Origin of the sequence: Lysobacter sp. Root690, assembly GCF_001427785.1 — a bacterium.
In the GTDB taxonomy this organism is placed as follows: domain Bacteria; phylum Pseudomonadota; class Gammaproteobacteria; order Xanthomonadales; family Xanthomonadaceae; genus Lysobacter.
In genome coordinates this window covers 5,133-47,359 of record NZ_LMHM01000014.1, presented here as the reverse complement: position 1 = coordinate 47,359, position 42,227 = coordinate 5,133, and the positions used below count along the sequence as shown (strand labels likewise).

The following is a 42,227-nucleotide window of genomic DNA, read 5'->3' as shown; positions in this document are numbered from 1 at the left end:
GAGTTACTTTCTTTTGTCAAAAGCGACAAAAGAAAGGTAACCAAAGAAAAACGCTTTTCTTTGGATCAAGTGCCCGCAANNNNTCCTGTCTCGGTGGCGCACGGCGCACATCCATGTGCGCCGCCCTTCGGGTGTGCTGTTGTCAATGCGAGTGCGTGGCTTCGCAGCGCTGGATGAATTGCGCGGCTTCAGGCCCAAGCAAAAGCGACATGGCCTATCTGTAGGAGCGGCGCAAGCCGCGACCGCGCCATTACGGCTACGCCGCAGGTTGCGATGCATGCGCAATGTCGCGGTCGCGGCTTGCGACCGAAGGAAATCCAGCAGGACGCCGCTCCTACAGCGGCTGCGATGCCGCTACGCGAATGGTGCGCTCTGCAAAAGAGCGATGGCGATGACGTCGCCGACTTGCCTCGGCAACAGCAACTTCGACGACCAATTCGATTCGATCGCAATCCAAAAGCGGACACCGGCCTGAACGCGAAACCGCGCCGGCGCGCCAAAACTCGCCGACGCATCACCCTTCAACTCACTGCTGCCGCAACGCCTCGATCGGATCGAGCTGCGACGCCTTGCGCGCCGGGTAATAACCGAAGAACAACCCCGTCGCGATCGAAAACCCCGCCGCCAAACCGATCACCTGACCGTTCAAGGCGATCGGCAACGCGCCGAACTTGCCGACCAGGATCGTGCCGACCACGCCGATCGCGATGCCCAGCGCGCCGCCGATCAGCGAGATCAGCATCGCTTCGGCCAGGAACTGCGACTGGATGTCGCGCGGGCCCGCGCCGACCGCCATGCGCAGGCCGATCTCGCGGATGCGCTCGGTCACCGACACCAGCATGATGTTCATGATGCCGATGCCGCCGACGATCAAGGAAATCGTCGCCACCGCGCCGAGCAACAACGACATCAGCCGCGTCGTCTGGGTGCGCGTGGCCACCACTTCGGCGATGTTGCGCACGGTGAAATCGTCGTCGCCGCCGGGCTGGATCTTGTGGCGCTGACGCAGCAGCGCTTCGATCTGCTCCTGCGCGTACGACACGTCCTCGGCGCGGCCGACGCCGACCGCGATCTGCATCACCGCGCCGTTGGGCAGGCCCATCGCGCCGAGCAGGCGACGACGGCCGGTTTCCAGCGGCACCAGCACCACGTCGTCCTGGTCCTGGCCGAAACCGCCCTGGCCCTTGGGCTTAAGCGTGCCGATCACGGTGAACGGCACCCGGCCCAGGCGGATGGTCTGGCCGATCGCGTCTTCGTCGCCGAACAACTCGCGGCGCACGCTCTCGCCGAGGATCACCGACTTGGTGCCGCTGCCGTAGTCGCGCTGTTCGAAACTCGAACCGCCGGCGATCACCCAGCCGTTGATGTCGAAGAAATCCGCCTGCACGCCGTGCCACTGGGTCGACCAGTTGTTCTCGGCGAACACCGCCTGGGTACCGCCGCGCAAGGACGCGGCCACGTACTGCACCTCGGGCACTTCGTTGCGGATCGCTTCGCCGTCGTCCTCGGTCAAGGTAAAGAAACTCGACGAACTCAGACGCACGCCGCCGGTGCCGCGCCCGCCGCCACCGGAACTGATATCGAGTCGATTGGAGCCCAGACCCGAGACCAGCTTGTCGATTTCCGACTGGGTGCCCTGCCCGACCGAAACCATCACGATCACCGCCGCGATGCCGATGATCACGCCGAGCGAGGTCAACGCGCTGCGCAGCCAATTGCCGCGCAAGGCGAAGATCGCGGTGCTGAGCACTTCGAAGAAGTTCATGCGCCGGCCTCCTGCACATGCAGTTCGCCGTCGCGCATCACGAAGATGCGGTCGGCGTGCGCGGCCACGTCCGGGTCGTGGGTGATCAGCACCACGGTGTGATCGTCGGCCTGCAATCGCTTGAACAAGGCCAGGATTTCCTCGCCGGTGCGGGTGTCGAGCGCGCCGGTGGGTTCGTCGGCGAGCAGGATCGGCGGGCGGTTGATCAGCGCGCGCGCGATCGCCACGCGCTGCTGCTGGCCGCCGGACAATTCGCTGGGACGATGGCCGGCGCGCGCGCCCAGGCCGACCGATTCCAGCGCCTCGTGCGCGCGTTGCAGCCGCTCCTCGCGCTTGATGTTGGCGTAGCCCATCGGCATCGCCACGTTCTCCAGCGCGCTCATCCGCGGCAACAGATTAAAGCCCTGGAACACGAAACCGATCTTGTCGCGGCGCAGGATCGCGCGCTCTTCCTTGTCGAGCGTGGCCACGTCGATGCCGTCGCACAGGTACACGCCGCTGGTCGGCGTGTCGAGGCAGCCGATCAGGTTCATCAGGGTCGACTTGCCCGAGCCCGACGGCCCCATGATCGCGACAAACTCGCCGCGCGCGATCGACAGCTCGACCCCGTGCAGCGCGACCACCTCGGCCTCGCTGCCCGGCGAATAGACCTTGCCCAGATCGCGGGTCTCGATGACCGCGGTGGCCTCAGCGGCGCGACTCATTTCGTGCCGCGCCCCGTGCCGACCACGACCTCGTCGCCTTCGGCGATGTTGCCCGAGACTTCGGTCCAGCTGCCGTCGCTCGCGCCGACCCGCACCGTCACCGCCTGCGGTTCGCCCTTGACCAGTTTGTACAGCGGCACGCGGCGCGCGCTGACCAAGGCTGCGACCTCACTGTCCCATTGGCTGCGCTGCGCGTCGCTCAGCGATTCGCGAAACGCGCCGAACTGCTGGTTGAACCGTTCGAGCATGCGCTGACGCGCGGCGCCGGAGATCGCGCCGCCGCCGCGGTTCGCGTTGCGGTTGTTGTTGCCGCCACCGCCGCCGCCCGGGCCGCGTCCGCCGCCCATGATAATCGGCGCGCCGCCACCGGGCGGACCGCCGGCGGCACCGCCCGCCGGCGCCGCGGTGCGCGCGGCCATGCGCTGCTTCATCTGTTCCAGCGCGGCGTCGAACGCGGCCTGCTGGTTCGCATCGAGCTTGAGCTTGGCCGCGACCGCCGGCAGATCGTTGCCGAGTCCGCCGCGCGCGCCGCCGGGACCACCCGCCGCGCTGGCCGCGGCCGGGTCGTCGTCGGCCGGCTTGTAGCGCAGCGCGGCGTTGCCGACCCGCAGCACGTCGTCGCGATGGCTGACTTCGATCTCGGCGTTGGCGGTCATGCCCGGCAGCAGCACGCCGTCGGGGTTGTCGACCGCGACCACCACCGGGTAGGTGATGACGTTGCTGGTGTTGGTCGCCGACAGCCGCACCTGCTGGACGTTGCCGCGGAATTTTCGGTCCGGGAACGAATCGACGGTGAAGTCGACGCTCTGGCCCGGCTTGACCTGACCGATGTCGGCTTCGTCGATCGCCAGCACGATCTCCATCTTCGACAGGTCCTCGGCGATCTGGAACAGCACCGGCGACTGCAGGCTGGCGGCGACAGTCTGACCGGGTTCGATGGTGCGGGTCAGGACCACGCCGTCTACCGGCGCGCGGATCACCGTGCGTTGCAGGTTCAAACGCGAGGTCTGGGTCGAGGCGATCTGCTGGTTGATCTGCGCCTGCGCGCCGGCCAGTTGCGCGCGCGCCTGATCGCGCGCGGCGCGGGCGAGGTCGGCGTCGCTGCGCGCGACGAGCTGGTTCTTGGCCAGTTCGGTCTTGCGCTGGTAATCGAGTTCGGCGTTGCGCAAGGTGGCCTGCGCGGTCGCCAGACCGGCGCGGGCGTTGTTGACCTGCGCGGTGCCCTGGGCGATCTGCGCTTCGTACGTGCTCGGATCGATGCGCGCGATCACCTGGCCCTTGGTGACCCGGTCGTTGAAGTCGGCCAGCACGTCGGTGACTTGGCCTGAAATCTGGCTGCCCACGTCGACGGTCGAGATCGCCGACAGCGCGCCGGTGGCCGAGATCGCCACGCGGATGTCGCCGCGTTCGACCTTGGCGGTGCGGTAGGCGCTCGCGGCCTGCTCGGCATTGCGCTGGCGATAGAAGTACCAACCGCCGCCGGCCACCGCCAACACCACCACGGCGATCACGATGCGCTTGGGCCAGGGCGAACGGCGCGGGCGCAGGGTCTTGTTCGGACTGGACGGGGAGGTCGGCTTGGCTGCGCTCATGGAGTTCGGTTCGAAGGCTATGGAGGCGCGAACGCGCACGGCTGAACAGGGTTGACACTCGCGCTGAAGTTGATCGATTTTGGCGCGATCGGTTCAGTTTCGTCGTGGGGCATGGATACGGCAAGCGCGGCGGTCGCGGGTCGTCGCGGCGTGGCTCGCTGTCCGCGCAAGCTCATGGATACACGGATGCGGCCTGGCGGCGAAGCGTCGCGCAACGGCTTCGCCGCGGTTGTCGCGGCGCGGTGCGACTCGCGCCAGCACGGCCACTTCGATCAACCCGACAGATCGAAATGCAGATCGGCGGTGTAACGAAGATCTTTCGCGCCCGTGCGCAGCAAGGTGGCTTCGTGCTTGTGCGCATGCGGCGGGGCGACGATGCCCTGCGCCACGCGCCGCACCCCGGTGGTCTTCGCCAGACCCGTGCACCAGGCCTGCCAGCGCTTGCCGTTGCGACGATCGCGATAGCCCACGCCTTCGAGCTGTTCGGGTACGGCCGGCACCGGCGTGAGCAGATCGAGGTATTCGACCAGCCCACGCTCGGGGCCGTCGTCGTCGGCCACCGCGTGGCAATACACCGCGGTCCACAAGTCTTCGCTCAGACGCACCGCGTACACATCGCCGGCCGCGACCGGCCCGGGCAGCGAGCGTCCAGCCACGCGCGGCGCGGTCCCGCGCTTGGGCTTGGCCGCGACCGGCGCCGACGGCCGCGTCGCGGGTTTGCGGATGCCGCCGAACAGACGCTCGACCACCGCCGTGTTGATGCCGTCGTCGGCGCTCCACCACGCCAGTGGCGCCGGCACTTCGACCCGGATGTTGGGCCGCTGATCGCGTTCGACCGCGCTGGTCCAGCCGGTGAACAGGCCCGGGTGCTCGGCGTTTTCGATCACGCTGATGAAGGACAAGGCCTCGAGCGTGGATTCGCAGCGATACACCGTGTTCGCGCTGAGCAGCTTGGCGGCCTTGAGCGCCTTGCGCGCGACGCTGTAGCGGCTGCCCGCGGGCAATCCGGCCAGCAGTTCGAGCAGGCTGTGGAAGGTCCAGGCGTCGTGTTCGCTCGGTTGCGGCCAAGTCGGATGGGCGAGCGCGAATTCCAGCGCGGCCACCGCTTCGACCGGCCCGTCACTGCCCCAGCCGGTGCCCTGGATCGATCGGAACAACGCGCGCTCGGTCAGGTCGAGCGGGCCGCGCGCGTCGTGAAAACAGACCCGGCAGATCGGGTTGCTCTGGCTCATCGGCAGGAATTCGTGCGCCGGCATCGCCAGGCCCAGGCAGGCGGCGGGCAGGACCGATTGCCAGCTCAGGTCGGCGCTGCTCAAGGAGGTGACGAACGCCTCGGCGGCCTTGGTCAGATCGACGCGCGCGGCCAACTCGCGCAATCGCGTCACCGCTTCGTCGTGGGTCGTCGCGCTCAGCGCGTTGGGCGGCAGTCCGGCCGCATCGAGCGCCTGCAGGTCCTGCGCCGAGATCGTGCTCGGCACCTTGTGCAGATAGCGTCCGTCGGCATCGAAGTAGGTCGTGCCGTCGAGATAGATGCGTTCGAGCAGGGCTCGGATTTCGGGTTTCATGGCCTGGGGGATCGCGTCGGCGTGATCGGCCGAATATATACCCGGCGCCGCGCGCGATTCGTCGCTGCCGCGTCGGGATACGGGCCGACACGCTCGAGCCGTTTGCGATGCAACCGCTCAGCATGCCAACAGGCACATCCAGCGCAGCACTGTCGCCCGTCGATGGCCGCCGCTCAGGCCTCGGGCACCCGCGGCGCCGGCAGGACCGCGCCGTTCGACAACATAGCCGCGCTCGGCTTGAAGCGGATCACCGCGGTGGTGCCCTCATCGGGCGCGCTGGTCAGGGTAACCGGCCAACCGAACCGTTCGCCCAGGCGGCGCACGATCGACAAGCCCATGCCCTTGCCGTCGCTGGCGGAGAAGTCGGCGCGGTAGAACGGGGTGAACGCCTTGGTCAGCGTTTCCACCGACATGCCGATGCCGGTGTCGCGGATCTCGATGCAGTCGCGGCTCAGGTACACGTCGATGCGGCCGGCATCGGTGAAGCGCACCGCGTTGCTGAGCAGGTTGCCGATCATCACCCCGAGCGCATGCGGCGGCGCGGTCAGGCGCGGGCCGCCTTCGTCGTACAGGTGCAGTTCGACCGGCTTGCCGTTGAGCAGCGGCAGGATGCGTTCCATCTCGTTGTCGACGATGTCGCGCACCGCGAATTCCTCCGACTGCGGCTCGACGTCGGATTCGCGGGCCAGGATCAGGAAGGCGTCGATCACCGCCTCCATGTCGCGGCCGGCGCGCTGCACCCGCAGCAGCGAGCGCTGCGCGCGCAGCGGCGTGTCCGGATCGGCCAGCATCAGGTCGGTGGCGACCCGGATCACGGTCAGCGGGGTGCGCAGTTCGTGGCTGGCGTCGCGAGTGAAATCGCGCTCGCGCTGGACGAAATCGCTGACCCGCTCGGCCAGGCCGCTGAGCGCGCTCGACAGGCGCCGTACTTCGCTGCCGGGGTCGTAGGGGAATTTGATCGGCTCGATCAGGCTGGTGTCGGGATCGCGCGGATCCCACTGCGAGACCACGTTGGCCAGCCAGCTCACCGGCGACACCAGGCGCTTGGAGGTGCGGTAGGTATGCCAGGAAATCAGGTAGGTGGTCAGCAGCGACAGCAGCAGCGAGAACAGGCCGGTGTAGAGGATGGCCTCGTCGATCAGCTCGGTCGCGTAGACCATGTAGAAGGTGCCGGGCTCCCGCCGGTCGACCAGCACCACCCGGCCGCCGCCGGGCAGGTTGTGCAGGCCCGAGTCGGCGCCGCGGATCGCCGCCGGCAGCAGCGAATCGCTGGCCCCGGCCGGAACGAAATGGCCGCGCGTGGTCGAGGTGCGCGGCAGCGGGTAGTCGATATCGCGGGTACGCCCGGCCCAGTAGTCGTCGGCCTCGCGCTGCATGCGTTGTTCCAGCACGACGTGGCGCACCGCGAGTCCCGCCAGGAGAATACCCAGCGTGATCGCGATGCTGCCGATCACGGCTTGCAGAATGAACGCAAGCTTGATCTTGCGCGGGAGCCCTTGCGGCATGACGGCGAAAACCGCGTCAGTCCGGCGGCTGGGAAATGTCCGCCACGCGATAGCCGGCGCTTTGCACGGTATGCAGCAGTTGCTTGCCGAACGGCTTGTCGATGGTCTTGCGCAGGTTGTACAGATGGCTGCGCAGGGTGTCCGAATCGGGCAGGCCGTTGCCCCAGATCTCGCGTTCGATTTCCTGGCGGCTGACCACGCGCGGCGATTCGCGCATCAGGATGGTCAGCAGGCGCAGGCCGATCGGCGACAGTTGCAGTTCGCTGCCGCCGCGGGTGACCCGCAGGCTGGCCGGATCGAGCACGAGGTCGGCGACCTTGAGCACTTCGCCGCCAACCTGGCGGCGTTCGCGACGGATCAGTGCGCGCAGGCGCGCTTCCAGTTCCTGGATCGCGAACGGCTTGGTCAGGTAATCGTCGGCGCCGGCGCTCAGGCCGGTGAGTTTTTCGTCGAGCGTGTCGCGCGCGGTCAGCATCAGCACCGGGGTGGACTTGCGCGCTTCTTCACGCAGCTTCTTGCAGACCTCGATGCCGTCCATGCGCGGCAGCATCAGGTCCAGCACGATCACGTCGTAGCTGTTCTCGGTGGCCAGACGGTAGCCGTCGAGACCGTCGGCTGCGTAATCGACCTCGAAACCGCGGCTTTCGAGGTATTCACCGACCATCTCGGAGATATTGCGGTTGTCTTCGACGATGAGGACCAGACCCCCGTCTCTCGTACCCTGCATGCAGCCTCTCCATTCCTTCAGTTTTGTGAAGGTTGCCCTCCACAAGGTGGACGGCCCGTGAAGGTGGTGGCTACGCTGGCCTTTAATCTCACCGTCCTTGTGTCCTCCATCCCATCCCGCCCGGACTTCCGATGCTCGCCGACCGCCTCTACCCGATCCTGCTGTTGCTGGGGTCCAACATCTTCATGACCTTCGCCTGGTACGGACACCTGAAGTACAAATCCTCGCCGCTGGTGCTGGCGATCGCGGTCAGCTGGGGCATCGCCCTGTTCGAGTACTGCCTGCAGGTGCCGGCCAACCGCATGGGCAGCGCGGTGTACTCGGCCCCGCAGCTCAAGGGCATGCAGGAGGTGATCACCCTGCTGGTGTTCGCCGGCTTCTCGGTCTGGTACCTGGGCGAGCCGATGAAGTGGAACCACTGGGCCGGGTTCGGCCTGATCGTGGTGGCGGCGTGGCTGATCTTCCTGGAGTGAGCCGCGGCATGACGCCTTCCAGCGCCCCGCCGAGCGTGGACATCGGCCTGTACGACCTGCTCGACGAGTACTTGACCCATGGCGATCTGGTGTCGCTTGCGCCACTAGGGCTGTTCCCCGACGACAAGCCGCGCATGCTCGCCGAAGGGTTCGAACCGGTCGGCGCGCCGGCCGAATTCAACATGCTGGAAAAGGACGTGTCGATCCGGCATCGGCGCGGCTGGTTTGCGGCCACGCTGAAGCCGTTTTATTACGGCGACCGCTACATCAGCACCGGTTTGGCCCTGCCGTGGAGACGGCTGCGCCTGTCCTCACTGCTGCGCTGGCTGCGCACGCGCCACCCGGCGCGGACGCGGGTTCTATTTCATCTGGTCGACGCCGAACAAGGCGCGCTGCTGGTCGGCGAGACCACCGCCTTCCATTTCCATCGCCAGGGTCGGCGCTATTACGTCACCACGATCGAGACCGGCAGCGCTGCCGGCGAAAAGCCGTCATGGCATTACAGCGCCGCGCAGTGGGTCAGGCGGCTGATGAGCGCGTTCGGCGACGCAGGCACGATGCGCGCCATGGCCGATGGCGATGCGCAGGTGCTGGCGGCTCTGGCCGAGATCGAGCCCTACTTCGGCGGCGACTGATCGAGTCAGCGAGGAACCAGCGAAGCCACCCAGTATTTTGTGGGAGGGGCTTCAGCCCCGACGCCTTTCGTTCCGATCGCGGTGACCTTGCACGCAGCGCTTTCGCGGCCCAACTACACAACCCGACAACGCGACCGCGTCACGGACCGCAGATCGATTCGACTTCGACATCGCGCGCCCACATGTCGTAGCCGATCTGCATCGTCATCGCGCCGCGCCACACGGTGCGAGTGCTGACATCCTCATCGCCGGGCGTCTGCCCCGGCGACAACGGCGTCCAACCGCCGTCGCCGTCTTCGACGAATTGCCGCGGCGGTTGCAGGCGCAGATGCACCGACACCCGTTCGGCCGGTGCCTCCCACTCCAGATCCGTGCCGCGCTGGCCTTGCACGGTCCTGGCTTCGACGGCGAAATCGCCGTCGCTGCGGCGCAGCGTCAGCGGCTGGCCGCGCAGCGAAAGGAACAAGGCCGGCCATGCGTCCAGACTGGCGTTGTCGTCGCCGTTCGCGCGCCAGACCGTCGCCATCACCGCATCGCGTTCGCGCTCGCCTTCGCCCCGCAGCGTTGCGGCCGGGCGCACTCGGACGATCGGACAGGTCTTGCTGTCCATGGCCTGATCGAGCCAGGCCGAACGGCGCATCGGCAGATCGGGGCCGGCGATCTGCCCCACGCTGGCGGGCACGGTCAGCGGCGCGAGGCACAGCGCCGCGAGCAGTACGAGTGCGACGGGGCGGATCGATGCCATGGCCTTGCGTCCTTGCGTTGCGTGTGGGTGGAGCGTGGCGCCGATCGTCGCGCGATCGGATCAGATGAAAGCGGCCGCGCGGCGACAGCCTTCAGAACTTTATCTTGCCGGTGAGGATGTCCTTGAACATCACCCAATCGCCGACGAAGGAATACAGCGGATGCTTGAAGGTCGCCGGCCGGTTCTTCTCGAAGAAGAAATGCCCGACCCAGGCGAAACCGTAACCGCACACCAGCGCGCCCAGCAACAACCACGGCCGGCCGCCGGCGATCGCCAACGCGAGCAGGATCAACACCCCGCAACTGCCAATGAAATGCAGGCGCCGGCTGGTGCGGTTGCTGTGCTCGCTCAAGTAGAACGGATAGAACTCGCTGAAGCTTGCGAAACGGCTGGCCATCGATTCCTCCTGCTCGCTGTCGTGCTTGCTGATGTGCTTGTTGTCGGACCGCGCACGCGCCGCCGCGGTTATTGCAATTGCCGGGCAGGCGTCGGTTGCGCAACCGGATCACCACGCCGAACACCGCCAGGATCGCACCCATCGCGGTCAGTGCCTTGAACCAGCCGCGCTCGCTGAGGCCGAAGTAGAACAGTACCGCGCCCAGCAGCAACGGAAATATCACCACGACGACACTTCCGCGCCGGACCTGGCGGAAACTGGCCTCGCTGTTGGCGATCGGCGCATCGCCGCGAGAGAGGCAGATGCCGAGGGGCTTCGCCGGGAGCGTGGCGGTAGCAGTGCATCGGGGCGGGCGGCCGGTATTGCGGGGATGGCTGGATCGTGAACCGCGGGCTGGCGTGCCGCAAGTCATGGGCGCGGCGGTCAGTCCTCAACCTTGCCGCCGAACATGCCGCGCGCCTTGAGCACGGTGCGCTTCTTGACCTCGAACAGGTCCCGCACCGGAGTGCCGGTCAGGCAATAGGCCTTGTCGCCCTCGACGGGGAAATCCTTGCGCGCGAACAACGTAGCCACGTCGCGCGCGCTCCACCTCGGTCGGATCGGATGATAGGCATCGGGACCGAATGCCATCGGTTTGGCCTCGACGATACCCTTGCGCTGCTGCGCTTGACGTTCACCGACCGGGCCGCAGCCGACCCATTCACCGGCGGCATTACGGAACACCGGCTCGAACTGATACTTCTGGTGATACAGCTTGCCGTTCTCGCGCGAAACGAACAACAACGAATGGGGAAACGCTTCGAACGGCGGCCGGCCATAGTGATCATAGGCCTCGAATTCGATCGTGTCGCCGTCGTAATGCCCGTAGACGATCTGCTTGATCCGATAACGGGCCTTGAAGCCGCTGTCCATGATCAAGACATTCGGATTGGTATTCGGCGGCAATTCCTCGACCGAGAGCTTTTCGCCAACGAAAGCGATCAGATTTTCCTCGGGCTCCGGATTGGATCGCCCAGCGTGAGCCTGCGCTCCGCCCAGCATCAGTCCCACCGCCACCCACCCGCGCATCCTGCGTTTCATCGCGTTCTCACTGATCGACTCGAGACCACGATGCTCGGTCAATCAAAGCGACGCCGCAACCTCACCCCGCCCGCGGCGAAAACATGATCACCGCCATCCCCGCCAGACAAAGCGCGGCGCCGAGCAGATCCCAGCGGCTGGGCTTGATCGAATCGACCCACCACAGCCAGAAGATCGCCACGGTGATGTAGACCCCGCCATAGGCCGCATACACCCGGCCCGACGCGGTCGGATGCAGGGTCAGCAACCACGCGAACGCGGCCAGGCTCAATGCCGCCGGCAACAGCAGCCAAGCGCTGCCGCCTTTGCGCAGCCACAGATACGGCAGATAGCAGCCGACGATTTCGGCCAGCGCGGTGATCACGAACAGCAGCAGCGTCTTGAGCATCCGCGACGCCGCCTGCGGCTCAGCTTTCGCCGCGCTCGTTGCGCTTGGACTGTTCCCAGTACGCGTCCTGGCCTTCCAGCGGCAGTTCGGCCAGCGACAATCCATCCTGCGCGGCCAGCAATTCCATCGCGCGGAAGCGGCGTTCGAATTTCAGATTGGCACGGCGCAACGCGGCGCCGACGTCGACCTTGCCGTGCCGCGCCAGATTGGCGCAGACGAACAGCACGTCGCCGATTTCCTCTTCCAGCCGCGCCTGCGCGGCCGCGTCGTCGGGCGCGGCGACGACCGCTTCGAACTCGACCCGCACCTCGTCGATCTCTTCGTGCAACTTGGCGATCACCGGATCCACCGCCGGCCAGTCGAAGCCGACGGCGGCGGCGCGCTTTTGCAGCTTCACCGCGCGCTGCCATTCGGGCAGGCCGCGCGAGATCCCGGCCAGCGCCGAGCTGTCGGTTTCGCCGGCGGCCTCGCGTTCGCGCCGCTTGAGTTCTTCCCAGACCACGGTCTGCGCCTGCGCGTCCTCGACGCTGGCTTCGCCGAACACGTGCGGATGCCGGCGCACCATCTTGTCGCTGATCGCCGCGACCACGTCGTCGAAGGCGAACGCGCCCTGCTCCTGCGCCATCTGCGCATGGAACACCACTTGCAACAGCAGATCGCCGAGTTCGTCCTTGAGCGCGCCCAGGTCGTTACGGTCGATCGCGTCGGCGACTTCGTAGGCTTCCTCGATCGTGTACGGCGCGATCGAGGCGAAATCCTGTTCCAGGTCCCAGGGGCATCCGCCGTCGCGATCGCGCAGCTTGGCCATGATCGCGAGCAGGCCGGCGATGCCTTGCGGCAGATTCAATACTTCAGCCATCGAGCCACTCCCGCCATGGCAGGCCGGCATCGCCCAGAGCGATGAAATCGCCGTTGAGGATGCTGCGGCGCTGGTTGTAACGGAACGGCCGTCCCTGCGGATCGAACACCGCGCCGCCAGCGGCTTCGAGCACGGCCTGGCCGGCCGCGGTGTCCCATTCGCTGGTCGGGCCGAAGCGCGGGTACAGATCGAGCTGCGCTTCGGCGATGCGGCAGAATTTCAGCGACGAGCCCAGGCTCAGCATGGCGATGCCGCCGAGCGCTTCGCGATGTGCGTTGACCATGAAATCTTCGATGCGCGAGTTGTGATGCGAGCGGCTTGCCGCGACCCTCAGCGGCTGCGCCGCCGGCACCTGCACCCGCAGCGCGGTTTCGCGCTCGCCGTCGCGGCGGAACGCGCCAATCTCGCGGCCGCCGTACCACAGCCCGCCGCCGACCGGCGCCAGCACCAGGCCGAACACTGACACGCCGTTTTCGATCAGCGCCAGATTGACCGAGAACTCGCCGTTGCGCTTGACGAATTCGCGGGTGCCGTCGAGCGGATCGACCAGCCACAGCCGCTGCCACGGGCGGCGGCGTTCGAAATCGATTTCGTCGGCGGACTCTTCCGATAGCACCGGCACGTCCGGGGTCAGTCGGGCCAGGCCGTCGAGGATGATGTGATGCGCGGCCATGTCGGCGGCGGTGACCGGCGAGGCGTCGGCCTTGCGCTCGACCGCGAATTCGCCGTGGTAAACCTTCACGATCGCGTCCGACGCGGCGCGCGCGATCGCGATCGCGCCCTCGATCAAGTCGCGATCGGCGATGCCGGGGAGCAGACTCATAACATCGGACTCATAACATCGGACTCATAACATCGGGCTTATGGCGTCGGCCCGGCGGGCGCGACCGCTTCAGTGGCGACCGCGGCATCGGCGGTGACTTGCGGATGCGGCGCGGGCTCGCCGTTGCGCAGCCATTCGCGGGCGATGAACAACGCGGCGATGCTGCGGCCTTCGGAAAAATCCTCGCGCAGGATCAACTCGTGCAGCGCGTCGAGCTTCCACGGCACCACTTCGAGTTCTTCGGGTTCGTCGCCGACCAGGCGCTGCGGATACAGATCGCGCGCCAGCACCAGATGGGCCTGGTGGCTCATGTAGGTCGGCGCCAGGGTCAGCGTGCGCAGCACAGTCAGCGAGCGAGCGCCGTAACCGGCTTCTTCCTTGAGTTCGCGGTCGGCGGCCTCGATCGCGTTCTCGCCGGCGTCGATGCGGCCCTTGACCAGGCCCAGTTCGTAGCGATGCACGCCGGCCGCATACTCGCGTACCAGCAGCACGGTTTCGTCATCGAGCATCGGCACCACCACCACCGCGCCCGGGCCGGCGCCGCGATTGCGGCCGTGCAGGCGCTCGTAGCGGCGGCGTTCGCCGTTGGAGAACTCCAGGTCGAGCGATTCCATCCGGTACGGACCGGCGTCGTGCTCGGTGACGTTGTGGATGATCGGCAGCCGGCGGCTCATGGCGCCGCGCCGAGCAAGAATGATCCGGGCATGAGCACAGGGCAGAAAGGCACGATAATAGGGGGATGCGAGAGATCACTCACGACCCGATGATGCTAACAGAGCCGGGTGCCGACGCGGCGGACTCATGGCGCGAACGCGACCTGAAAGTGCTGTGGCACCCCTGCACCCAGATGCGTGAGCATCCCCACACCCTGCCCTTGCTGCCGATCGCCAGCGGCCGCGGCGAATGGCTGATCGGCCAGGACGGACGCCGCTACCTGGACGCGATTTCCAGTTGGTGGACCAACCTGTTCGGTCATGCCGAGCCGCGCATCGCCCAGGCCATCGCGACCCAGGCGCTGACCCTGGAGCACGTGATCCTGGCCGGCTGCTCGCACCCGCCCGCGGTCGAACTGGCCGAGCGCCTGCTCGCGATCGCGCCGCGCCAGCCCGACCGCGCGCCGCTGAGCAAGGTGTTCTACGCCGACAACGGTTCGGCCGGGGTCGAGGTCGCGCTGAAGATGGCGTTCCACTGGTTCCGCAATCGCGGGGTCGAGGGCCGGACCAAGTTCATCGCCCTGGAAAACGGCTATCACGGCGAAACCCTGGGCGCGCTCGCGGTCGGCGATATTCCGCTGTATCGGCGGATTTACGCGCCGCTGCTGGCCGAATCTATCTTCGCGCCCTCGCCCGACGCCTACGCCTGCGAGGCCGGCGAAACCCCGGCCGAGCGCGCGCGCCACGCGGCGCAGGCTTTGCGCGATCTGCTCGAACGCCATGCCGATGAAGTCTGCGCGCTGATCCTGGAGCCGCGCGTGCAGTGCGCCGGCGGCATGCGCATGCACGATCCGCTGTACCTCAAGCTCGCCCGCGAACTGTGCGACCAACACGGCGTGTTCCTGATCGCCGACGAGATCGCGGTCGGCTTCGGCCGCACCGGCACCATGTTCGCGAGCGAACAGGCCGGGGTCATGCCCGACCTGCTGTGCCTGTCCAAGGGCCTGACCGGCGGCGCGCTCCCGCTGGCGGCGGTGCTGACCACCCAATCGATCTACGACGGCTTCCTCGACGATTCGCGCGAACGCGCCTTTCTGCATTCGCACAGCTACACCGGCAATCCGCTGGCGTGCGCGGCGGCGCTGGCGAGCCTGTCGATCTTCGACGACGACAAGGTGATCGAACGCAATCGCGCGACCTCGCAGCGCATGGCCGCGCTGGCCTCCGAGTTCGTCGATCACCCGCAGGTCGCCGACGTGCGTCAGGCCGGCATGATCGTCGCGTTCGAACTGACCCGCGGCGGCGACAAGCGCACGCCGTTCGATCCGGCCGCGCGCATCGGCCTGCGCGCCTACCGCGCCGCGCTCGAACGCGGCGTGCTGCTGCGCCCGCTCGGCGACACCTTGTACTGGATGCCACCGTACTGCATCGACGACGACGCCTTGAACTTGCTCGCCGCGACCACGCGCGCGGCGATCGATCACGCTGTGCAGGAGGCCGCCGCATGCGCCTGACCCGAGTCCATGTCGACGCCGATCTCGCCGCCGGCCGCGAGGTCGTATTGCCGGAAGGTCCCGCGACCCATCTGGCGCGCGTGCTGCGTCACGAAGTCGGCGATGCCTGCGTGCTGTTCAATGGCGACGGTTGCGATTATCACGGTCGTATTTCGGCGCTGGGCAAGCGCGAGGTGCGGGTGGAGATCGTGTCGGTCGAAGACGTCGCGCGCGAATCGTCGCTGGCCTTGATCCTGCTGCAGGGCATCGCGCGCGGCGAAAAGATGGACCTGATCCTGCAGAAGGCGACCGAACTGGGCGTCAGCGCGCTGCATCCGCTGTGGTCGCAGCGCAGCGAGGTCAAGCTCGACGAAGCGCGCGCGGAGAAGCGCCTCGCGCATTGGCGCAGCGTGGTCGGCTCCGCGTGCGAACAAAGCGGACGCGCGCGCGTGCCCGCCGTGTCGGCGCCGCGTTCGCTGCAGGCGACCTTGGCAGGGCTGGACCCGGGCGGGTTGCGCCTGATCCTGGATCCCGAAGGCGAACTGTCGTTCTCGACCCTGCACGTCGACGCCGACACGCCGGTGCTGCTCGCTATCGGCCCCGAAGGCGGCTGGTCGCCGCTGGACCGCCAGCAACTGCGCGAAGCCGGCTTTCAGGGACTGCGGCTCGGGCCGCGGATTCTGCGCACCGAAACCGCCGGGCTGGCGGCGATCGCGGCCCTGCAGGCGCGGTTTGGCGACTTGGCTTGAGCGAAGATCGCCGAGTCGGCAGCGTATCGGCACAGTTGGTGCCAGCTGAAGTCGGTCACTACGCGATTACCGCCCGAGGAACGCCGGCGCATGACGTGGCGTAGTCGCGGCTCGCGCCGCACCTCAACCGCTCGGCCATCACATCAAGATCGCGAAGACGGCTCCGGCCTGACGGCATACCGCACCAACGCCCGCGGTGACGCACTGTTCAGGGGGGAACTGCGCCACGGACGCCGCCGTCACGACCGAAGCCGCCTTCGCAAACCGTTCGAGCGTTGCTCAGTCCAGGCGCTCGATATCGACCACCAGCGACGCGCTGTAAGTCTTCCAGCTGACCATGATCACGTACGGCCGCTTACGCGAGCCGCTGTTGCTGATCGCGCCGGCCGCGGTCTTGGGCACCGAGATCTCCATGTCGCCGCCGAAGTGCTTGCGCGCGTTGCCGGCCAGGGTGTTGGCCAGTTCGCCGACGGTGTCGCGCAGGTTGGCGTCGGACTGGTCGCTCTCGTTCAAGGCCAGCAGCAGATGCCGGATCATCGCGCGCGGCGCCGACACGGTGATGGTGCCGCGGAACTGGCCGCTGATCGAGATCTGGCCGCTGTAGTCGTAGACCGGCACCGTGCCGCTGTTGTCGTCGAGGAACGCGCCGCGCACCTGCGCCGCTTCCTGGGTGAGCTGATTGAAGTAGTTGGTCACCGCGTCGATGAAGACCTTGATCTCGGTCTCGTTGAGGTCGCTCAAGGCAGCATCTCCAGTAAGGCTTCGACCAGTTGGTCGTCGGTGAACGGCTTGTAGAGGAAGCCACGCGCGCCCTTCTTGAGCGCGCTGATGGCGGTGGTTTTGTCGCTGAGCGCGGAGACGACGAGAATGTTCACCTTCTCGTCGATCGCGGCGATCTGCTCGGTGCACTCCACCCCGCCCAGCTCCGGCATGGTCAAGTCCATCGTCACCACGTCGGGGTGATAGCGCACGAACATGCTCAGCGCCTCGGCGCCGTTGCGGGCCTGGCCCACGATCTCCAGACCGGGCAGGCGCGCATCTCCCGCCAGGCGCGCGATGCGCTGGCGGATCACGTTGGAATCGTCAACGATCATCAGCTTCATCGTGGATCCTGCTCAGAAGGTCAGTTGAAAGTCGGCCGGACCGGCCGGCAGCGCGGGCGCATGCGCGCCGTTGCCGGCGTCGACCGGCTTGCTTTCGGCGACCGGCAAACGGATGCGGAACTCGGTGTAGGCGCCGACCTTGGTCGACAGCGCGATCGTTCCCGACAGCGAACGCACCTGCTTCATCACCAGATCCATGCCGATGCCGTGACCGGCGTCGCGGTCGCTGTGCTCGGCGGTGGACACGCCGGGCTCGAAGATCTTCATGATCACGTCGCGGTCGCTGAGCGTTTCGAGCTGTTCGATGCCGTAGCGGCCCGACGCGCTCAAGGCCGCGCGAATCCGCGCGACATCCAGGCCGCGGCCGTCGTCGCGCACCACCAGCTCGACCTGGCGACTGCCGACGTCCTCGCTGCGGAAACTGACCGTGCCGACCGACGGTTTCGCCCGCGCCTGCCGCTCGGCCGCCGGTTCGATGCCATGCACCACCGCGTTGCGCAGCAGTTGCAGGCCGATCGTGCGCAGCGCGTTCAAGGTTTCGCCCGGCAGGCGATCGAACGCCTGCAATTGCAGATCCAACTGCACCTGTTTGCCCTGTTCGCGGGCGATACGCTCGGCCAGCGTGTTCCAGCCTTCGACCGCGCGCTGCGACGGCGTGACCGCGGCCTGCGGCACCGACACGTCGCGGTTGCCGGCCATGCGGTCGAGGAAATCGCGGATCGTCGCCACGCATTCGAACATGTCGTCCAGATGCACGGTCATCTTGACCATGTCGCTGCCTTCCACCGAGCCGCGGTCGCGCAGGTTGATCAGGTCGACCTCGAAGGTGTGGGCCAGGGCCTCGATCATGTCCAGGCTGAGCGCGGCGGCCTCGCTCTTGAGCGAATGCACGTCGCGGAAGATCGCGTTGACCAGTTCGCTGTAGTCGGTGCCGGTGCGGCGCGCGGCGGCCTGGCGCAGATCGTCGTTGACCCGCTCGAGCACCACGCCGACCCGGTGCAGGAACAGGCGCACTTCGCTGGACTCGCGGCTGAGCACGCGCAGCAGAGCTTCCATTTCCTCGCGGGTGCGGGTCTTCGCCGCGGAGATCTCGTTGGTCAGGCGCACGCGCTCGGAGGCGTCGGACACCGTCACCAGCAGATACACCGTGTCCTCGCTTTCCTGCACGCGGTTGAACTGGAAATTCAGGTAACGCGATTGCAGCTGGCCGCGGCCGTCGCTGCCGCCGGCGACCGGGACTTCCGACAGAGGATTGAGGCTGGCGACCAGGTTTTCCTTGACTCGCTTTCCGAACAGCAGACCCAGGTAATCGCGGGTCGCCTCCAGCGTCTGCGGCGTCACCATCGTGCGCATCACCTCGATCAGGTTCATGCCCGGCTCGACTTTGCGCTGCATGATCTGCGGCAGCGAGTTCGACATCTGGCTGCCGATCACGAAGTCGCTGGTCACCAGAAACAGGCCTTCCTTCACCGTCGCCAGGATGTCGTCGGTCTGCTTGCGCGACTGGACGACGGCGCGGTCGCCCGCGACCAGTCGACGGAACGCGACCAACGCGGTGAACAGGAAGTTCAGCACGATCAAGGCCGCGCCGATGGTCTGAGCCAAGCTCAACTGGCGATTGGCCTGCTCCGTAATCGCCTGCGATGCACTGACCTGCTTGTTGAGGAGCTTGAACAACCCGGTGTTGTTGGCGCGGCCGTAGTCGACCGCGCGGGCCAGCGCGACCGGGTCGACCGTCTCGCCGCCGAGCACGGCGTCGATGTGGCCTTTATACGGCCCCCAGATCGTCGCGATTTCGCGGTTCAATCCGGCCATCTCCGCCGACACGATGCCTTTGTCCAGAGCGGTCGGATTGTCGTCCCCGGGCATCTTGCCGCCCTCGTTGAACAGCTTGATGGTATTGCTGATCAAGTCCGAGCGCTGACGCAGGGCGTCGCTGTTCTCGGTCGAAGCCGGCCGGCCCGCGGCGATGTCCTGCTGCATTTCCAACATCGATCGAAGCACGATCTGCGATGCGCTGCGCTCGCCGCCGGCCAAGTCGCGGGCGTGGGTGCCTTGTCCGATCCGCCCCGACAGCAGCAAGCTCGCGCCGATCAGGGCCACGGAGATGATCAGGAACAGACTCACCGCTACAACCAGAATGAAATACCGTTTCCAGAACGTATTGCCTTTTGTCTGTTGCATGGTGGCTCCCCCTGTGAGCGATGCCGGAATGCGTCCGGCGCTTTTGCATCAGTCCGCCGTCCGCATGGCCCCATGACACCGATGCGGCCGCTGCGATGGCTTGCAGCGGCGCGGCGCGTCGTTCATCCGGACGCGCGATTTCGAACCCGATGCGATCTCAGAAATAGACCTGCATGCGCAGTTCGGTGATATTCGGATCCAGCTCGACGCCGCGGCGCTCGCTGTCGACCACGACGTAGTTGGCCTGCAACTTGAAGTGCTGGCCGATGTACCAGTTCAAGCCCAGCGTCCAGTCCTTCTGCTTGCCGCCGCGCAGCAAGCCGTGATCGATATTGACCGTGGAATAGCGCAGCGCGACTTCGAACGCGCCGTAGTCGTGCTTGGGCTTGACGTTGCCGAACGCGGCGCTCTTGTAGCTGCGCTTTTCGCCGGTGAGCACCCAGGCGCCGGACACGTAGTAACCGTCGGCTTCGTAGTCGGGCTGGCCCTCGCGTTGCACGGCCATGCGCAGGTATTCGCTTTGCAGCAACAACGGCCCGTGCTGCCAGATCGCCTCCAGTCCGGCGCGGTTGATCGCTTCGACCGAGCCGATCGCGCCCGAATCGACCAAGCGCACGGGAGTCAGAAAGGCTTCGGGCCGCACCCGGATGCGCGCGCTGTCGTCGTCGCGTTTTTCGTTCGAGCCCGACACGCCGACATGCACGATGTCGGCATCGGTCTTGACCGGATTGAACACCACCCGCGCGGCCAGCATGCGGCCGTCGTTGTCGCCCTGCAGATCGCCGCCGCTCATGACCGCGGCGTTGATGTACCAGCCCTTGAGCTTTTCGTAGGTCCAGTCGACGCCCAGGCGACGGCCCGCGTAGACCGTGGACACCGGCAGCGCGCGTTCGAGAAAGGTGGTCGACGTGGTGCCGACCGCGCCTTCCTCATAGCCCACCGCGGTCTTGAACTGGCCGATGCGCAGATCGCCGCCGCGCTCGTTGGACAGGCGGATGAAGTTGTCGAGCCAGACCTTGTTCTCGAAGTCGTAGCCCATCGCGGCGTCGAACACGCCCGGCTTGCGTACATAGGCGTTGAGTTCCTGGCGGCGCCAGGCATGGTCGTCGGCGAAGCGCGCGCCGCCGCCGGCGACCCGGTCGTCGCCGAACTCGTTGTAGTCGTAGCTGAGATTTCCCCTCAGACCGATCTCCACGCCCGATTCGGTCGTGGTCTTGACCGGCCAGTCGCCCAGCAGGCTGTAGCTCGGTGCCTCGGCCGCGACGGCCGACGAAAACGCCAACGACATCGCGCTCGCGAGCGCGCTCTTGATCCACATACCACTGCCCCCTGTTCACAGCCAAGCCGCCCAATGCGGCGATTACGATGCCGGCGCGGCGTGCGTGCGGCGCCGCCATCCCTTATCCGGCGCGGATCGCGCTTCGCGCCGATCCGCGTGATTCGAATGCATGGGGCCGGGCGTCCGCATTCGATCCCGACGCGCTTGCGTCGTCGCGGGATCGAATGCGGCGCCGGTGCCATGTCCATGCGTGCGCCGCCACCGCGCATCCCCATCCCGGTGGTCAACGCACCTGTTGCCGCGCCATGGATTGCGCTCTTGCCACACCGACACGTCGACGCGCATCGCGTACGCGCGCGGTCGATTCGCGATGCGAAATCGACGCTGCGTCGGATCTGCGTGATGCGTCATGCCGCCCCCCTTTCACTGGCGCCACCGCCGAAGATTCGCTGTCTCCAGCACTCGCTCAGGTCGGTGTTGCGCGCCTTCGATAATCGAGGCATCCGGGCTTGTCCATAGGGGAAAAGTGGATACGATCAGGCGAACTGCATTGCGCATGCCCGGCACAACCACGGGCGCACATGCGTTGCGTGTTTCTCATACCCACGGATAAAAACGCGCCAATTCGCCTTGCGCGCAGCGACGCTGGGCGTCGCGTTGTCTCGAAAGCCAACAAGGCAGTACGCCGCCGCATTGCTCCAATGCAGTGCCCAGGCGGGTAGCGTGTGACACGGCGCGACGAACGCTGCAATGCATGGCACAGGTTTCGCGCCGAGTTATGCGTCAGGCGCAATCGGCGCAGAAAATCCGAAAAAATGTGTTGTTCATCATCATGAAAATGTGATGGATATCTAGTTTAATCGTTCAGGCGCGCAAGCCATGTGTGCCACCCGGCATGCGAAATGTTTCAGCGATATGCGCACAGATTCGGCGCAGCCCGAAAGCTCGGTCGCGTTGGTCAGATCTTGAAATAGATCCGGCGCGCGTCCAGCCAGCGCACCACGCCCCACCACAGCGCGACAAAGGCCAGCGCGAACGCCAGCGACGGCAGATACGGACCGAACCGCGGCGTCATCCAGTCGGCAAAACCGTGCCGATAGAGCGGCTCCAGCCAGCCCATGCCCATCAGCAGATACAGCAGCAGCGCCGAGCCACCGTACGCGGCGATCGCATTGACGCCGAACGCGCGGCCCCAGGCCGGCCAACCGCGGCGGTCGATCAGTTGATGGAACAACGCAAGCACCCAGCACGACACTCCGCCGCTGCACAACACATAGGCCGGGGTCCACAGGTTCTTGTTGATCGGCTGTACGTACGACAGCAGCACGCCGGCGAGTGCGCACACGGCACCGGCGATCAGCAGCGCGCGCACGTGCCCGCGCCGCAACCAATCGCCCGCGCGCAGACCGAGCAATGTGGTCGCGAGCGCGCCGAGCGTGGACACCAGGCCTTCGGGGTCGTGGCCGCGTCCACTCGCATCGATCTGGTAGACGTGCACGCCGAACAGCGCGCTGTCGAAACGGCTGGCGATGTTCTCGAACGGTGCGTAGCTGCCGCCCGCCGCGAGCAAGGCGGCATAGCCCAACAGCAGCGCCGCGAACGCGATCCATTGCGCGCGCGCCGACAGGTACAAGGCCATCAGCGCGGCCGCGGCGAAACACAGGCCGATGCGCTGCAGCACGCCGGGCAGACGCAGGTATTCGCGATCGGTCACCCACATCGCGATCAGATGCAGCAGCAATCCCAGGCCGAGGATGCGCAGCCCGCGCCACAGCGCCGGCCGCAGCAGGCTGGCCGCGGCGACGCCGCTTTCGCGCCGCGGCATCAGCGCCAGCGCGATCGACACGCCGACGATGAACAGGAACATCGGAAACACCTGGTCGGTCGGCGTGTAGCCGTTCCATTCCGAGTGCAGCAGGGGCGCGTAGACATGACCCCAATCGCCGGGGTCGTTGACCAGCAGCATCGCCGCGACGGTCAGTCCGCGCAGCGCGTCGACCGAGGCGTAGCGCTTGGGCGCTGGGGATTGAAGCGATTGCGGGGCCGGCGCGTTCGGCGCCGCAGCGCCGGGTTCGGCGGACCCCGGGCTCACGCGGCTTGCGCGAGCGCTTCGCCGATCATGGCCTCGATGGCTTCCAGGTCGGGCAGCAGCGCGGCATCGTCGTTGAGCAGCACCCGTGCCTGCACACCGTGCGGCAGCACTTCGTCCTCGCGGCCGTCGACCAGCAAGCTGTCGGCCGATACCGTGACCAGACGCGGGAAGCCCTGGGTCAGCAGGGCGAAATACGGCAATCGCGAGGCCGCGCTGAGCGCCTTGAGCACCACCACCTTGCTGCCGAGGCCGCCCTGTTCGCGGGCCAGGCCGGACAGTTCGCCGAACGCGATCAGCGGCAGAGTCCAGCCGCGCCAACGGGTATGGCCGAGCAGCCAGCGCGGCGCGCCTTCGATCGGTGCCGGCGGCGCGTACGACAGCACCTCGGCGATGGTCGCGTTGGGCAGCAGCAGGCGGGTGCCGCCGGCCTGGATCAGCACGCCGCGAATGTCGGCGCGAATGTCGGCGCGCGAGGCGGTGTCGGGGGTGTCGCTGGCGGGAGTTTGATTCGACATCGCTGCATCCTCGCCGCGGATCGCGCGGCTTTCAAGCGAAGGCTTCGACGCGCGAAGCCGGTGCGTATTGCATCGCGGTCCGCGCTGGGGCCGCGATCGGGTCTGACTGAATAAACCGGCGCGGATCCCTCCGTGCCGTTTCACTGGATCGAACTCGGCCGCTGGATGCGCGTTCGCTTCGATGGAAACGCGCCAGCTGCCGACCAACATTTGAATCAGATCGGACTCTGCTTCGACCAGCGCGAGGCCAGCTTGGCCGCCAATTCGGCCGGTTGCCCGCTGCCGGCGCCACGCGCGATCGCGGCGCTGGCCGCGGCGGCGTCGTAGCAACCGTCGGGCGATTGGCCGACGACCAGCGCGCCATGCGCGGACAACTTCATCGCCGCATCGACCTGGGCGACGTCGGCGCCGCTGAACAACAGCACCGCGCTGTCGCCCGCCGGCAAGGCCTCGAACACGTCGCCGCCTTCGACGAACTGGATGCCGTTGTCGCCCGCTTCGATGCCCACGCCGGCCGGCAGGATGTAGATCACCCCGTCGATGGTGCGCGCGCCGACTTCGGCCAGCTTGACCAGCACCGGCGTCGCGCGCTGCATCTGCGCGACTAGCTTGTCGTAGCGGCCGCCGTCGAGGCGCTGCTGGACCAGCACCGGCCGGTCGAAATTCTCCGGCAGCGCGCCGAGCAGCTGACGCACCGCGTCCGGGCCGCCGATGCCGGCGAGCACCAGCACTGCGCCGTTGCGGGTCGAGACCGGCAGGCGATCGTCGACCAGTTCCAGCCCGGAAATGCGGCGTTCGATTTCGTCGAGATCGTGGCGGTTGAAATCGGGTTTGCCCGCGCCCGCGGCGGCGTCCGAGGCCGAGCCGGCATGCGCGCCGCTCTGGCCGGTCGCGGCGCTGACCAGGCTGGCCTCGTCGGTGAACGACCAGTCCGGCACCGAAGGCGCCGGCGGCGCGGCCGGCCTTGCAGCCAACGGCGCGTTGTCGTCGTTGAGATCGAAGTCGAGGCTGGATTCGAACGTGACCACGCCATCGCCGCCGCCGTGGCTACGGCCGTCGTCGAAATCGATCGGCGCGATCGGGGTGGGATCGCGCTGGGTCGCATCGAAATCGATGCGCGCGCCTTCGCTGGCGAAGGCCGCGTCCAGATCGATCAGTTCATGCACCTGGTTCGGCGCCGGCGGACGCCAGGCTTCCATGTCGCCCAGGCCGGTTTCGTCCAGCGGCGGCAAATCCGCCTGCACCGCATCGGACGCAACCCATTCGTCCAGACCCGGCGTGTACGGCCTGGCTTCGCCCGGTACCGCGGCGACGCTGTCGACCGCTTCCAGAGTCAGGCCTTCGAAATCGAAATCCGGCTCGTTGTCGGCATCGCTGGCAACCGTCGGAACCGTCAATTCTTCGATGCCGTCGTCGTCGGCCGCATAGGCTTCGATTTCGACGATGTCGGCATCGGCGATGGAATCTGCGCCGGCCGGCGTATCCAGCGGCGTGCTGCCCAGCGCCTGACGGGCGAAGAATTCGCGCGCTTCGTCCGGCAGCGGCGGCGGTTCGGACAGAATCCGGTCGCCCGACGAACCCAGCGGCGCGACCCGCGCCAGTTCGCTGGCCTGTTCGGCCGCGGCGAACGCGGACGGATCGGATGCGGGCTCGACCGAGCCGGCATCGAAGGCGTCCGACGGCGCGGCCGGTTCGGCTTCGAATACATCCTCGGCGACGTAGGCTCCGCCGGCTTCGATCACTTCGATCGATTCGTCGGTTTCGATCGCTTCGCTGGCTTCGATCGCTTCAATTTCTTCGATGCCGTCGTCCGCGGCGGCCGCGACGGATTCGTCGGCGAGTTCCGGCGCCGGCGCCGCGGCGACCTCGGCGAAACCGAAAATCGATCCCGGCGCCTGCGACGAGGGCAGGTCCTGCTCCAGCGTGGCCGGACGCACGAAGCCCTCGGCGATCAGCATCGGATCGGCTTCCGGCTCGGGTTCGCGACCCGGCGGCAGCACGTCGTCATGGCGATTGAGCTTGGCGCTGAGGTGGCGCGCCCAGCGCGCCGCGTCCCAGCCTTCGCGCGAGGCGGCCAGTTCGGCCTCCTCGAAGATCACTTCGATCGACGGATCCAGCAGCAGGTTTTCGAACCGGTCCAGCGCGTCCTCGGAGGCCGGATCGAGCACGACCACGACCACGTCGGGATCGGCCGCGTCCAGCGCCTGCGGATCGAGCACGGTCGGGTCGCCTTCCAGCACCAGATTCGCGCCGGCTTCGGCCAGCGCAACGCGGAGACGTTCGCAGGCCACACCGGCCCGCGCCAACAATACGACGCGACGCTCTGCTTCAGACATGACTACGGGTAATTCCCAGCAATTCGAACACGTTGCGCATCAACTCGGGCTCCTGGTACGGCTTGCCGAGATAACGCTCGACGCCGATCTCGAACGCGCGCTGGCGATGCTTTTCGCCGGTACGCGAGGTGATCATCACGATCGGCACGTCGCGCAGGTGCGGATCGGCCTTCATCTGGGTGGCGAGTTCGTAGCCGTCCATGCGCGGCATTTCGATGTCCAGCAGCATCAGGTCGGGCACGCGCTCGCCCAGACGCTCCAGCGCATCGATGCCGTCCTTCGCGGTCACGACTTCGAAGTTGTGGCGCTCGAGCACGCGGCCGGTCACCTTGCGCATGGTCACCGAATCGTCGACCACCATCACCAGCGGCACCCGGCGGGTTTCCGCCGGCGCCGACGGCGGCGGCGCGTTCTGGGTGAAGTCCTGCAGCAGCGCGGCGCGACGACGCACCAGCGGCGCGATGTCGAGGATCACCACCACGCGGCCGTCGCCCATGATGGTCGCGCCGAAGATGCCGGGCACCGAAGCCACCTGCGGGCCGACCGGCTTGACCACGATTTCGCGGTTACCGATGACCTGATCGATGGTGACCGCGGCGCGCAGATCGCCGGAGCGGATCAGCAGCAACGGCATCTGCAACTGGCCTTCGGCCTTGGCCGGTGCGTGGCCGACCAGCATGCCCAGGTCGTGGACGTGGTAGTCCTCGCCGCCGTAGCGGTAGCTGACATCGCCGGCGTCGAGCACGTCGCGCGACAGGCGACCGACGCCGCGCACCGAGGCGATCGGCACGGCGAAGGTGGTTTCGCCGATGCGCACGAACACCGCCTGGGTGACCGCGAGCGTCTGCGGCAAGCGCAGGGTGAAGTGAACGCCCTTGCCCGGATTGGAATGGATATCGAGCGTGCCGCCGAGCTGGCGCACTTCGCTGGCGACCACGTCCATGCCGACGCCGCGGCCGGCGAGGCGGCTGACTTCGTCGGCGGTGGAGAAGCCCGGTTCCAGGATCAGCGTGTCGAGATCGGCTTCGGACAGCACCGCGTCGGTGCGGACCAGGCCGCGCTCTTCGCCGCGGCGACGGATCGCCGCGCGGTCGAGACCGGCGCCGTCGTCGGCCACTTCCAGCACGACTTCCGAACCTTCGCGGCGCACCGCGATGCGCACCGTGCCTTCGTCCGGCTTGCCGGCGGCGCGACGCTGTTCGGGTTTTTCCAGGCCGTGCGCGACCGCGTTGCGGAGCATGTGCTCCAACGGCGCGGTCATGCGCTCGAGCACGTTGCGATCGAGTTCGCCCTGGGTGCCTTCGAGCTTCAGCGCGACCTGCTTGCCCAGTTCGCTGGAGGCCTGACGGACCACGCGGCGCAGACGCGGCAACAGCGTATCGAACGGCACCATGCGCGTGCGCATGAGGCCTTCCTGCAACTCCGAGCTCACGCGCGACTGCTGCAGCAGCAGGGTTTCGTACTGACGGGTCAGGTCGTCGAGGGTGTTCTGCAGGCTGTTCTGGTCGGCCGCCGATTCGCCCAGCGCACGCGACAGCTGCTGCAGGGTCGAGAAGCGGTCGAGTTCCAGCGGATCGAACGACTGGTCGCCCGATTCGCCCTCGCGCTGGTAGCGCGCGATGATCTGCGCTTCGGTTTCGATTTCCAGGCGACGCAGCTGATCGCGCATGCGCAGGTTGGTCTGCGCCATTTCCGCGATCGCGCCGCGGAACGCGCCCAACTGCTGTTCCAGGCGGGCGCGGTAGATCGCCACTTCGCCGGCGTAATTGACGAGACGGTCGAGCAGGTCGGCGCGGATACGCACCTGTTCCTGCGGAGCGCGCACGCCGATGTCGTCTTCGTCGGCGAAGGGCGCATCGACGATCGGCGCCGACAATGGCTTGAGTTCGCCGCTGTCGCTCGCGTCGCCGCGCGGCGCGGGAGTCGCCGCTACGTCGGTGTGTTCGTCCTCGATCAGGCCGGGCACGGTCTGACCGCGCGAACGCGCTTCGAATACCGCGATCAACGCATCGGGCATGGCGATCGCGCGACGCGTGCCGACCCGGGTGACCATGCCGTGCAGGCGATCGAAACCGCGTTCGAGCAGGACGATGCCGTCGCGGCCGAGTTCGGTGCGCTGGTCGACCACCGCTTCGAGCAGCGATTCCATGACGTGGCCGAGTTCGCCGACCGCCATGATGCCGGCCATGCGCGCGCCGCCCTTGAGCGTGTGCAGATCGCGCTGCAGGCCGACCAGCGGTTCGCGCTCGTTCGGTGCTTCGCGCAGTTGCGCGAGCAGACCGTCGGAGTGATCGAGCAGGTCGCCGCCTTCTTCGACGAAGATGTCGACCAGTTCCGGATCGAGTTCGGTCAGGTCGAGCGCGTCGTCCGGATCGGGATCGGCGCTGTAGGCCTTGGCGAACGCCGCCGCGAGCGCGGCGGAAATGCCGGCCACGGCGCTGGTCGGGGCGCCGCTATGTGCGGCGGCCGCGGGTTGCGGTTCGGCTTCGACTTGCGGTTCGGCGTCGGATTGGGTTTCTTCGTTGCTGGCGCCGATGCCGCTGTGGTCGTCGAAGCGCAGCTCGGCCAAGTCGTCGGCGGAGACTTCGTCGCCGGCCGCGGCGTCCACCGTTTCGCCTTGCTCGGGCGTCAGGCGTTCGGCGGCGTAGTCGGCTTCCAGGCGTTCGTATTCCAGGCGCTCGGCTTCGGCTTGTTCGGCCGCAAGGCGCTCGGTTTCAAGGCGTTCGGCTTCGGCCTGTTCGGTGGCGATGCGCTCAGCTTCAAGGCGTTCAGCTTCGGCTTGTTCGGCCGCGATGCGCTCGGCTTCGAGGCGTTCGGCTTCAGCTTGTTCGGCGGCGATGCGCTCGGCTTCAAGGCGTTCGGCTTCGGCCTGCTCTGCGACGATGCGCTCGGCTTCGAGGCGTTCGGCTTCGGCCTGCTCGGCGGCAATGCGCTCGGCTTCGAGACGTTCGGCTTCGGCCTGCTCGGCGGCGATGCGCTCGGCTTCGAGACGTTCGGCTTCGGCCTGCTCAGCGGCGATGCGCTCGGCTTCGAGGCGTTCGGCTTCGGCTTGCTCCGCGGCAATGCGCTCGGCTTCGAGGCGTTCGGCTTCGGCTTGTTCGGCGGCGATGCGTTCGGCTTCGAGGCGCTCGGCTTCAAGTCGTTCGAATTCAGCCCGCTCGGCGGCGGTGCGCGCGGCATGCTCGGCGGCGAGGCGCTCGGCTTCGGCGCGCTGCGCATGCTCGGCGTATTCGGCTTCGAGACGTTCGTATTCCAGCCGCTCTTCTTCGGCGACACGCTCGGCTTCCAGACGCGCGGCTTCGGCGCGTTCGGTTTCGATCCGCTCGGCTTCGAGACGTTCGGCCTCCAGACGGGCCGCCTCGGCCTGCTCGGCGGCCAGGCGTTCGGCTTCCACGCGCTCGGCTTCGGCTTGCTCGGCTGCAAGGCGCTCGGCTTCGGCTTGTTCCGCGGCCAGACGCTCGGCTTCCAGGCGTTCGGCTTCGGCCTGCTCGGCGGCGAGACGTTCGGCTTCAAGACGCGCGGTTTCAGCCTGCTCGGCGGCAAGGCGCTCGGCTTCGAGACGTTCGGCTTCGGCCTGTTCCGCGGCGAGGCGCTCGGCCTCGAGACGCGCGGTTTCGGCTTGTTCGGTCGCCAGACGTTCCGCCTCGGCCTGCTCGGCGGCGATACGTTCTGCTTCGATGCGTTCGGCTTCGAGCCGCTCCGCTTCGATGCGTTCTGCTTCGATGCGCGCCGCTTCGGCACGCTCGGCTTCGATACGTTCGGCCTCGAGCCGCGCGGCTTGCGCCTGCTCGGCCGCAAGGCGCTCGGCCTCGGCCTTAGCCGCGGCTTCGCGCTCGGCGGCGAGGCGGGCCTGTTCGATCGAGGCGTCGCTCAAGCCCATCGGGCCGACGGTGCTCGGGTCGAACTCGGCCGGCAATACATCGAGGCTGATTTCGAATTCGTCGTCGTAGTTCGGCGACTGGCGACCGGCGGCATCGGCCGTTTCGGTCTTGCTGGCGCTGTCCGGCGAAGCGTCGTAGCCGTCGAACGCGCTCAGGTCGGCGACCGTGAGTTCCGACAGCGACTGCCCTTCCGGCAAGCCGTCGAGGTCGTGATCGAACTCGTCGACGATCATCGGCGAACGCGCGTCGGGCAGGCTGTCGCGCAGCATGGCGATGCGTTCGGGCAGGCCGATGAACATCGGCACATGCGGGGTCGGCGACTTCAATGCTTCGACGGTGCGGCGGATCGCGTCGGCGACCGCGCTGAGCGCGGACATGCCTTCGGCGCTGGCCGGCGCACCGCTGGCGAGCAGACGCTTGACGTAGGCTTCGGTCGGCGCGGTGACGTCGGTGATGACCGGTACTTCGGTCATCGCGAACGCACCATTCAAGGTGTGGATCGAGCGCTGTACTGCGTCGGTGACCGGTTGCGGCGCGGTGTTCGACGCGGCCAGCCAGGCTTCGATCGTGACCAGATGCCCGGCGACTTCGCCGTCGAGGATTTCCAGCAGCACCGGATCGACCGAGGCCGGCACGTACGGGCCGTCGCTGACCACCGCCGGGGCGGTGTCGACGATTTCAGGCTCGCCCGCGACAGCGGCGACCGGCGCCTGGTAATAGGCTTCCTCGCCGTTGGCGAGGCGGTCGGCATGCGCTTCGATGCCGGCCACGTCCACGCTCAGCGGCGCTTCGTTGCGCAGCGCGGCGTAGAAACCCGGCAGCGCGCGATGCGCGTGCTCGACCAGATCGATGACTTCCGGGCTGGCCGGACGGCCGTGCTCGCGCACGCGGTTGAGCAGGTTCTCGACCTTCCAGCTGAATTCGCCCAGGGTGCGCGCGCCGACCAGGCGGCCGCTGCCCTTGAGGGTGTGGAACACGCGCCGCACCGGCTGCACCCGCGCCAGATCGTCGGGCGCTTCGCGCCACGCCGGCAGCAGGTGTTCGAGGTTGGCGATTTCCTCCTGGAACTCTTCCAGGAAGATTTCCCGCACTTCGTCGTCGATGTCGTCGACGGTTTCGAAACCGCCCTGGGCCGGCGACGATGCGCCGAGGAACGACGGCGGCGAGGACGGCAGCGCTTCGAGCATCGCCGTGTTGACCAGTCCGCCGGACACGCGTTCGGCGACGTCGACCGGTTCGGCGGGCGCGGCATGGCTTTCGTCGGGTTCGAACGCCGAGCTGTACTGCGCGGCGCCGTGTTCGGCATCGAGGGCGGCGTTGTCGATGGACTCGGCGGCGGCACTGGCGTCGTGCGCCTGCGCCTCCGACAGGCTCCAGTCGGGCGCGACCGGAATCTGGGTGTGCGATTCGCTCGCGACTGTTTCGCTTTCGCTCGCGCTCGCTGGCGGCGCGGTTTCGGCGACGGCGGGCGCCGCGCCTTCGGCGGCGACAACGGGCGGCGTGGCGACTTCGGCCTGCGGCTCGACCCGGACCACGTCCGGCAGCGGCCAGTAGCGCAGCACTTCCAGGCTCTGACGCGCGATGTCGAGGATGTCGTCGCGGTTCGGGCGCTGCTCGCGCAGCGCTTCGAGGTAGTACTCCAGGCTGGCCAGGGCATCGGCCAGGGTGTCGAGCTGCTGACCGCTGGGCACGCGGCGGCGGCCGATCAGTTCGACCTCGGTGTAACGCTTGACCCCGGTGAGGTAGTCGGCCGCCAGCGGCAGCTCGATCATGCGCAGGGCACCGGCGACTTCGTCGAGCACGCGCGGCACTTCGGCCAGTTCGTCGTGGTCCCACTTGGTCTCGACGAAGGCGACGAAGGACTGGCGCGCATCGCCGAAGTTGGCGATGGCTTCGCGCGCGACCACGTCGAGCACCTTGCGCGCTTCGCCAGCGAGCAGGTCCTCTTCGGCCTTGTCGTCGGGCAGGCCCAGGCGCGAGACCTGGTCGTCGAGCGAGGCGTCCACATATAGCAACGCGCCGGCGACATCGAGCAGGGTGCCTTCGTCGGCGGCGCGGCGGCCGTCGACGATGTCGTTCATCGCATCGCGCTGCTGCAGCACGACGGTGCGGGCCATGCCCAGGCCCATCATGCCGAGGGTGTCGCTGACCCGCGCCAACGCCTCGACCTGCGGACGCAGTTCGCCGGCGTCGGTCTGGTTGGTGCGCAGGTGCAGGTCGAGTGCGTCCTTGACCCGCAGCAGGTCTTCCTTGATCGCCGCGGCGACGGTGTCGAGCAGGGCGCGATTGCGTCCGCTCAGGCTGCCGCGGGCGTGTTCGAGTTCGGATTCGCTCGGCAGGTGCGCGGCGAGTTCGAAGGTCTGGCGCAGATCGTCCAGCGCCGGATGGCGGCCGTCGCTGTGGGCGACGTGATACAGCAGCTGGCGGGTCGGTTCGGCCGCGGGCTCGCCGCGCGGCGCGCTGAAGCCGTCGTCGGACAGGATCTGGCGCGCTTCGCGCTCGACCCCGCCAAAGGCCTGGCGCAGCGAACGCGTCGCCGGCAAGGCGCCATCGCGCACCGCGTGGGACACCGAGGAGGCGACCCAGAGCATGCGCCGCACCGGTTCGAGCACGACATCGGCGAGCAGGCCGTCGATCGCCGAAGCGAGCTGGGCCGGGTTCGACGGCACACCGTCTTCCGGCCACGCGGTCAGTGCATCGCGCAGCGCGGCCAGATGCGGCGCGCTGGCGTTGCGGCCGCCACCACTGCCGACCGGCAACGGCGGCGGCAGATGCGCCGGCAGCGGTCGGTCGAGGTTCGGCGCGAACAGCACGCTTTCGTTGAGGCCGGATTCGCCGCGGGTGGCGCGCAATTCGTTGAGCAGCGGCAGCAGCACGATCGGAATATCGCGATGGCCGCCCTGCAGGCGTTCCAGATAATCGGGCAGCAGCACCACGCCGCGCATCAGCGCCGCGCAGGCTTCGTCGCGATCGGCGACGCTGCCTTGCTGCAGCGCCAGGGCCAGACGTTCCATTTCCTCGGCGACCATCGCCGGGGCGTACAGCTCGACCATGCGCAAGGTGCCATGCACCTGATGCAGATGGTTGGCGCACACGCGCATGCGCGAGGTGTCGGCGGGATCTTCGGCAAACGCCTCGATCTCCTGCCGCGCCTGGCGCAGGGTTTCGTCCAGCTCGGGCTTGATCCAGCCCAGCGTGGTGGTGTCGATGGCTTCGCGCAGCGCGGTCATGGCGTGCTCCGCGCGTCAACGCGGTCGCGTCGCTGACGCGGTCCGTGGCTCTGCCAGCGATGTGTCGGAAGCTTCATCCTCGGTACAACCCTTCTGTAATGCTTGATCACCGCCGCCCGATCCATCGCCGCCCTGCCCGACCGCTTGCGCGGATCAGGCCGGCAGCTTGAAGTCGGCGACCGAACGGCGCAGGTCGGCCGCCAGTTGCGCCAGGTTTCCAATCGACGCGGCGGTCTGGTTGGCGCCCTGCGAGGTCTGCGAGGTGATCTGCTGAATCGTGTTCATCGTCTGGGTGATGTTCGACGCCGCGCTGGACTGCTGCTGGGCCGCGCTGGAGATGCCTTGAATCAGGTTCGACAGATCCGACGACACCTTTTCGATCTCGCCCAGTGCGGTACCGGCGTCTTCCGCCAATCGTGCGCCCGCGACCACTTCCGAAGTCGTCTGTTCCATCGAGCTCACAGCTTCGTTGGTGTCGGACTGAATTGTCTGGACCAATGTCTCGATTCGCTTGGTCGCGTTGGACGCGCGTTCGGCGAGTCGTTGCACTTCGTCGGCCACCACCGCGAACCCGCGGCCCGCTTCACCGGCCGATGCGGCCTGAATCGCGGCGTTCAGCGCCAGGATGTTGGTCTGTTCGGAAATGTCGTTGATGAGTTCGACGATCGAGCCGATTTCCTGCGAGCTTTCGCCCAGGCGCTTGATTCGCTTCGAGGTCTCCTGGATCTGGTCGCGGATCGAGTCCATGCCTTGAATCGTCTGCCGCACCACGCCCGCGCCCTTGGTCGCGATCTGCACCGAGCGCTGCGCCACGTCGGCCGACTCGGCCGAGTTCTTCGACACCTGGTCGATCGAGGCCGCGATTTCGCTGATGCGGTCGGAGGCCGAGCTGATCTCGTGCGCCTGGTGTTCGGCGGCCTCGGCCAGATGCATGGCGGTGGCCTGGGTTTCCTGAGCGCTCGACGCCACCTGCACCGAGGTGTCGGTAATCGTCTGCACCAGGCTGCGCAGCTGTTCGACCGCGAAGTTGATCGAGTCGGCGATCGCGCCGGTCATGTCCTCGGTGACCGTCGCCTTTACCGTGAGGTCGCCTTCCGCCAGCGAACCCATTTCGTCCAGCAGGCGCATGATGGCCTCCTGGTTGCGGTCGTTGAGTTCCTTGGTGGTCTGGTAACGGCGCTGCTGGGCGTAGTTCAACGAGAACAGCAAGCCGGCGATCGCGACCAGCGCGGCCAGGCCGGAGATGATCGAGACCCAGATGTTGCCCATGAAGCTGGTGTCGCGCAGCGAGCCGAACGCGGTGAAGGCGCTGAACAGCGACTGGCTGTCGGTCAGCATCTTGTCGGCGCCGCCGGTGATCGATTCGGCCGCGGCCTGGGCCTGGAACAGGTCCTTGGAGCTGGCCGAGATCGCGTCGAGATCCTTCTTCATCTCCAGCCACAGCGCTTCGGCCTGGCCCAGCGCGGCCAGCGCGCCGCCGTTGGACAGCGCGTTGACGCCGAACGAGGCGTCGCCCTTGCGCAGGCCGGTGAGGATGTTGCCGAACACGATCGCGTCGCGGCCGAGCGCTTCGCCGGCCATGCCGGCGCCGCTGCCGCCGGCGCGGATTTCGGTGATGCGGCGGGCCATGGTCGCCGACAGCACGACCTGGCGCAGGGCGATGTAGACCTGCGAGGACGGCGAGCCGGAAGCCGACATCGCGCGGACCAGTTCGTCCAGGCGCGCCTGCAGCTGCGGGACCTTGCTGGAGAAGCTGTCGGCGTTGCCGGCCAGGGCCAGCACCGCGGTCTCGCTGGCGGTCACCTGGGCCGCGCTCTTACCGAGCGGCTCCCAGCTCTTGCTGACCGCGCCGATCGGGCCGGACACGCCGGCGGTGGTGCCGTAGTTGTCGTTGAGCTTCTGGATGTCGGCGTCGATGTCGCCGCGGGTCTTCTTGAACGCGGTGAACGCGTCCTTGTTGCCGCCGACCGCTTCACGCGCCTGCACCGCGAGCTTCTGCGAGTTGACCTGCAGGCTCGAGGCCGACGAACTCGCGCCGCCCAGGCGCGCGGCCTTCCATGTCGCATAGCCTGTGTTGAGACCGAACACCAAGACCGATAGGGCCAGCACGATCAGCCAGGTGTTGGCGCCCAGAAGGCGGCTCTTGCCGGCGTTGTCCATCACAGTGCTCATGGTTCGGAAACCTCAGGTGTACTTGCGTGTACTTGCTGGATTGAAGGGAGCGGCTTCAGGCCGCTGCTTGTCGGAATTCGGGAGTGCGCGCCAGCCGGTCGAGGCTGAAGATGCCCCAGGGCTGGCCGTCGATCAGGTAGGCGCGATCGACGAAATAGCCATAGCGGCCCTCGGTGAGGCCGTGTCCGGCCGCTTCCTCGAGGGTCACCTGTTGTTGGTCATGAAAACTGCGCTGGCCGAACAGTTCGTCGATCAGCACCGCCACGTCGCCGCCGGGCTGGCGCACCAGCAGGATGCGGTGGCCTTCGTGCAGCACGGTGCGCTCGCCTTCGAGGAACTGCTTGAGGTCGACGATCGGCAGCAGATTGCCGCGCACGTTGGCCAGCCCGAGCATCCACGGCTGCGCGCCGGGCACCTGGGTGACCTGCGGCAGCGACAGGATTTCGACCACTTCGGTGAAGGTCGAGGCCATGCGGCGGCCGCCGATGCGGTAGCCGACGCCGCGCCACAGGCCGGGCGCATCGAGCTGTTCGGGCAGGCCGGGCACGTGCGCCAGGGAGCGGCGCTCGTAATCGGTCAGCACATCGAACGGCGGCTTGAACGTCATCGTTTCGGTTATCCGGCAAGTAGTGCGTTGATTCGCGCGATCAATTCGTCTTCCCTCGGCGGCTTGACGATGTAATCGCGCGCGCCCTGGCGCATGCCCCAGGCGCGGTCGGTTTCCATGCCCTTGGTGCTGACGATCAGGACCGGGATCTGGCTGGTGTCGGCATCGCGGCTGAGCGCGCGCGTGGCCTGAAACCCGTTCATGCCCGGCAGCACCACGTCCATCATCACCAGGTCCGGCCGCTCGCGCTTGCAGGCCTCGATGCCGTCCTCGGCACTGCCGGAGGCGAACACTTCGTGCCCGTTGCGCTGAAGCAACTGCGTCAGCACCGCGGTATCCGTCGGCGAGTCCTCAATAAGCAGGATGCGTGCCATGGTGTGCCTTACCCCCCGGTCAGGCGTGAACGTGCTTGCGGATCGCGTCGAGGAGCTCCTCGCGCGTGAATGGCTTGGTCAGGTACTGCTCCGATCCGACGATGCGCCCACGCGCCTTGTCGAACAGGCCGTCCTTGGAAGACAGCATGATGACCGGCGTGCTCTTGAACAGTTGATTGTTCTTGATGAGCGCACAGGTCTGATAGCCGTCCAGACGCGGCATCATGATATCCACGAAAATGATCTGTGGCTGCTGATCGGCGATCTTCGCCAACGCTTCGAATCCGTCGATGGCCGTGACCACCTCGCATCCTTCGCGCTTCAACAGCGTCTCGGCGGTTCGACGGATGGTCTTGGAATCGTCGATCACCATGACCTTCAGACCATCGAGGCTGCCGCTACGAACCTCGTCGAGCATTCTTTGTATCCCCCATTGCGACGCCGTTGAATCCCCGGGCGTCGCGAAGCCGTCTTTATTCCAAGCCGCACGCGGGCTGTCAAGCGCGCCTTCCGTGCTCGGAAACTGAATACGCAGCATATCGGCATCACAGGACAACCTTGCCGCGCATCACCGATGCCGGCGGCCGCTTCCATCGGCCTGCGTATGTCGCCCCTCGCATCGTGCGATGTGATTGATCGTTGCGTGTCGCAAATGGACGCAGGGCGACCGTTTCCGACCCCGCCATCATGACAGATACCGGCGACCTGCCTGCTACCATCACGTCAATCTTTCAGGATTCCGTTCCCATGCCGTTGGACATCGTCGTCGTGATGGACCCGATCGGGTCGATCAAGATCGCCAAGGACTCAACCTTCGCCATGCTACTGGAAGCGCAGCGGCGCGGACATCGGCTGTGGTATGTGCGGCCCGGCGGGCTGAGCCTGCTCGGCGGCGCGGCGCGCGCCACGGTGGCGGCGTTGCGGGTCCGCGACGACAAGGCGGGCTGGTTCGAATTGGGAGATTGGTCACAGATTGAACTCGGTCACGGCCACGTAGTGCTGATGCGCAAGGACCCGCCGGTCGACGCCGAATACCTGCACGACACCCAGATCCTGTCGGTCGCCCAGCGCGCCGGCGCGTTCGTGGTCAACGACCCGCAGGGCCTGCGCGACTACAACGAGAAGCTGGCCGCACTGCTGTTTCCGCAGTGCTGCATCGACACCCTGGTCAGCCGCGATCCGGCCGAGCTCAAGGCCTTCGTCCAGCAGCACGGTCAGGCGGTGCTCAAGCCGCTCGACGGCATGGGCGGGCGCTCGATCTTCCGCGCCGCGGCGGGCGAGGCCAACCTCAACGTGATCCTGGAAACCCTCGGCGATGGCGGCCAGCACCTTGTGATGGCGCAGAAGTTCCTGCCGCAGATCAGCGACGGCGACAAGCGCATCCTGCTGGTCGACGGCGTGCCGGTCGACTACGCGCTGGCGCGGATTCCGCAAGGCGACGAGTTCCGCGGCAACCTCGCCGCGGGCGGCCGCGGCGAAGGCCGGCCGCTGAGCGAGCGCGATCGCTGGATCGCCCACGAGGTCGGTCCGGAAATGAAACGCCGCGGCATGTTGTTCGTCGGCCTGGACGTGATCGGCGATTACATGACCGAACTCAACGTCACCAGCCCGACCTGCATCCGCGAGCTCGACGAACAGTTCGGCCTCAACATCGCCGGCCTGCTGTTCGACGCGATCGAGGCCCGCATCGCAGCCGCCCAGGCGGCATGAGCGCGGCCGCACCCACCCTGCCCGGCGGCGGCCTGGCCGAACCGCAGCGTTTCAGCGCCACCCTGGTGCTGTCGGTGATCGTCCACGGCATTCTCTTGCTGGGCGTCGGCTACACCCTGGAGCAGGCCGCGCCGGTGGTGCCGACCCTGGACGTGATCCTCACCCAGACCCAAACCGCGCTGACACCCAAGCAGGCCGACTTCCTCGCCCAGGCCAACAATCAGGGCGGCGGCGAGCACGACAAGAGCACCCGCCCGCGCGACAACCAGTCCGGTCCGGCACCGCAGGCCGAGGCCGGCGTGGCCCAGATGCAATTGCGCGCGCAATCGCCGACCGCCCAGCCCGATCCGGTCGCGCGCGTGGTCAGCAGCACCCGCGGCGAGACCGTGGTGGCGCGCGACCGCGCCACCCAGACCCCGACCGAACGGCCGTTGCCGGTCGGCGAACGCAAGATCGAACACGACATCGAGATGGCGCGGCTGGCGGCCGAGATCCACATGCGCTCGGAGCGCTACGCCAAGCGGCCCACGCGCAAGTTCGTCTCCGCGAGCACCACCGAATACGCCTGGGCCGGCTATCTGCGCGCCTGGGTCGACCGGGTCGAGCGCGTCGGCAACCTCAACTACCCCGACGAAGCGCGCCGTCGCCGCCTGGCCGGACAAGTCGTCATCAGCGTGGCGGTACGGCGCAACGGAAGTGTCGAACGCGCCGACATCGTGCGCAGCAGCGGCATCGCATTGCTTGACGCCTCGGCGCTGCGGATCGCCAGACTGGCCGAACCGTATCCGCCGCTGCCGAAGACCGAGGAGAACCCGGACATTCTGCATGTGACGCGGACTTGGAATTTCTTGCCGGGTGGGTCGTTGGTGGACGAATAAATCGCGGTCACTCCGCGTTATCGTGAGCATCGCGCCGGCACGGTGCCGGCCGCGCCCGCTTCATGGATCGAAACGCATGCGCGTCCACCATCGCTTCTTCCGTCGCCGCTCCATCCTCACCTTGGTCGGGGCACTTGCGATTGCGCTCGGCGGCTGCGGCCGCGACGCCGGCCGAAGCGCGACCGCCGACGATGACGCGCGCTGGGCCGCGCTTGGCGGTCGTCTGTTCGCCGATCCAAGCCTCAGCGCCGACGGCCAGGTCAGTTGCGCCAGTTGCCATCGCGCCGAGCATGCGTTCTCCGACACGCGCGCGGTTTCGATCGGCACCGGCGGCAAGACCGGCACCCGCAACGCGCCGAGCCTGCTCGACGTGGGCGAGTTGTCGCATTTCTTTTGGGACGGCCGCGAATCGCGCCTGGAAATCGTGGTGCTGCAGCCGCTGACCAATCCGGTCGAGATGGGCCTGGCTTCGACCGAGGAACTGCTGCGCCGTCTCGCCTCCGAGCCGCGCCACGCTGACGCGTTCGCCGAACTCGGCGGGCTTTCCGCCGATGCCGTCGCTCGCGCCCTCACCGCCCACCTGCGCACGCTGCGCAGCGGCGAAAACGCCTACGACCGCTTCCAGTCCGGTGACCGCACCGCGCTCGATACCGACCAGCAAGCCGGCCTGGCCTTGTTCACTGGCAAGGCCAGCTGCGGCGACTGCCACCAGCTGCAACCCGGCCGCGCGCGCTTCACCGACGATCGCTTCCACCACCTGGGCGTCAACGACAGCGCCATCGCCGGACGGGTCGCCGGCCTGATCCAGCGCCTGGACGGCAAGCGCGACCTCGGCGCGACGGTGTTGACCGAAGCCGACATCGCCGGCCTCGGCCACTTTGTCGCCACCCGCAAGCCCGCCGACCTCGCCGCCTTCCGCACCCCATCGCTGCGCAACGTCGCCCGCACCGCGCCGTACATGCACGACGGCTCGGTGGCGACGCTGGAGGAGGCGGTGGACCAGGAGGTGTATTACCGCGGCATCAGCAAGGGCCGACCGTTGTCGATGACGGTGGAGGAGCGGCGGCAGTTGTTGGCGTTCTTGCGGGCGCTGTCCGCCCCTGATCGTCTCTAATGCAATCACCCCAGGGCAGCGCGGACGCGACACTGTCCAATAAACGTCTCATATGTGTACTCAGCAGCGGTCGCTACGACCTAACAACAAGATCGCCAACAAAGCCGATCCCGTTGTATTCGCCGCTTCCCTCGCCGATTGCCAGGTCATGATCGTGGACGCAATCGACCTGATCGATCAAGGCAACTGAACGAAGCTATGTACACGGCACACGTATGGCCGCCGACCGCAAAAGAAGAACACGCAAGCGCCACCGGGCTGATCGCCGCCGACCCCTTCGGCGAGTTTTATGACCAGCCGGACCTCGCCTTGCGCAACCAGCTCACCGTTTTCCCTAAGCACCGCCGTCGTGCCAGAACGCTCTGCCGAGTCCACCCAGTCTGTGAACAGAGCAAAAGCGAGTGCACCGTGAGCCAGAGCCGCACACACGAACATCACGCTTATGCATGCAAATAAAACGCGCACTCCGGCGGACGGTCCACTCGCTCTCGGCTCCAACGAGATGCTTGCCGTGAATACGGCAAACACCACTGCGCCCACGGCGAATGCGGCATACCAAAGCGCTTGACGGGAATTCGCAGTCATCTGCCCTTGCCGATCTGAGTTCCGGTAATGCTACTGGTGGCCGAAACGACTGTACCTGGAAGGCCAGCCGATACTCCTTTGCACTACCTGAGAAGCATCCGGTGAAGGAAGTCCCTACGCTACAAGCGCGATGAAGCCACCAAGCCCAGCGTCCAGAGTAACGCCCGCAAGCGCCCCATAGTTGAAGTGCCGACATGACCTTGGCTTGCTCAACTAGCGGTCCACTGTCCGATCACATTACCAGTGCCGCTAGTCGCGGCCCTGAAGTCCACGTGCAAATCGTGTGCGCACCTTGGCCCTAGGCCTTGCGGTTCATCGCCGGCAAGCGCAGCGTGATTGGCGAAGCTCAGGGAGATGCGATAGATGGCATCCACCAAGCGGATGCTGCGCTGTTCCAGATATCCCAGCGCCTCAGGCCCATCCTTCTAAGCCGAGAGGTAGCAGTCGATCACCTGCGCCCGCTTTAGATCAAATTGTTAGCCGCCGCAGTCATTTTTTAGCCTTTTCGAAAAAAACATCAATATCCGTGGCTAGCCGATGACAGGGTGAGTGTGCCGCAAAAAAGCGATTGCACTCTTGCTCTGCCCTAAAGCTGCGATCGATGCTGTAGTCGCTCTGCCGACCCGTCGAAATGTTATGCGGCACCAGCATCAGTGCATATGTCCGCCTTGGTGAGTCAGATGCGCCTAGCCTGGCAACTAAATCCGCAGCGACTGCATCACTTGGCCGCTTCAGGTATCGGGCAAAAAAATAATCGCTTGACCTAAAGTGCTCCACACCAAAGATGTATCGCGACGCCATCTTTCGCGCGTCTATTTCGCTTTATTTTTTGGCTGGAGTAGCTTGGCTTTATCGTGGATCCTAGAGCGACTTCCTAAAAAAGATACGCACCGCCCTACAAGCGGATCGAGCAAAAAACTGATGCCATTTCAACGTCGCAACAAATCATTCAGTATTTCTTGCCGACCATTTTATGCTGATTGAAATAGATATACAAAATAAAAGCAAAAACAAAGAAAGTAAGGCAAAAAAATTTTAAGCCACGCTCTCCTGAACCAGAAGGCACCGGAAAATAATGAAATACAGATGCAAAGTTGACTATCAGCCCGATCGACGCCGTCGTAAGAAATGCCCAGTAAAATCTAAGCCAGTGTCCGGAAGCCATGAATATCGCTGCCACGGCAATAACCAAAGCACTTCCCCAGTGCGACTCCCGCACTAATGGTAACGACATACTAAATCCAACGATTAAATAGAAACAAGCAACCGCCTTAGAGACAAACCAAAAATGATCAACAGTTCGCATTCACGGCTCCTCTCACGCGCACCCACAGCTCGACCTCTCACCATTCCCGAAGAGTGCATCGTTAGCGCCCCTCAACTCCGGATTTCAACTCATCGTGCGTGGGCCAGGATTTTATGTAGGGTGAATCAAGCAGACCGTGATAATCGCCAACATTGCTCCAGAATTTCCACGCTTGATAGCCAACAGTTAACCCATGCATGACACCCCAGGAATAGCTGTCACTACTGACTTCCATATAACTGTACAAATAGTGCTCCGCATTACGCAGGGCTTCAGCGGAAGTACCAGGCAGCACTTCACCATCACCCCCCCCCTTAGACCTATAATCTTCCACCAGGCATCTGCGCCATATTTTTCCAAATAATGTTGGGCCAGACATTTCCCCAAGAAATCCAACCCCAAGGGATCACTGAAGCGAACGGGATTTCCACCAGCATAAGCATAAAAATTAGGTCCGCCTGCCAACCCGATCGGGTCCTCGCTGATAAATNCGCGCCATCCCGGGATGGTAGTAGCGCGCCCGATAGTAATAGAGTCCGCTCTCGTCCAGTTCGCGACCCGTGTACTGATACGGATTGCTGAATCCGCCCTGCGCGGCCTGCGTTTGACCGTACGGGGTGTAATCGTAATGCTGCACCACCGCGCCGCTCGCATTCGACAACGCCTTCGTGCTTCCCAATGCGTCGGTCAGAAAGTATGTCCGGCCTG

Annotated in this window: 33 protein-coding genes and 1 pseudogene; 8 read left to right on the top strand and 26 right to left on the bottom strand. The window is 66.5% G+C overall.

Annotated features, from left to right (window positions below; translation table 11 throughout):
* Positions 1–83: 83 nt before the first annotated feature.
* Positions 84–475 (top strand): hypothetical protein (locus tag ASD86_RS27910; RefSeq protein WP_235567785.1); only part of this gene is annotated, 392 nt, incomplete at its 5' end.
* Between the two features lie 51 nt (positions 476–526).
* Here the strand turns inward: ASD86_RS27910 and ASD86_RS16515 are convergent.
* From ASD86_RS16515 to ASD86_RS16490, 6 genes are all read right to left on the bottom strand, one after another.
* Entirely contained in the window at positions 527–1,765 is a 1,239-nt protein-coding gene (locus ASD86_RS16515; RefSeq protein WP_056112936.1) for an ABC transporter permease, read from the bottom strand.
* Complete coding sequence (locus ASD86_RS16510; RefSeq protein ID WP_056112933.1) at positions 1,762–2,469, bottom strand: ABC transporter ATP-binding protein; 708 nt, start codon at positions 2,467–2,469, stop codon at positions 1,762–1,764. The genes ASD86_RS16515 and ASD86_RS16510 overlap by 4 nt, the downstream gene beginning before the upstream one ends.
* Positions 2,466–4,061 carry an efflux RND transporter periplasmic adaptor subunit gene (locus ASD86_RS16505; RefSeq protein ID WP_082578426.1) on the bottom strand — a complete coding sequence of 532 codons (1,596 nt, stop codon included), beginning with the start codon at positions 4,059–4,061 and terminating at the stop codon, positions 2,466–2,468. Before ASD86_RS16505 ends, ASD86_RS16510 begins: the two co-directional genes overlap by 4 nt.
* A 272-nt stretch (positions 4,062–4,333) precedes the next feature.
* Positions 4,334–5,626 (bottom strand): hypothetical protein, encoded by a 1,293-nt coding sequence (locus tag ASD86_RS16500; RefSeq protein WP_056112928.1) that lies wholly within the window; start codon positions 5,624–5,626, stop codon positions 4,334–4,336.
* Positions 5,627–5,799: 173 nt separating this feature from the next.
* Complete coding sequence (locus ASD86_RS16495; protein ID WP_056112926.1) at positions 5,800–7,131, bottom strand: HAMP domain-containing sensor histidine kinase; 1,332 nt, start codon at positions 7,129–7,131, stop codon at positions 5,800–5,802.
* 16 nt (positions 7,132–7,147) lie between these two features.
* The gene (locus ASD86_RS16490) at positions 7,148–7,858 is read right to left on the bottom strand and encodes a response regulator transcription factor (RefSeq protein ID WP_036112873.1); all 711 of its coding nucleotides are present in this window, start codon (positions 7,856–7,858) and stop codon (positions 7,148–7,150) included.
* A 131-nt stretch (positions 7,859–7,989) separates the two neighbouring features.
* Here ASD86_RS16490 and ASD86_RS16485 point away from each other — a divergent pair, with 131 nt between their 5' ends.
* Together ASD86_RS16485 and ASD86_RS16480 are read left to right on the top strand one after the other, a co-directional pair.
* Positions 7,990–8,331 carry a DMT family protein gene (locus ASD86_RS16485; protein ID WP_036112871.1) on the top strand — a complete coding sequence of 114 codons (342 nt, stop codon included), beginning with the start codon at positions 7,990–7,992 and terminating at the stop codon, positions 8,329–8,331.
* Between the two features lie 8 nt (positions 8,332–8,339).
* Entirely contained in the window at positions 8,340–8,966 is a 627-nt protein-coding gene (locus ASD86_RS16480; RefSeq protein ID WP_157476765.1) for a hypothetical protein, read from the top strand.
* A gap of 139 nt (positions 8,967–9,105) precedes the next feature.
* Here ASD86_RS16480 and ASD86_RS16475 read toward each other — a convergent pair whose 3' ends face one another.
* From ASD86_RS16475 to nudE, 7 genes and pseudogenes are all read right to left on the bottom strand, one after another.
* Positions 9,106–9,711, bottom strand: coding sequence for a hypothetical protein (locus ASD86_RS16475; RefSeq protein WP_056112919.1), 606 nt, complete (start codon positions 9,709–9,711; stop codon positions 9,106–9,108).
* A 91-nt stretch (positions 9,712–9,802) separates the two neighbouring features.
* Positions 9,803–10,108 (bottom strand): DUF962 domain-containing protein, encoded by a 306-nt coding sequence (locus ASD86_RS16470; protein ID WP_056112916.1) that lies wholly within the window; start codon positions 10,106–10,108, stop codon positions 9,803–9,805.
* 423 nt (positions 10,109–10,531) lie between these two features.
* Positions 10,532–11,230 carry a hypothetical protein gene (locus ASD86_RS16460; RefSeq protein WP_157476763.1) on the bottom strand — a complete coding sequence of 233 codons (699 nt, stop codon included), beginning with the start codon at positions 11,228–11,230 and terminating at the stop codon, positions 10,532–10,534.
* 19 nt (positions 11,231–11,249) lie between these two features.
* The gene (locus ASD86_RS16455) at positions 11,250–11,576 is read right to left on the bottom strand and encodes a YnfA family protein (RefSeq protein WP_056112907.1); all 327 of its coding nucleotides are present in this window, start codon (positions 11,574–11,576) and stop codon (positions 11,250–11,252) included.
* Positions 11,577–11,595: 19 nt separating this feature from the next.
* Complete coding sequence (mazG, locus tag ASD86_RS16450; RefSeq protein WP_082578425.1) at positions 11,596–12,435, bottom strand: nucleoside triphosphate pyrophosphohydrolase; 840 nt, start codon at positions 12,433–12,435, stop codon at positions 11,596–11,598.
* The gene (cysQ, locus tag ASD86_RS16445) at positions 12,428–13,258 is read right to left on the bottom strand and encodes a 3'(2'),5'-bisphosphate nucleotidase CysQ (RefSeq protein WP_056112905.1); all 831 of its coding nucleotides are present in this window, start codon (positions 13,256–13,258) and stop codon (positions 12,428–12,430) included. Before cysQ ends, mazG begins: the two co-directional genes overlap by 8 nt.
* A gap of 128 nt (positions 13,259–13,386) precedes the next feature.
* A pseudogene (nudE, locus tag ASD86_RS16440) lies at positions 13,387–13,932 on the bottom strand (ADP compounds hydrolase NudE); the annotation flags it as partial.
* A gap of 92 nt (positions 13,933–14,024) precedes the next feature.
* Here nudE and bioA point away from each other — a divergent pair.
* The gene (bioA, locus tag ASD86_RS16435; RefSeq protein WP_235567791.1) at positions 14,025–15,425 is read left to right on the top strand and encodes an adenosylmethionine--8-amino-7-oxononanoate transaminase; all 1,401 of its coding nucleotides are present in this window, start codon (positions 14,025–14,027) and stop codon (positions 15,423–15,425) included.
* Entirely contained in the window at positions 15,416–16,153 is a 738-nt protein-coding gene (locus ASD86_RS16430) for a 16S rRNA (uracil(1498)-N(3))-methyltransferase (protein ID WP_056112898.1), read from the top strand. Before bioA ends, ASD86_RS16430 begins: the two co-directional genes overlap by 10 nt.
* A gap of 279 nt (positions 16,154–16,432) precedes the next feature.
* Here the strand turns inward: ASD86_RS16430 and ASD86_RS16425 are convergent, their stop codons facing one another.
* From ASD86_RS16425 to pilG, 12 genes are all read right to left on the bottom strand, one after another.
* Positions 16,433–16,894 (bottom strand): chemotaxis protein CheX, encoded by a 462-nt coding sequence (locus ASD86_RS16425; protein WP_056112895.1) that lies wholly within the window; start codon positions 16,892–16,894, stop codon positions 16,433–16,435.
* Positions 16,891–17,256, bottom strand: a complete 366-nt coding sequence (locus ASD86_RS16420; protein ID WP_036112846.1) for a response regulator — start codon at positions 17,254–17,256, stop codon at positions 16,891–16,893. Before ASD86_RS16420 ends, ASD86_RS16425 begins: the two co-directional genes overlap by 4 nt.
* A gap of 12 nt (positions 17,257–17,268) precedes the next feature.
* Complete coding sequence (locus tag ASD86_RS16415; protein ID WP_056112893.1) at positions 17,269–19,440, bottom strand: ATP-binding protein; 2,172 nt, start codon at positions 19,438–19,440, stop codon at positions 17,269–17,271.
* A 157-nt stretch (positions 19,441–19,597) separates the two neighbouring features.
* Positions 19,598–20,758 carry a porin gene (locus ASD86_RS16410; protein WP_056112889.1) on the bottom strand — a complete coding sequence of 387 codons (1,161 nt, stop codon included), beginning with the start codon at positions 20,756–20,758 and terminating at the stop codon, positions 19,598–19,600.
* A gap of 919 nt (positions 20,759–21,677) precedes the next feature.
* Complete coding sequence (locus tag ASD86_RS16405; protein WP_255357299.1) at positions 21,678–22,811, bottom strand: heparan-alpha-glucosaminide N-acetyltransferase domain-containing protein; 1,134 nt, start codon at positions 22,809–22,811, stop codon at positions 21,678–21,680.
* A complete protein-coding gene (locus tag ASD86_RS16400) occupies positions 22,808–23,326 on the bottom strand; it encodes a chemotaxis protein CheW (protein WP_056113235.1) in 519 nt (172 codons plus the stop codon). Before ASD86_RS16400 ends, ASD86_RS16405 begins: the two co-directional genes overlap by 4 nt.
* Positions 23,327–23,541: 215 nt before the next feature.
* On the bottom strand, positions 23,542–25,662 hold the full coding sequence (locus tag ASD86_RS16395) for a chemotaxis protein CheB (protein ID WP_082578423.1): 2,121 nt from the start codon (positions 25,660–25,662) through the stop codon (positions 23,542–23,544).
* Positions 25,655–32,773 (bottom strand): Hpt domain-containing protein, encoded by a 7,119-nt coding sequence (locus ASD86_RS16390; protein WP_056112883.1) that lies wholly within the window; start codon positions 32,771–32,773, stop codon positions 25,655–25,657. Before ASD86_RS16390 ends, ASD86_RS16395 begins: the two co-directional genes overlap by 8 nt.
* Positions 32,774–32,926: 153 nt before the next feature.
* Complete coding sequence (locus ASD86_RS16385) at positions 32,927–34,945, bottom strand: methyl-accepting chemotaxis protein (RefSeq protein WP_056112880.1); 2,019 nt, start codon at positions 34,943–34,945, stop codon at positions 32,927–32,929.
* Between the two features lie 55 nt (positions 34,946–35,000).
* Complete coding sequence (locus tag ASD86_RS16380; protein WP_036112830.1) at positions 35,001–35,552, bottom strand: chemotaxis protein CheW; 552 nt, start codon at positions 35,550–35,552, stop codon at positions 35,001–35,003.
* An 8-nt stretch (positions 35,553–35,560) separates the two neighbouring features.
* Positions 35,561–35,926: a response regulator gene (locus ASD86_RS16375; protein WP_036112827.1), complete on the bottom strand. Its 366-nt coding sequence runs from the start codon at positions 35,924–35,926 to the stop codon at positions 35,561–35,563.
* A gap of 19 nt (positions 35,927–35,945) precedes the next feature.
* Positions 35,946–36,344: a twitching motility response regulator PilG gene (pilG, locus tag ASD86_RS16370; RefSeq protein ID WP_036112825.1), complete on the bottom strand. Its 399-nt coding sequence runs from the start codon at positions 36,342–36,344 to the stop codon at positions 35,946–35,948.
* A 329-nt stretch (positions 36,345–36,673) separates the two neighbouring features.
* On the opposite strand from pilG, the gene gshB reads away from it, so the two are divergent.
* From gshB to ASD86_RS16355, 3 genes are all read left to right on the top strand, one after another.
* The gene (gene gshB / locus ASD86_RS16365) at positions 36,674–37,636 is read left to right on the top strand and encodes a glutathione synthase (protein ID WP_056112877.1); all 963 of its coding nucleotides are present in this window, start codon (positions 36,674–36,676) and stop codon (positions 37,634–37,636) included.
* A complete protein-coding gene (locus ASD86_RS16360) occupies positions 37,633–38,514 on the top strand; it encodes an energy transducer TonB (protein ID WP_056112874.1) in 882 nt (293 codons plus the stop codon). The genes gshB and ASD86_RS16360 overlap by 4 nt, the downstream gene beginning before the upstream one ends.
* 76 nt (positions 38,515–38,590) lie before the next feature.
* The gene (locus tag ASD86_RS16355) at positions 38,591–39,628 is read left to right on the top strand and encodes a cytochrome c peroxidase (protein ID WP_056112871.1); all 1,038 of its coding nucleotides are present in this window, start codon (positions 38,591–38,593) and stop codon (positions 39,626–39,628) included.
* A gap of 1,534 nt (positions 39,629–41,162) precedes the next feature.
* On the opposite strand, the gene ASD86_RS26890 is transcribed toward ASD86_RS16355, so the two are convergent.
* Complete coding sequence (locus tag ASD86_RS26890) at positions 41,163–41,519, bottom strand: hypothetical protein (RefSeq protein ID WP_157476761.1); 357 nt, start codon at positions 41,517–41,519, stop codon at positions 41,163–41,165.
* Positions 41,520–42,227: the final 708 nt, after the last annotated feature.

Bases quoted from the DNA above. Each gene is read 5' to 3' on its own strand.
- ASD86_RS16515 (WP_056112936.1), bottom strand. From the start codon at position 1,765: ATGAACTTCTTCGAAGTGCTCAGCACCGCGATCTTCGCCTTGCGCGGC.
- ASD86_RS16510 (WP_056112933.1), bottom strand. From the start codon at position 2,469: ATGAGTCGCGCCGCTGAGGCCACCGCGGTCATCGAGACCCGCGATCTG.
- ASD86_RS16505 (WP_082578426.1), bottom strand. From the start codon at position 4,061: ATGAGCGCAGCCAAGCCGACCTCCCCGTCCAGTCCGAACAAGACCCTG.
- ASD86_RS16500 (WP_056112928.1), bottom strand. From the start codon at position 5,626: ATGAAACCCGAAATCCGAGCCCTGCTCGAACGCATCTATCTCGACGGC.
- ASD86_RS16495 (WP_056112926.1), bottom strand. From the start codon at position 7,131: ATGCCGCAAGGGCTCCCGCGCAAGATCAAGCTTGCGTTCATTCTGCAA.
- ASD86_RS16490 (WP_036112873.1), bottom strand. From the start codon at position 7,858: ATGCAGGGTACGAGAGACGGGGGTCTGGTCCTCATCGTCGAAGACAAC.
- ASD86_RS16485 (WP_036112871.1), top strand. From the start codon at position 7,990: ATGCTCGCCGACCGCCTCTACCCGATCCTGCTGTTGCTGGGGTCCAAC.
- ASD86_RS16480 (WP_157476765.1), top strand. From the start codon at position 8,340: ATGACGCCTTCCAGCGCCCCGCCGAGCGTGGACATCGGCCTGTACGAC.
- ASD86_RS16475 (WP_056112919.1), bottom strand. From the start codon at position 9,711: ATGGCATCGATCCGCCCCGTCGCACTCGTACTGCTCGCGGCGCTGTGC.
- ASD86_RS16470 (WP_056112916.1), bottom strand. From the start codon at position 10,108: ATGGCCAGCCGTTTCGCAAGCTTCAGCGAGTTCTATCCGTTCTACTTG.
- ASD86_RS16455 (WP_056112907.1), bottom strand. From the start codon at position 11,576: ATGCTCAAGACGCTGCTGCTGTTCGTGATCACCGCGCTGGCCGAAATC.
- mazG (WP_082578425.1), bottom strand. From the start codon at position 12,435: ATGGCTGAAGTATTGAATCTGCCGCAAGGCATCGCCGGCCTGCTCGCG.
- cysQ (WP_056112905.1), bottom strand. From the start codon at position 13,258: ATGAGTCTGCTCCCCGGCATCGCCGATCGCGACTTGATCGAGGGCGCG.
- bioA (WP_235567791.1), top strand. From the start codon at position 14,025: ATGCTAACAGAGCCGGGTGCCGACGCGGCGGACTCATGGCGCGAACGC.
- ASD86_RS16430 (WP_056112898.1), top strand. From the start codon at position 15,416: ATGCGCCTGACCCGAGTCCATGTCGACGCCGATCTCGCCGCCGGCCGC.
- ASD86_RS16420 (WP_036112846.1), bottom strand. From the start codon at position 17,256: ATGAAGCTGATGATCGTTGACGATTCCAACGTGATCCGCCAGCGCATC.
- ASD86_RS16415 (WP_056112893.1), bottom strand. From the start codon at position 19,440: ATGCAACAGACAAAAGGCAATACGTTCTGGAAACGGTATTTCATTCTG.
- ASD86_RS16410 (WP_056112889.1), bottom strand. From the start codon at position 20,758: ATGTGGATCAAGAGCGCGCTCGCGAGCGCGATGTCGTTGGCGTTTTCG.
- ASD86_RS16400 (WP_056113235.1), bottom strand. From the start codon at position 23,326: ATGTCGAATCAAACTCCCGCCAGCGACACCCCCGACACCGCCTCGCGC.
- ASD86_RS16395 (WP_082578423.1), bottom strand. From the start codon at position 25,662: ATGTCTGAAGCAGAGCGTCGCGTCGTATTGTTGGCGCGGGCCGGTGTG.
- ASD86_RS16390 (WP_056112883.1), bottom strand. From the start codon at position 32,773: ATGACCGCGCTGCGCGAAGCCATCGACACCACCACGCTGGGCTGGATC.
- ASD86_RS16385 (WP_056112880.1), bottom strand. From the start codon at position 34,945: ATGAGCACTGTGATGGACAACGCCGGCAAGAGCCGCCTTCTGGGCGCC.
- ASD86_RS16380 (WP_036112830.1), bottom strand. From the start codon at position 35,552: ATGACGTTCAAGCCGCCGTTCGATGTGCTGACCGATTACGAGCGCCGC.
- ASD86_RS16375 (WP_036112827.1), bottom strand. From the start codon at position 35,926: ATGGCACGCATCCTGCTTATTGAGGACTCGCCGACGGATACCGCGGTG.
- pilG (WP_036112825.1), bottom strand. From the start codon at position 36,344: ATGCTCGACGAGGTTCGTAGCGGCAGCCTCGATGGTCTGAAGGTCATG.
- gshB (WP_056112877.1), top strand. From the start codon at position 36,674: ATGCCGTTGGACATCGTCGTCGTGATGGACCCGATCGGGTCGATCAAG.
- ASD86_RS16360 (WP_056112874.1), top strand. From the start codon at position 37,633: ATGAGCGCGGCCGCACCCACCCTGCCCGGCGGCGGCCTGGCCGAACCG.
- ASD86_RS16355 (WP_056112871.1), top strand. From the start codon at position 38,591: ATGCGCGTCCACCATCGCTTCTTCCGTCGCCGCTCCATCCTCACCTTG.
- ASD86_RS26890 (WP_157476761.1), bottom strand. From the start codon at position 41,519: ATGCGAACTGTTGATCATTTTTGGTTTGTCTCTAAGGCGGTTGCTTGT.